Raw genomic sequence first — 55,744 nt, forward strand, 5'->3', positions numbered from 1 at the left:
CACCCGACATGTCGCCCGCGGCACCCGATCATGCGATGCTGTGTCTGTGATCCCAGACAACCCCGAACCGACGAAGGAGCCCGAGACAGCTGCGGCTCAGGTGCCGGCCGCGGAGAACACGCTTCGCATCCTGAGCTACCTCGCCGCCCGGCCTGCTCCGGTGGCGGCGTCGGCGATCGCGCGCGAACTCGAGCTGCCGCGATCGACGGTGTACCACCTGCTCACGACACTCGCCGCTCACGGATTCGTGCTGCATCTGCGGGAAGAGCGACGCTGGGGGCTGGGAACCTCGGCCTTCGAGCTCGCGGGCGGGTACACGCGCCAGCAGCCACTGGCACGACGAGGCCGGCCGCTGGTGGCCGCGCTGTCGGATCGCTTGGGCGAGAGCGCGCACCTCGCGGTGATGAGCGGAGGGGACGTGCTGTACATCGTCGAGGAGCGTGCACCTCGACGCCCGGCGCTGGTGACCGATGTGGGTGTGCGGCTTCCCGCACACCTCACAGCCTCGGGCAGGGCGATGCTGGCGGCGCTCCCCCGTGAACAGGTGCGGGCACTTTACCCGGATGTCTCGGCGTTCCCCGACCGGACCGGAGTGGGACCCCGGACACCACGAGAGCTGCGGGAGCTGCTGCTAGACGTGCGAGCTCGGGGGTATGCGACGGAGAACAGTGAGATCGCCGAGGGGCTGCGCAGCGTGGGGGCCGCGGTGCTCGATGCTGCGGGTTGGCCCGTCGCGGCGGTGGCGGTGACGTGGGGGCGCACTGATCTGGACGAGGAGCTTCTTGCCGCTGCGGTGCAGGAGTGCGCGGCCATGCTCGAGGTACGTCTGAAACGCTGACGATGCGATGTCGGGACCGTCGTCGACGAAGAAGAGCCACCCCTAGTGGGATGGCTCTTGTTCTGTTCGCCGCGAAGCAGCGCGTTAACGCAAAATGGCCACCCAGCGTTGGGTGGCCATTTTGTTTAAAAGGAGTCCGGCGGTGTCCTACTCTCCCACAGGGTCCCCCCTGCAGTACCATCGGCGCTGTGAGGCTTAGCTTCCGGGTTCGGAATGTAACCGGGCGTTTCCCTCACGCTATGGCCGCCGAAACACTATTGATGTTTCAATCAAACACATAACAAAGTCATTGTTGTTATGCGGTTCTCGACCGTACATCGAGAACCACTCAGTGGACGCGTAGCACCAACAAACGGTGTGTTATCAAGTCATCGGCTTATTAGTACCAGTCAGCTGCATGCATTACTGCACTTCCACATCTGGCCTATCAACCCAGTAGTCTGGCTGGGAGCCTCTCACCCGAAGGTATGGAAGTCTCATCTTGAGGCCGGCTTCCCGCTTAGATGCTTTCAGCGGTTATCCATCCCGAACGTAGCTAATCAGCGGTGCTCCTGGCGGAACAACTGACACACCAGAGGTTCGTCCAACCCGGTCCTCTCGTACTAGGGTCAGATCCTCTCAAACTTCCTACGCGCGCAGCGGATAGGGACCGAACTGTCTCACGACGTTCTAAACCCAGCTCGCGTACCGCTTTAATGGGCGAACAGCCCAACCCTTGGGACCTACTCCAGCCCCAGGATGCGACGAGCCGACATCGAGGTGCCAAACCATGCCGTCGATATGGACTCTTGGGCAAGATCAGCCTGTTATCCCCGAGGTACCTTTTATCCGTTGAGCGACAGCGCTTCCACAAGCCACTGCCGGATCACTAGTCCCGACTTTCGTCCCTGCTTGACCTGTCAGTCTCACAGTCAAGCTCCCTTGTGCACTTACACTCGACACCTGATTGCCAACCAGGTTGAGGGAACCTTTGGGCGCCTCCGTTACTTTTTGGGAGGCAACCGCCCCAGTTAAACTACCCACCAGGCACTGTCCCTGAACCGGATTACGGTTCGAAGTTAGATATCCAGAGTGACCAGAGTGGTATTTCAACAATGACTCCACACGAACTGGCGTCCATGCTTCAAAGTCTCCCACCTATCCTACACAAGCCACACCGAACACCAATACCAAGCTGTAGTAAAGGTCACGGGGTCTTTCCGTCCTGCTGCGCGTAACGAGCATCTTTACTCGTAATGCAATTTCGCCGAGTTCGCGGTTGAGACAGTTGGGAAGTCGTTACGCCATTCGTGCAGGTCGGAACTTACCCGACAAGGAATTTCGCTACCTTAGGATGGTTATAGTTACCACCGCCGTTTACTGGGGCTTAAATTCTCAGCTTCGCCTTGCGGCTAACCGGTCCTCTTAACCTTCCAGCACCGGGCAGGCGTCAGTCCGTATACATCGTCTTGCGACTTGGCACGGACCTGTGTTTTTAGTAAACAGTCGCTACCCACTAGTCTCTGCGGCCTCCAAACGCTTTCGGGAGTAAATCCCTATACGCCGAAGGCCCCCTTCTCCCGAAGTTACGGGGGCATTTTGCCGAGTTCCTTAACCACGATTCTCTCGATCTCCTTGGTATTCTCTACCTGACCACCTGAGTCGGTTTGGGGTACGGGCGGCTAGAACCTCGCGTCGATGCTTTTCTTGGCAGCATAGGATCACCCACTTTTTATCCGCATCGTGTCTCAGCCTCAATGAATCGCGGATTTGCCTACGACTCGGCCTACGCACTTGCACCAGGACAACCATCGCCTGGCTTGGGCTACCTTCCTGCGTCACACCTGTTAATACGCTAACCGCACCAGAATGGGGTCGTGCGCTAGGCCCAGAGCGTCACCCCGAAGGGATCAGTCACTGGGATTCAGACACTTAGCACTACTGGATTAGCTTGGGCGGTTCTTCGCCGGTACGGGAATATCAACCCGTTGTCCATCGACTACGCCTGTCGGCCTCGCCTTAGGTCCCGACTTACCCAGGGAAGATTAGCTTGACCCTGGAACCCTTGGTCTTTCGGAGGACGTGTTTCTCACACGTCATTCGCTACTCATGCCTGCATTCTCACTCGTGTAGCCTCCACGGCTGGTTTACACCGCCGCTTCGCTGGCCACACGACGCTCTCCTACCCATCAACACGGCTGGACCACGAAGGCCTACCAATAATGTCAATGCCACAACTTCGGTGGCGTGCTTGAGCCCCGTTACATTGTCGGCGCGGAATCACTTGACCAGTGAGCTATTACGCACTCTTTCAAGGGTGGCTGCTTCTAAGCCAACCTCCTGGTTGTCACAGCAACTCCACATCCTTTCCCACTTAGCACGCGCTTTGGGACCTTAGTTGGTGGTCTGGGTTGTTTCCCTCTCGACTATGAAGCTTATCCCCCACAGTCTCACTGCTGCGCTCTCACTTACCGGCATTCGGAGTTTGGCTGACGTCAGTAACCTTGTAGGGCCCATCGGCCATCCAGTAGCTCTACCTCCGGCAAGAAACACGCAACGCTGCACCTAAATGCATTTCGGAGAGAACCAGCTATCACGAAGTTTGATTGGCCTTTCACCCCTATCCACAGCTCATCCCCTCAGTTTTCAACCTAAGTGGGTTCGGTCCTCCACGACGTCTTACCGTCGCTTCAACCTGGCCATGGATAGATCACTTCGCTTCGGGTCTAGGACATGCGACTGAATCGCCCTATTCAGACTCGCTTTCGCTACGGCTACCCCACACGGGTTAACCTCGCCACATATCGCTAACTCGCAGGCTCATTCTTCAAAAGGCACGCTGTCACCCCTACTAAGGAGGCTCCAACGGTTTGTAAGCAAACGGTTTCAGGTACTATTTCACTCCCCTCCCGGGGTACTTTTCACCTTTCCCTCACGGTACTTGTCCGCTATCGGTCATCTGGGAGTATTTAGGCTTATCAGGTGGTCCTGACAGATTCACACGGGATTTCACGGGCCCCGTGCTACTTGGGATACTCTTCGCGCCAAGAGAAGCATTTCGACTACGGGGTTGGCACCCTCTATGACCGGCCTTTCAAGACCGTTCGTCTATACCTTCTTGTAACGCCGCCACCTCGGCAGAGATGACTGAAAAGTCCCACAACCCCCAACGTGCAACGCCTGCCGGCTATCACACACGCTAGGTTTAGCCTGATCCGGTTTCGCTCGCCACTACTAACGGAATCGCGGTTGCTTTCTCTTCCTGTGGGTACTGAGATGTTTCACTTCCCCACGTTCCCTCTACCCGCCCTATATATTCAGGCGGGAGTCACTAGGTCGGCACGCCGCCCAGCGGGGTTTCCCCATTCGGACACCCTCGGATCAAAACTTGCTTATCAGTTCCCCGAGGCTTATCGCAGATTGCTACGTCCTTCTTCGGCTCCAGATGCCAAGGCATCCACCGTTTGCTCTTAAAGACTTGAAATCACATGAGTTTGAATCAGAATCGACTCCAGACTCGAAAGCCTGGAATGAAATTGACTAATGATCTTTAAGATCATCTTGTGCAACAACCCGAAGGCTGTTGCAAGATGCTCGCGTCCACTGTGTAGTTCTCAAAGTACGGGCGGTACCCCTCACCGCTTCCCCACCGGGGAAACAACGAAAGGCCCAGAGCAACCGACTGTGCACTCGACCCGAAGGCCAGTGCGCATCCGGTCCCTCAGGACCCAACAGCGTGCAAGTGCGACATCCGCCACCCTCCCCGTTCCAACCACCGAAGCGGCGTACTGGAGAAGAACAACATCCTTCACACCATGTCAAATGTTCCACCCATGAGCTCCCAGCGAAGAACATGTGCCTTCGATCTGGGTTCTGGACACCCGAAAGTGTCAGATGCTCCTTAGAAAGGAGGTGATCCAGCCGCACCTTCCGGTACGGCTACCTTGTTACGACTTAGTCCTAATTACCGATCCCACCTTCGACGGCTCCCTCCACAAGGGTTAGGCCACCGGCTTCAGGTGTTACCGACTTTCATGACTTGACGGGCGGTGTGTACAAGACCCGGGAACGTATTCACCGCAGCGTTGCTGATCTGCGATTACTAGCGACTCCGACTTCATGAGGTCGAGTTGCAGACCTCAATCCGAACTGGGACCGGCTTTTGGGATTCGCTCCACCTCGCGGTATTGCAGCCCTTTGTACCGGCCATTGTAGCATGCGTGAAGCCCAAGACATAAGGGGCATGATGATTTGACGTCATCCCCACCTTCCTCCGAGTTGACCCCGGCAGTATCCCATGAGTTCCCACCATTACGTGCTGGCAACATAGAACGAGGGTTGCGCTCGTTGCGGGACTTAACCAACATCTCACGACACGAGCTGACGACAACCATGCACCACCTGTTTACGAGTGTCCAAAGAGTTGACCATTTCTGGCCCGTTCTCGTATATGTCAAGCCTTGGTAAGGTTCTTCGCGTTGCATCGAATTAATCCGCATGCTCCGCCGCTTGTGCGGGTCCCCGTCAATTCCTTTGAGTTTTAGCCTTGCGGCCGTACTCCCCAGGCGGGGAACTTAATGCGTTAGCTGCGTCACGGAATCCGTGGAATGGACCCCACAACTAGTTCCCAACGTTTACGGGGTGGACTACCAGGGTATCTAAGCCTGTTTGCTCCCCACCCTTTCGCTCCTCAGCGTCAGTTACGGCCCAGAGATCTGCCTTCGCCATCGGTGTTCCTCCTGATATCTGCGCATTCCACCGCTACACCAGGAATTCCAATCTCCCCTACCGCACTCTAGTCTGCCCGTACCCACTGCAGGCCCGAGGTTGAGCCTCGGGATTTCACAGCAGACGCGACAAACCGCCTACGAGCTCTTTACGCCCAATAATTCCGGATAACGCTTGCGCCCTACGTATTACCGCGGCTGCTGGCACGTAGTTAGCCGGCGCTTTTTCTGCAGGTACCGTCACTTTCGCTTCTTCCCTGCTAAAAGAGGTTTACAACCCGAAGGCCGTCATCCCTCACGCGGCGTTGCTGCATCAGGCTTGCGCCCATTGTGCAATATTCCCCACTGCTGCCTCCCGTAGGAGTCTGGGCCGTGTCTCAGTCCCAGTGTGGCCGGTCACCCTCTCAGGCCGGCTACCCGTCGACGCCTTGGTGAGCCATTACCTCACCAACAAGCTGATAGGCCGCGAGCCCATCCCCAACCGAAATTCTTTCCAGACGCAGACCATGCGATCACGTCACATATCCAGTATTAGACGCCGTTTCCAGCGCTTATCCCAGAGTCAGGGGCAGGTTGCTCACGTGTTACTCACCCGTTCGCCACTGATCCCACAGAGCAAGCTCCGTGTTCACCGTTCGACTTGCATGTGTTAAGCACGCCGCCAGCGTTCATCCTGAGCCAGGATCAAACTCTCCGTAAAAAAGAAATGCATACCCCACCGGGAAAACGGTGACGCAGCGAGTTTGATGCTGACCAAAGAGACAAATTCATTGCTGACTTCATCCAATGCCAACCCCCCGAAAGGGATTGGTCTTTGATCCAAAGGAATTCTCACCCCCACCGAAGTGGAGACGAGGATAATTTGGCATTTGACAAGTGCACGCTGTTGAGTTCTCAAGGATCGGATGCTCCCACGACCCAGCCATCACAGCCAGGCCCGCAGGGCAACTTCTCTATCTTACTGATCTCATTTCCTTTGTCAAATCGCCTTCCGGCGACCTGCTCGTGGAAACGAGGCAGTTCCTTCACCCTCTTCGCTCCGAGGAGCGGTTCTGGATTCGGGAGGTGTTCGATGCTTGACGGGAGCCGGTCCGAGGACCTCCGCTCAACCGTTTGGGGCGAACAGGTAATAACTTACGTGGGTTCCGGGGTTCGGGCAAATCACGGGCGTCGCCCGGGCGTGTCGAGCGTTCGGAGGGTGCTCCGGCGCGTTCGAGAGGGCCGAAGCACCCTCCTCTCAGCCCGCTCCGACCAGCCGCTCGACGAACCAGAACAACCCGACCGCGGCGACGACACCGGCGATCCAGAACCCGAGCGACGGTACGCGGCGGCGCGCCACCACGAACAGCGGGAAGACCAGAGCGATCACCAGGAGCTGCGCGAGCTCGATCCCCGCGTTGAACACCAGCAGCGCACCCAGCAGGTCCCAGGAGAACGGCTCGTCGATCCCCAAGGCGCCGGCGAATCCCACGCCGTGCATGAGTCCGAACGCGAACACCACGGCAATGCGCACGAGATCTCCCCGGGAGAACGACGCGCTCGCTCGAGGGGACGCCACGGCGGTGCGCGTCTGCGCCCGTTCCCGGACGGCGGTCGCGGTCCCGCCGACGAGAGGCGTTCCCGGATCGTCGACATCCGCCGCGTCGCTTCCCCTGCCCCCGTCGGCGCGTATCGTCTGAGCATCAGCTCGCCTGGCGCTACGGAAGCGCCGCATCTCCCACAGCGCGACAACGGCGATCGACAGCGCGATGGCCGGTTCGACCACCCCCGCCGGAATGCTCACGAACCCCAGCGCTGCGAGGATGAAGGTCAGGGAATGGGCGACGGTGAATGCCGTGGCCGCCAGCACGATGTCCCTGAGGCGTCGGGAGCCGACGATCAGGGCCAGCAGGAACAGCAGATGGTCCGGTCCGAGCAGGAGGTGCTCCGCACCGAGGACGAGGAACTCCCCCATCCGCGATCCCCAGTCGGTCGTCGTGACCATCGTGGGGTTCGTGTCCGTGTCGAGGCTGGCGACGCCTGCGCCCGAGCGCACGTCGTAGTCGACGATGGTCGTCGTCATCCCGCCAGGAGCCGTCCCGGGGAACAGCGCCGTGCTGATCTCGTACGGCACGGGCATCGGATCGACCATCGACGAGCAGTCGGCCTCGATCACCAGGCGCGCGTGCGGCACTCCGTCGCGGAGGACGATCTCGAAGGGAGCGACGATCTCGTTCGGGCAGGGCTCACCCGCCTTCCCGTCGTCCACGACTGCCACGGAGAACCGCGGCAGCACGTACCCCTCCACGGTGTCGGAGTGATCTTCGAGCACCGCAGGGGTCAGCTTCGCCGGATCGCGCCCCTCGGCCTGCACATCCGCGTACGCCTCCTGTTCGAATGCGGCGTCGCCCATCGCGCGCGCGCCGTCGGTCGCCAGCAGGACGTACTCGATGTCGAGCACCGACCGCACCACACCGCGTTCCGGCTCCGAGACATCCGCATAGACCGTCGCGGAATAGCTGTGGGCCGCGGCCGGGGCCGCCGACAGCATCACGCTGACGACGGCCCCGGCGAGGGCGAGGGCTCCGGCGAGCGCGGTCCGCGCCGCCGGTCGACGGCTCGTGGCGGTGCGCCCTCGACCGCGCGGTCTCACGCCACGTCCTCCGAGCGACGCGGCAGACGACGCCGGAGCAGGACGCCGCCGCCGGCGAGCAGCAGCAGTCCGGCGAAGACCGCGAGCGTTGGCAGCATTCCACCCGTCGTGGCCAGCGGATCCGTGGAGGCGCCGCCCGAACCCGAGTCCGGACCTGCGATCCCGCCACCACCCGGGTTCTCCCCACCGGGGTTCCCCCACCGGGGTTCTCCCCACCGGGGTTCTCCCCACCGGGGAAGTCGCCGCCGTCACGGTGAACGACACCTGGTTCTGCCGAGCCGCCGCGTCTGTCGCGACGTAGGTGAGCGTGTAGGTCCCCGCGACGGTCGGGGTGAACGTGTAGCCCTCACCCGTGGCGGCGGCCGCGAAGGCGCGCGACCCGGCGAAGCCCTCACCGAGCGCGACGGGGGCGCCGGACGGATCGGTGACCTCGAGTGCCGCGGTCACACGACCGGAGTTGTCGACGGCTTCGGCCGCCGGAGCGGTGTACGCGGTGCCGACCACAGCGTCGCCCGCGGGCTCGGGGTCGACACGCAGGAGCGGGGGCATCGTGTCGAGCGAGGTCAGCTCCCGCATCGCCACGCGGTACACGTCCTTGTCGAACAGCGGGTCGCTGTAGATCTCGACGCCGGCGACACGACCATCCATCGTCGAGTCGTCGAGCGAGCCCGAGGGGTTCGCGTCTCCGCCGATCACCATGTAGCGGGCGTCGGCCGACGACGGCTTCACCGAGAAGGACACGCCCTCCGACTCCGTCTTGCGGATGCCGTCCACATACAGCCGGGCGTCGGTGCCGTCGTACCAGGCGGTCACGTGGTACCACTGCCCGTACTCCAGGCTCACGACGGGGCGGGGCGAGGCGTACCAGAACTGCAGGTCGTACGTCGTGGCGCTGGTTCCGACGGCTTCGAGACCGATGCCGCCGCTCTGCATGCCTCCGAACACATCGACGTAGCTGCCGGAGATCGAGTCGAGACGGAAGGTCGCATCGAGCGTGAACCCGTCCTGGAGGGCGGCGTACTCGTCGTCGGTCCACTTCGGCGTGCGGATGCCGGTGGCTGCGCCCTCCGCCCCGACAGCCACCTGTGCCTGCACATCGGCGTCATCCTCGAAGCGGGTATCGGCTCCTGGCGTCAATGGGCGAGCAGCCGGAGACGCATCCGTCGCGACACCGTCAGCGAAGCCGACGTCCAGGAGATCGGCGCTCGGCACCTCGGCACGCAGGTCGTCGAAGGTCAGAGCACTCGGGTCGAAGGGCGCCTCGCCCTCCCCGGAGTCTCCGCTCGTGAACCGCGCCGTGAGCGCAGTCCCCTCCTTGCCCCACGCGTTGATCGGGGTCACTCGCACCTCGTACTCGCGACCGGGAAGGAGATTCCACACCTCGTGCCTGCGGTCGGTCGGCATGGGCAGGTTGTAGAACCCGGACCACTGCAGGAAGGAGTTCACCTCGGCACCGGTCGCGAGGTCGACCGTCTGGTAGCGGTACTTGTGCACGATGTCACCGACCGTGTTCGGGGCGGGGGTGGCCTGCGGGAAAGACACCATGGCCTTCGAGCCGGAGATCTCATCGACGGTCACCGCGGCGTCGCTCCCCCAGACGGGACCGGCGGACTCGCTCGCGCGGAGGGTGTTGTTGAACGGGAAGCGTTCGTCGTAGGTCTTGGTCTCGTCCACCGAGGCGGCGACGTCCCAGGTCCAGGTCTGGTCGATCCACTGATCCGCGAGCAGGTCGTAGTTCTTGATCGTCACGACGGTGCCGGTGATCTCCACGATGGCGGTCTGCCGGTTGTCGCCGGCGTCGTCGGGTGTGGTGTCGTTGCCGCGGCTGGTCGGACTCGAGTTGACGACACCCGACTCGAACTCGTAGTACGCGAGCGGCGGTGCGTTCACCGTGGTGAAGCCCTGCGTCGACCGCTCGCCCGAGCGGTTCTCCTGTCCCTGCCAGATCGAGGTCGGGATGTTCTGCGGCGTATGGATGTGTCCGCCCCAGACGACCGCCTGGGGGAAGTCGTCGAACACGGACTGGAACCCGTCGCCGCAGCCGCTGGACAGCCCGGTGCCGTACCACTCGTTCGAGACGTAGTGCGTGCACTGGAGGGGGTGATGCACCAGCACCATCACGGGCTTGGTCGGGTCTTCCGCGGTCGCTGCCGTCAGCCGCTGCTGCAGCCAGGCCGCGGCATACGCGTAGTTGCCGCTGCTCGCCCCGGAGGGCTTGCCGGTGTCCGGATCGATCGTGCCGCTGCCGGGCGAGACCGTGATGACGTGGTAGCCGTTGACCGTGTAGTCGGCGTTCGGCTTCTGTCCGCCCGTCGCCTGCGTGAACAGGTCGTATGACGAGATGCCCGCGACGTCGTGGTTGCCGAGGGAGGCGATCGCCGGGATGCCGAGGCCTGCCTTCGCATCCATCGTCTGCTTCAGGCCGTCGAATTCCTCGGGGGTCGCGCTGTTGGTCAGGTCGCCGACGAAGAGGGCGGTCTGCACGTTCTCCTGCTTCCAGAAGTCGTACGCCTCTGCGAGCTCGCCCCAGTTGTCGTGGATGTCGCCGATCGCCGAGAATCGCACGTCCGGGCCATCGGCCTCGACGGCCGGTGCTGCACTGACGAGGGGTGCGGCGGCGGTCTGCTCCACCGGCGCGCCTGTGACCGATACCGTGCGGGTCTCCTCGCTCACTCCCCCCGTGGCGTCGCTCACGGAGTACGCGACGAGGTAGTCGCCCGCCGCACTCGGGGTGAACCGGTACTCACCGGCATCATCGGCGGAGAGCATCGTGACGACGCCCTCCGGGTCGGTCACGGCGACCACGAGCTCGTCCGCAGAACCGTCGACATCGCTGGCGGAAGCGCCCGGCATGACGACGACGCGTCCCACCTCGCCGCCCTCCGGAGCTTCGCCGTCGACGCGGATGATGACGCCGCCGGTCTCAGCGGGCGTCGCGTCGTCGTCCGGCGCGACGATCGCGCTCGGCGACGGTGACGGGTCGGCCGTCTCCGCGCGCCGCGGCCGCGGGGATCGCGGGGACGAGCACGCAGGCAGCGATGACAGCGATCGAAGCGGGACGCAGGAGCCGCGCGAGGGCGCGACGGGAGACGAGTGAATCCGGGGTGGGCGGTTTGCGACGAGACACGGAGCATCCTCTGTGAGACGAGAAGAATTCGGACGCTCCCAATCGACCGCCGGAACATGACATCGGGGTGAACGACGGCTGACGCCCGGATGTCGAGGATCGTCGACCGCAGGAACCGGGCGACCCGGTGCGCACAGTGGGCGCGGCGACCTCTGACGGGTCAGTCGTCGCCGGGGATCGCCGCGGCGCCGAAGGCCTGCGCCTCGAACGAGATGGTGTGCGGGACGTACCGGTCCTCGGCGCATTCGACGGGACGCCCGTTCGTCGCGAACGTCTCACGTCGCACCTGCAGGAGCGGGCTGGATCGTCGGACGCCGAGCAGACGGGCGTCCTCCGTCCCGGCCGGCACGGCCTCGATCCGGTGGTTGCCCGACGACACCACGATCCCGGCATCCGCGAGCACTCGGGTCGTCGAGACGATATCGTCGGCGACGTCCGCGATGTGCGGGAGCACCCACGGCGCCCAGGTCGAGCGCTCGACCATGACGGGTCGGCCGTCGAGCGTGCGTACCCGGGTGAAGGTCATCACCTGAGCATCCGTGCGGACCGCCAGCAGCCGGGCTTCGCGCATCGTCGCCGTCCTCGTGCCGCGCGCGACGACGAGTCCGCCGGGAGCCCGCCCGCGGCTGCGCGCCCATTGCGTGAAAGACCGCATCCGGTCGAAGCCCTGGGGCTGGCTGGGCTGGACGAACCAGCCCGAGCCCCGATGCGACTCCACGAGGCCCTGCCTGCCGAGTGCGGCGAGCGCGGTGCGGATCGTGCGACGCGACACCCCATGCAGGGCTGCCAGCTCCACCTCGCTGGGAAGGCCGGATCCGACGGGATACGTCCCGTCGAGGATCTGCTCCCGCAGACGCCCGAGCACCTCGCTCATCGCGCCGCGCGAGGCCGGCCCGTGGCGATGTCGATCTCGAGCGACACGCTCTCCGTCTGCGACAGCACAGCTCACTCTAACGCCGGCGCTCAGCGGTTCGAGGCGGAGACGACGGAAGCCCCCGGCGCTGGCCGGGGGCTTCCGTGTTCTGTGGACCTAAGGGGATTCGAACCCCTGACCTCCTCGATGCGAACGAGGCGCGCTACCAACTGCGCCATAGGCCCGTGAACGAGTTCTACGCTATCACGATCGACGAGCTGCTCGCGTCGCCACGGGTCAGCCCGCAGCGCGACGGGAGAGGAGTTCGCGGACGTGCGCCTCGATCTCGGCGTCGTCGACGAATCCCATCCGCGCGTACGGCGACGGCGCGGCGGGGAGCTGTGCGGGAGCGGGAGGCGCCATCTGCTCCGCACGCTCGCGGAGAGCAGCGACTCGCGCCGCCTTGCGGCGCTCATCCTGTGCATCGATCTGAGCCTGTGCGGCCTGGGCCCGGGAACCGGCCACCGACACCAGCGGCTCCGGAAGTCGACGCGGAGTCCACGTCGCAGGGCCCTGGTCGTGCAGCTCGGGGGCGACGCGCGGTGCCGCGGGTGCGGTCACGGCGTGCGTGGCACGCGCGACCCGCTGCGAGACCGAGGCCATGCGCTGCAGGGTGACCCCCGCCAGCACGACGAGTGCCCCGCCGATCCACAGCAGTACGGTCGAGGACGCGGCGAGAAGCTGCCAGACGCCGAGGCCCGTGAGGGCGACGCCGACGAGGAGCGTCGTGGTGGCCGTGGCGCGGACCCGTCGACGAGCGCGAGCACGACGGATCACCGGATCGGCCCTGGTCGCCGCGAGCTCTTCTCGCAGGGCCTCGAGTTCCGCGGCCTCGCGCTCCGACTGCACGCGCTTCGCCAGCTTCTGCTGGGCGAGGGCGCTGCGCGCGTTGAGCTCGATGCGTACCTCATCGGGAGTCTCGCTCGTCTCGGCGAGGACGCGGAGGGCCTGATTCAGACGCACTGCGTTGCGTTCGGCGGCGTTGTACTGGAATCGTCCACGCCACGACGGCAGCAGATAGAGCATCCACAGGAGCACGGCGACGAGCACGATCACTCCCCCGCTCAGCACCGGCCCGTCCATATCGACAACGCTAAGGGCAGGGAGGGGGCTGGGCCGTGCAGAGGGGCGCGTGTCGCGGCGAGTCCGTCCCGATCGGTGCGAGAAAGCCGCGTCAGAGGGCGATGTGGTCGGCGGGCGGCACCGTCGCGGCGTCGGGAGGCACCTGACCGCTGAGCCACCGCGCGAGCACTCCCTGCGGCACGTCTTCTCTCGTCAGCGCGAACGCATAATGGTCGCGCCAGTCACCGTCGATGTGGATGTACCGGCGACGCAGCCCCTCGTAGCGGAACCCCAGCTTCTGCACGATGCGCAGACTCGCGGCGTTCTCGGGCCGGATGCAGATCTCCATCCGGTGCAGCCCGTACTCCGTGAAGCAGGCGTCCGTGGCGAGCGCGACCGCCGTCGGGGTGATCCCCCGTCCGGCGAACCGCTCGCTCACCCAATACCCGATGGTCGCAGAGCACAGGGAACCGCGCGCGACGCCCCAGACGTTGAGCTGTCCGGCGACCTCGCCGTCGTACTCCATCACGAACGGGTACCCGGAACCGTCGCGGTACTGCTGCAGGAGGCGACGGATGCTGAGCCTCATGTCGAACGACACGGACCCGTACGGGACCGTCGCCTCCCATGGCTGGAGCCACGATCGGTTGGCGAGCAGCTCATGCTGCAGCGGCCGAGCGTCCTTGGCGCGGACGAGGCGCAGTTCAATCGGTCCGTGTCGCATTCCCGCCGCCAGATCCATGCCGCACCGACGTTCGACGTTCGCAGGGTCGCCTAGAGGCGTTCCGCGAATTCCTTCAGCCAGGGCCGCAGCTCGGGGCCGAGGTCGTCGCGGTCCGACGCCAGCTGCACGATCGCCTTGATGTAGTCGACGCGGTCACCCGTGTCGTAGCGGCGTCCGCCGAAGATGACGCCGACGACGCCGGGGCCGTCGGGGGCGGTCGCGAGCTCCTGCAGCGCATCGGTGAGCTGGATCTCTCCACCCTTGCCCGGCTCGGTGCGCTCGAGGATCTCGAACACGGACGCCGGGAGCACGTAGCGACCGATGATCGCGAGGTTGGAGGGAGCGTCCTCCTTGGCGGGCTTCTCGACCAGACCCGTCACCCTGACCGCGTCCGATCCCTCGAGGGGTTCGACGGCAGCGGCGCCGTACATGTGGATGCTGTCGGGGTCGACCTCCATCAGCGCGATCACCGCGGCTCCCGTGCGCTCGTGCTCGGCGATCATGTCGGTCAGCAGCGGGTCGCGCTCGTCGATGAGGTCATCGCCGAGGAGGACGGCGAAGGAGCTGTCGCCGACGTGGGTGCGTGCACGCAGCACCGCGTGTCCGAGTCCCTTCGGCTCGCCCTGACGCACGAAGTGGATGTCGGCGAGGTCGCTGGACTTCATGACGCGCTCGAGACGGCCGGTGTCGCCCTTCTCCATCAGCTTCACCTCGAGCTCCGGCACGGAGTCGAAGTGGTTGGAGATCGCGTTCTTGTTGCGGCCGATGATGACGAGGATGTCTTCGATGCCCGCATCGGCCGCCTCTTCGACGACGTACTGGATCGCCGGCTTGTCGACGACGGGAAGCATCTCTTTCGGCATCGCCTTCGTCGCGGGGAGGAATCGCGTCCCCAGTCCTGCCGCGGGAATGACGGCTTTGATCTTGTGGTCAGCCATCCTCCCAGCCTAGCGGTGAGCGTCGCCCTAGACTCGGAGCCATGTCGAATGACGTCGAACACGCCAAGCGTGCGCTCCGCGCCGAGCTGCGCGAACGACGCCAGCTGCTCTCCGATCCCCAGCGCGAAGCCGCGGCCGCCGCGATCGGCGAGCGCCTCGACGCGCTGATCGACGAACTCGGGGCACGGTCCATCTCGTGCTTCCTCTCCACGACCACGGAGCCGGGCACCCGCGACTTCGTGACGAGGGCGGTGCGCCGCGGCATCCGCGTGCTCCTCCCCGTCACACGAGCGGACGGACTGCTCGACTGGGCCGTCGCCACCGACGACGACGAGGTGTCGGAGGGCCTGTTCGCTGCCGGAGCCCACGGGCGAGGTGCTCGGCCCGATCGCGGTGAACGACGTGGACCTGATGATCGTCCCGGCCGCAGCCGTCGACCGCACGGGCATGCGCATGGGCTGGGGACGCGGCTACTTCGACAAGACGATCGGCTCGATGGAGAAATGCCCTCCGGTGTACGCGGTCATCTATGATTCCGAGGTACTCGACGAACTTCCGCGAGAGGTGCACGACCAGCCGGTGAACGGCGTCGTCACCCCGTCGCAGACCCTCACCCTGTCGCCTCGGCGACGCTGAACCGCAAGGACGCCCATGCCCACCTACGCCTATGCCTGCACGTCGTGCGGGCACCAGTTCGACGCCGTGCAGAGCTTCGCCGAGGACGCGCTGACCGTGTGCCCCGAGTGCGGGGGCACACTGCGCAAGCAGTACGGGTCGATCGGCGTGACCTTCAACGGATCCGGCTTCTATCGCACGGACTCGCGCGCCAAATCCGGTGGTTCCTCCGATGCTTCGGCATCATCGAAGGCGGAATCGACGACAAGCGCCAAGCCGGCTGCTGCGTCGACTCCGGCCTCTTCCTGAGGCCCAGATCCGTTGGGGGTTCCCATGCTCAAAGGTTTCAAGGACTTCCTGCTGCGCGGCAATGTCATCGACCTGGCTGTCGCCGTGGTCATCGGCACGGCGTTCACCGCGATCGTCACGGCCGTCGTGAACAGCATCATCAACCCGCTCATCTCGTTGTTCCTCAAGGCGGATGCCGCAGGCGAATTCGGCATCCAGGTTCCGAACATCTACGGCGAGACCGTCACGTTCCCGATCGGCGACCTGATCACGGCGATCATCAGCTTCCTCGCCGTGGCCGCCGTCGTGTACTTCGTCTTCGTCCTGCCGATGAACACGTTCAAGGCGCACGTCGAGGCCCGCAAGGGCACCCCGGCCGAAGAGCCGGAAGAAGAGCCGGCTGCAGCAACCGAGGCCGAGTTGCTCGTCGAGATCCGCGACCTGCTCAAGGCACAGCGCGGAGCCTGACGCTCTCGCTCCGTCGCACCGGAAGACGCACGGTCCTCTCGCGAGGGTCCGTGCGTCTTCCGCTGCGCGGAGGTGCGCATCGACGCCTCAGTAATGCGGCGGGACGTCCTGGAGCAGCTGGTCGTCGTTCGGCCCCTTCGGGCCCTTCGGCCGGTGCGGAGGAACCGTCAGTGTCGACTCGTCGCCGCTGCTCGCCTCCGGCTCCGGATCGCTGCCGGGAACCGGGGTCAGGCGGGCGCGACGCGAACCGGGAACCCGCACCACACGCTGACGCGGTGAGGGGGACTCGGAGTCGTCAGTCATTCTGCGAGTCGACGATGTCGATCGGCTGGGTGTCGTTCTCCGCGCGCGGAGCGGTGTCGGAGATCCCGAGCACGGCGGCGATGCGGGTGGCCACCGTGGCCGGGTCGCTGTAGAGATCGAAGGCGTGCACGCGCACGTAGTGCCAACCGAGGCGACGGAGCACATGCGGGCGCAGCCGCAGGGTCTCCCGCAGCGACTCGCCGCGAGACTCCGGGTCGGACTCGATCACGACCGCCTTGCCCGCATGCTGGGCGACCAGCGGCAGCAACCCGCGGTAGTCGACATCCACGGAGGCGCCGAGACGTCGCAACTCTCGCGCCAAGGCCAGCGTGAGGGGATCCGCGAGGTCTTCCAGTCGGGCGTCCCTGCTGCGCGCAGCCAGGCCGCCGAGGATCGACATGAGGGTGGCTGCACCGTGCTCGAGGCGCCCGTCGTCGAAGGAGGACGGGCGGATCGACGACACCAGGACCATGGAACGTCGCGCACGCGTCATGCCGACCGTGAGCAGTCGTTCGCCGTCAGGCGTCGAGAGATCGCCGAAGTCGCTCAGGACCCGGCCGTGCTTGGTGAGTCCGAAGCCCAGCGAGAAGATCACGCGGTCACGACTCTCGGCCACCGACTCCTCGAGGGTGAGCACCGCGAAGGGCTCCGCCGTGTCGCGGCCGACGAAGTCGGCCACATCGGACCGACCGGCGAACGCCGAGGTGACGGCGGCACGCACACGCTCCGCATGCCGGGCGCTGGCCGTGACGACCATGAGCGACTCGGCGGGGCGGTGCACGGCGTGCTCGACGACGAGGGTGACGACGCGGGCGACCTCCGCATCCGGGCTCTCGACGGCGCCGGAGACAGGGTCGGGCGTTCCCGTCCCGCCCTCCACGTAGTCGACGGAGAGGCTGCCGCGACCCAGGTACGAGCCCGCCCAGGGCAGCGAGACGATCTCGCCTCCGTAGAAGGCGTCGTTGATCAGCTCCGCGAGGTCTTCCCCGCCTGCCCGGTAGCTGCGGGTCAATGTCATCACGGGCAAGAGCTCGGACAGCCGTTCGAAGACGGACACGTCGTCGAACGGCACCTCGGCCTCCCAGGACTCCTCCGGGTCAACGGCGATGTCGAACGGCGTCGGGCGCTGCGTCACCGGGTCCCCGAACGCGACCACCTGACGTGCTCGACGGATGGCCGGCGCGGCCTCGGCGAGGTTGATCGCTGCGGCATCCACCAGGAGCACGGTGTCGAACTCCACGGATTCCGGGATCTCAGGCACGAGATACGGCGAAGAGATCCACACGGGGGCGAGCACGTCGACGAGTGTGGGGGCTGCGCTGACGATCTGCGCCGTGGTCGCGCCCGGCTGCGTCAGCGCACGACGGAGATGCTGCGACTGCTGCGGCTCGTCGACGATCGCGATCCGCACTGATTCGCGAGCTGCCAGGCGAGGAGCGGACCCGCCATCGCCGCGTGCGCTTCATCGACCAGCCGGAAGTCGCGTTCGAGCCGGTCGACGACCGCGGTGTTCGCGCCGAGAAGGGCGCGGTTGTCCTGGAGCGCCCGCTCGAGGAGCGACTGCCACCAGGCGAACTCGAGTTCTTCTCCGACCTGCGACTCCGCGACGTGACGCACCGACAGCTCGGCGAGAAGCGGCTCAAGGCCGAGGAGGGCCAGCCGATCGCGCAGCTGCGCGCGTTCCACGAGGTTCTCGAACACGTCGGACTTGGCAGCGAGTCCTGCCAGGGTGCGGACGAGGCGCGCGACCGGGAGAGAGGCGAGGGGCTCACGACGTCCGAGGGCGACATCGAGTTCGGCGAGCTCGGCCTGGACACGCTGCCAGGCCACGTATACATCGGCGAGGCCGAGCGGGATCTCCGGTGCGACCCCGGCCTCGACACAGCGCTGCCACTGCGTGCGCTGCGCCTGGATCCGGAGCAGGGACTCGTGCATCTCGGTCACGTGGACGCCCGGACGGACGTACTCCTTCGCAAGACGACGCAGCCTCCGCCGGTTGGCTCCCGAGAGTCCAGGGGCATCACGGCGCGAACCGTGCGCCTGGATGAGTTCGCCGAGGGGCCGCTCGAAGACGGTGGGGCTGAACCGATCGAGCGAGTCACGGATACCCTGCAGCAGGCGCAGGTACTCCCCCAGCTCGTCGATCGTCGCGAACGGTCGCATGTGCGTCTGCGCGATGAGCTCGTAGCCTCGTTCGAGGAGGGCGGGAACGCTGCTCGAATGCAGTCGACCGGCGAGCTCATGCGCGGCCCGTGCCGCCTCGGTGCTGGAGAATGTGACGCCGTACCACGGCGAGTCATCGGGGCCGAAACGGAACTCACCGAGTCGGGCGGCATGGGCGAGCGCCTGGGCAGCCTCGCTGCGATCTGCCGCGAGGCGACGCAGCGCGTCGGTGCCGAGGCGCGCGGTGGTCGACGGCGGGATCGGGAGCGAGGCGAGCCTCGTGAGGTGGCGGGTCGCGTCGAGGACCGAGGCATCCATTCCGGCGACAGGAGCCGTGAGCGCCTGTCGATAGTCACGGAGCACGGTGCGTAGACGCACGAGGGCGTCGTCGACATCGCCGACCTTCGGCGCGACGGCCTTCTCGTTCCGGCCGATCGCCCTCACCAGGTCGCGCCGCACGCTCGCGGGAGAGATGGCGAGACTGTCGAGTCCGATGCCGGCGAGCCGGTGGCGGACACCGTCGAGAGTCGACCGACGTGCCGAGACCACCAGGACCCGCTTCCCGCCGCGCACCAGCTCCCCGAGCGCATTGATGACAGTCTGCGTCCCCCGGTGCCGGGGAGCGTCGCGACCGTGAGAGAGTGCCCTGCGGCGACGCGGGCGAGCACGGCTTCCTGCTCGGCGTCGGCATCGAGGAGAAGATTGTCCGACGCCGGCGAGCGATCGTCCGGGCCGGTGTGGTGCGGGGTCGCACGCGGTGCGGTCACGCGTTCCCGGTCGCCCACGTGGCCGCCGAGCGCGTTCAGGAGGACGTGGTCCAGGCTCCCGCCGTCCCGTGACATCGCGCCCGACACGTCCGCGAAGGTCGAGACCACGAGACGCGGCTCCACCGAGAACGTGTCGATCGAGCGCGTCATCGCACGCAGGCTGTCGATGACCGGCTGCGGCTTGAAGATGCCGCCGTCATACGCGAGGGCGGCGAGCGCGGCGGCATCGATCGAGAGACCGAAGTGCTCACGGGCGATGCGGACGAGTTCGGGGTTCACCTCGAAGGCGCCCTGGAGCTTGAGCTCGAAGTCGGAGTGGTGGCGGCGGATCGCCAGGGGGCGCAACAGCACCGGCGCGGCGAAGCCCGCTCCGCCGATGCGCCAGCGAGCGACGCCGACGGCGAGGTGCACAGCCTCGATCCCCCGCACGGTGCGCAACTCGGTGTTCTTCGCGGTGATCCGCTCCGCGGCCAGCCGTGCCGTGCGCAGTCCGACCTCGTCACGGAAGAGGTTCGACAGGAGAGTCGACTTCCCGGTGATGAACTGCGGCAGGCTGCCCGGATGCGCCTTCGAGATGTCGATGCCCGACTCGGGCCCGTCGCGGAAGCTGACCAGGGGCGACGGCCCGCCGAAGTCCGCCGCCTCCGCCCTGAGCCTGGTGCGCTCGGCCTCTGCGGCATGTGCGATCTCGACACCGGTCGCGGTCTCGTGCAGATCGCTGATCGACACAGCAGCGTCGGCCGCTGTGCCATCCGCAGACTTCTCTTCACGTCGCCACACATTGACACCCTAGGCGCGCGACCCGGCGAGGGAGCGTATCCCGGGCGGGTTTCCGCCGAATTTCCGCTCCGGACGGGCTCTCGCCACTCCTCCTGCCCGACCGTCGGTCCGCTCACGTTCTCCACCCGGCCCGGGATCAGCGTGCCGGGCCGTCGGCGCCTCCGGTCAGGATGGTGACATGACCTTCCGCTACGACTTCGCTCCGACTCCTTTCGGCGATGCCCTCGCGGTGTTCTCCGACGAGGGCATCGTGCGCTTCGATCTCTCCGAATCCGAAGACCCGCAGGTACCGTGGCTTCTCGAGGGAGTCTCTCGACAGCTTCACGCCGTTCCCGAACCCGACCCCGGCGCCGCCGACGACCTCGCGCGTCTTCTCGACGAATACTTCGACGGCGAGCCGGTCCGCTTCGAGGAGCATCTCCGCCTGGACTGGCGCCTGGCCGAGGGCTTCGCCCTGACCGCTCTGCAGACGATATGCAGCATTCCGTGGGGCGAGACGATGAGCTACGGCGAGGTCGCCGTGCTCGCGGGTCACCCGGGGCAGCACGCGCCGTCGGCACCGCCTGTCGACTGACACCGTTCTCGATCGTCGTGCCCGTGCACCGGGTGGTGCGTTCGGACGGATCGGTCGGGCACTACGGCGCACATCCCGAACGCAAGCGGTTCCTCCTCGACCTCGAGGCCGCCTGATCCGCGCCGACGGAAGACGTGGACCCGGCGAGTAGGCCGCCGGGTCCACGTTCCACCCCATGGTCAGGGCCGATCCCCGATGTCAGTGATCGACGGCTTTCTCGGCACCGAAGCCGGTCAGTGAGCGCACCTCCATCTCGGCGGCCAGTTCCGGGGACTCCTTGCGTGTGCTCGTGATCGTTCCGAGCCACCCGAGGAGGAATCCGAGGGGGATCGAGACGATCCCCGGGTTGTTCAACGGCCAGACGGCGATGTCGATCCCGGGGATCATCGAGGTCGGGGTGCCGGAGAACACCGGCGACAGGATGATCAGCAGGATGGCGGACCCCAGCCCGCCGTACATGCTCCACACGGCACCACGGGTCGTGAACCGTCGCCAGAACAGCGAGTACAGGATCGTCGGCAGGTTCGCGGAGGCGGCCACGGCGAACGCGAGCGCGACGAGGAACGCGATGTTCTGTCCCTGCGCACCGATCCCGCCGATGATCGCGAGGATTCCGATCACGATGACGGTGCGCCGCGCCACACGGACCTCGCCGTTCGGGTCCGCCTCGACCGGCTCGCCTGCCGCATCCTTCTTGCCCTTCTGGATCACGTTCGCGTAGATGTCGTGCGCGAACGAGGCCGCGGCCGTGATGGTCAGGCCGGCGACCACGGCCAGGATCGTCGCGAAGGCGACGGCCGAGATGAAGCCGAGGAGGACCGGACCACCCAGCTCGAGCGCCAGGAGCGGCGCCGCGGAGTTGACCCCGCCGGGAGCGGCAGCGATGACGTCGGCGCCCACGAGCGCACCCGCGCCGTAGCCGAGCACGAGCGTCAGGAGGTAGAACCCGCCGATGAGCCAGATGGCCCACACCACAGAGCGCCGGGCCTCCTTCGCCGTCGGCACGGTGTAGAAGCGCATCAAGACATGCGGCAGTCCGGCGGTGCCGAGCACGAGCGCCATCCCCAGTGACAGGAAGTCCCACGGGTTCGCACCGTACTGCAGACCGGGCTTCAGCACCGCGTCGCCTTTATCGGAGTTCGCGACCGCCGCTTCGAGAAGGGTGTTCAGGCTGAAGCCGTTGATCGCGAGGACCCAGATCGTCATCGCGAGCGCGCCGCCGATGAGGAGGAAAGCCTTGACGATCTGCACCCATGTCGTGCCCTTCATCCCGCCGATGAGGACGTACACGATCATCAGCACGCCGACCACTGCGATCACGATCGACTGGCCGAGGCGGCCGTCGATGCCGAGCAGCAGCGATACGAGTCCGCCGGCGCCCGCCATCTGCGCGAGCAGGTAGAAGAAGCACACCGCGAGGGTCGTGATCGCCGCCGCCATCCGCACCGGCCGCTGCTTGAGCCGGAACGACAGCACGTCGGCCATCGTGAACTTCCCCGTGTTGCGCATGAGCTCGGCCACCAGCAGCAGCGCCACGAGCCAGGCGACGAGGAATCCGATGGAGTAGAGGAATCCGTCGTATCCGTTGATCGCGATGGCACCGCAGATACCCAGGAAAGAGGCCGCGGACAGGTAGTCTCCTGCGATCGCGAATCCGTTCTGCGGTCCGGTGAAGGACCGCCCGGCCGCATAGTAATCGGCGGCGGTCTTGTTGTTGCGGCTCGCACGGATCACGATGAACAGCGTCACCGCGACGAATGCCAGGAAGATGGAGATGTTGAGGACCGGGTTGATCTCGAGTTCGACGGTCTCGGTCGCGGTGCGGATGCCGTTCATGCCTGCGCCTGCGCTTTCTCGAGGTCTTCACGGATCTCCGCCGAGAGCGGATCGAGTTTCCGATTCGCGAACGACACATACGCCATGGTGATCGCGAACGTGGTGACGAACTGTCCGAGTCCGAACAGCAGTCCGACGGTGATATCGCCCCAGACGCGTTGTCCCATGAATTCCGTCGCGAATGCCGCGAGCAGCACATAAACGAAATACCAGATGAGGAAGAACGCGGCGAGAGGGAAGATGAAGGATCTCTGAGTGCGTTTCAATGCGAGGAATCTCGGGGACTGCTCGACGGCGATGTAGTCGATCGCGCCGTCCGATTCTGCGTGCGTCTGGTCGCTCATGGGGCCTCCTTGCCACATGTCAGGGTCCTCGCACGAGCCCGTCGCGCGAGTGGTAGGGTCGACGCTACGAAACGGGGAACGGCGTCGTCACCCCCGGAAGTAGGTAGTCGTCTTGAGCGCAACGGTCACCCTCGAATCCGAGGCCGAGCTCGTCGCCAACGCGGTGCGCGAGCTCGCCAGGCGTACACGTTTTCCCGTCGCCTTCGGCGGCCTCATCGAAGAGGGCGTCGTGAGCGTCACGAGCATCGTGGGCGCACGGACCCGGTCGCTTGACGGCCTGCGCGTCCGCCCGGAGCGCGGTCTCGGGGGACGCGCGATGATCGAACTGCGCCCGCGTATGACCAGCGACTACGGGTCGTCGCAGCAGATCACCCACGATTACGACGTGTTCGTCCTGGGCGAGGGCCTTCGCACGCTGCTCGCGCTGCCCATCGTGGTGCAGGGTCGCTCCCGCGGCGTCCTCTATGCGGGAGCATGGGACGAGGAGCAGATCGGCGGCGTCACGACCGCACCGGCGATGCAGGTGGCGCAGTCGGTCGCCGACGAGCTCCGCATCCGCGACGAGGTGCAGCGCCGCCTGCAGACGACACTTCTCGCGGGCGACACCGTCGCGCCTCCGCAGCGCGAGGAGTTGCGCGAGAGCTTCGCCGAGCTGCGCAGCATCGCGGCGTCCGTCGACGACGCCGACATCCGCGCGCGGATCTCCCAGGTGGAGCGCCGCCTGTTGACGTTGGCCGGCGACGCGGTGCCTGCGACGACGGGCGCGGTATCGACCGTCCACCTCTCCCCCGCGAGACCGACGTGCTCGCCTGCGCCGCGTTGGGCTCCACCAACGCGGAGATCGCCTCCCAACTGGGTCTTCGCGAGGGCACCGTGAAGGCCTATCTGGGCACCGCGATGTCGAAGCTCGACGCCTCCACGCGCCATGCGGCGGTCACGCGCGCCCGCCGTGCCGGTCTCCTCCCCTGAGACATCGCCGGTGTCGAATTACGACGGGTCGAGCATTTCGCGGTTGTCGCAATTCCGATCGGGGGAGTAAAGTCCTTTTCATGGCGAGACGAATTGTGCATCAGCTGGTCGACGATATCGATGGCAGCGTCCTGGAGGTCGGCGAAGGCGAAACCGTGCATTTCTCGCTCAACGGGGCATCATACGAGATCGACCTCAATACCGAGCACGCGGAAGAATTGCGAAACGCGCTCGAACCTTATATCTCCGCGGGCCGACGTGCCGGCTCGGCGGGAACCGCACGTTCGTCGAACAGTGCACGCTCGGCGTCGCCTCGGAAACGACCGGCACGCAATCCCGAAGTCGCCGCGATCCGTGCGTGGGCGAACGAGAACGGTTACAGCCTCTCGGAACGCGGCCGCATTCCTGCACCGGTGCTCGAGGCGTACCGCGCCGCGCACTGACAGAGACGCCGGAGCGGAGGAGGGCCGCTACCCTTCGTCTTTCGGCAACCAGGCCTCGTCGCGCAGGGTGATCTCCTCGGTCATGTCGGCGAGGAATCGGATCACGACGTCCCGCTCCTCCGGCGTCAGTCTCGCTGCGGCGTAGAACCGTTTCGCCTGCTGCCGCCCCACCGTCTCCATGGCCGCATGCCGGGTCTCCGGGGTGATCGTGATCGCGAGCGCCCGTCGGTCCGTGGGGTGGGGTGCGCGCTGGATGTGTCCGCCGCGCTCCAACCGGTCGAGGAGTTTCGTCGTGGCCGCCGTCGAGACACCGAGGTGGCCGGCGATGCCGCTCGGCGTGGCGACCAGCTCGCGATTGGCGCACACGATCAGGTAGTGCAATGCGCGCATGTCCGTCTCGTTCAGCTGCATGTATCGACGCGAGGCCTGGGACAGCCGCTGCTCGGCGTCTCTGAGATTGCCGAGCGCCTCCATCAGCCGCGCGATCTGCCGCAGGTCTTCGGGAGGCACCCCGTGCGATCGATGAGCGTACTGCGCGGGTCGCTGGATTCGACGTCGTAGATGGCCGCGTGGCTCAGCCCGTCCGACGTCGCGTGCGCGCCGGAGGGCGGGGTGGTGCCGCGCGCGCTGTCCATGCGATCATGTTACACACGAACAGTTTCATGCTAAGTTGATTACTCACTTGGTTAGCTAAACGACGAGAGGACGCCATGGACGACGTGACGCTCCTCGCCGAAGACGGGACCGCCGTCGGCGTCCTGGCGAAGAGCGAGGTCCACACCACCGACACTCCCCTCCACCTCGCGTTCTCCTGCTATGTGCTCGATCGGGACGGACGACTGCTCGTCACCCGTCGCGCCCTGTCGAAGCTCACCTGGCCGGGCGTCTGGACGAACAGCTTCTGCGGACATCCGCGCCCTGGCGAGGAGATGCTGGACGCGGTTCGACGACGTGCCGTCGACGAACTGGGTCTGCGGCTGGACGACGTGCGCCTCGCGCTCCCCGACTACCGCTACCGGGCCGTCGATGCGAGCGGCATCGTGGAGAACGAGATCTGTCCTGTGCACGTCGCCGTCGTCGAGACGGAACCGACCGCCGATCCGGACGAGGTTTCCGAGTGGGCGTGGGTCGAGATCCCGCCCTTCATCGAAGCCGTCGCCGCCGCACCCTTCGCTTTCAGCCCGTGGCTGGTGGAGCAGCTTCCCCTGCTGCGCCGTCTCGGCGAGGTCTGACCCATGTCCGGCACGGTGACGGTCGAAGACCTCGGAACACGGATCGAGGAGGTCCTGCGCGACCGGTTCGCCGAGCGTGCCACGGCGGCCGAGCGGTACGGAGCGGAGTTCGTCGCACTGTGGCAGACCGCCGCAGAGCACGCGACCGGCGGCAAGCTCCTCCGCCCGCGGCTGTTCATCGACCTCCTCCGCGCCCTGACGCCGGCGGGACTCACAGAGGTCGAGACGCACCGTGCCATCGGCATCGCGGTCGATGTCGAGCTCCTCCACTTCGCCTTCCTGCTGCACGACGACGTCATCGACGGAGATCTCTTCCGCCGCCGTCGCCCGAACCTCATCGGTGCACTCGCGCAACGGCACGCCACCGACCCCGCCGAGTCGGTCCTGCACTGGGCCCGCTCCAGCGCGATCCTGCTCGGAGATCTGCTGCTGGCATCCGCCACGCTCGGGTTCGCCCGCGCCGAAGCGAGCCCCGACACGCGTCGGCGGCTGCTGGCCTGCTGGAGCAGACCATCTTCGAGACCGTCGCCGGCGAGCACACCGATGTCGCTCTGAGCGACGGGGTGGTCACTCCCGACCTGCGGACCATCCTCGCCACGAGCGCCTACAAGACGGCGACCTATTCCTTCGTGCTCCCCCTGCGTGCGGCCGCCGTGCTCGCGGAGGCCACACCGGCCGCGGAAGAGCACCTGACCGAGATCGGGCGCCATCTCGGACTCGCGTACCAGTTGCAGGACGACCTGCTCTCGGTGTTCGGCGACGCGGAGGCGCATGGCAAGGACCCCTTCTCGGACCTCCGTGAAGGCAAGGAGACCGCGATCATCGCCTACGCCAGGATGACGGGGCACTGGCCCAGCATCGAACTCCGCTTCGGCACACCGGAGCTCAGTGAGCCGGACGCCGCCGACATGCGCGATCGGCTGCGTGAGTGCGGCGCCGAGGACTTCGTCCGCGGCCTCGTGCAGGAACAGCTGACCGCCGCATCGACCGTGCTCGCCGAGGCCGAGACCGAGGGAACCCTGTCGACCGCCGCCGCACGAACCATCCTCCAGCTCGCCTCTCGCATCGAGGGCCGCAGCGAATGACCGCCACTCCCTCAGGCGGCCCCGACAGGGCCGCCCTGCAGCGCTTCAGCCGGACGGCGGAGATCGCGACGACCGACGTGATCCGCACCTACTCGACGTCCTTCGGCCTGGCCACCCGCCTTCTCGGCGGCCGCCACCGCCAGCACGTCCGCAACATCTACGCGATGGTGCGCATCGCCGACGAGATCGTCGACGGGGTCGCGGCAGAAGCCGGTCTCGATGCCTCGGCCCAATCGGCAGCGCTCGACTCGTACATCGCGGAGACGCACCGCTCGATGCGCACCGGTTACAGCAGCGACCTCATCCTCCACGCGTTCGCCCGGACGGCTCGCGAATGCGCGATCGGAGAGGATCTGACAGATCCGTTCTTCGCGTCCATGCGTGCCGACATCGCCGCGGACTCCGACTTCGCCGCCTACGACTCCGCCGCGCACGCGATGTACGTGCACGGCTCGGCGGAGGTCGTCGGACTCATGTGTCTCCAGGTGTTCCTGCGCGGTGCCGAGCGCACGCCGGATGAGCTCGTGACCCTCCGGCACGGCGCCCGACAGCTCGGAGCCGCGTTCCAGAACGTGAACTTCCTGCGTGATCTGGCCGACGACACCGACCGTCTGCACCGCGGATACCTGGGAGGAGCCGAGCGGCTGACCGACGCCGAGCGTGACGCCTGGGTCGAGACGATCACGCGGCAGCTTGCCGACGCCCGCGCAGCGATCCCGCTGCTGCCGAAGGACGCCCGTGCGGCCGTCCGCAGCGCACTGGCCCTGTTCGCGGCTCTGACCCGTCGCGTCGCGCGCACCCCTGTCGAGGTGCTCTACCGCCGGCGCGTGCGCGTTCCCGACCCCCTCAAGGCCGCGCTCGCCTCCCGCGCGCTCATCATCACGGCCCTGGAGCGCGACCGATGAGCCGCGTCGTGGTGATCGGAGCCGGCGTCGCCGGCCTCGCGACGGCCGGACTCCTCGCCAAGGACGGCCACGAGGTCGTCGTGCTGGAGAAGAACGACAGGGTCGGCGGACGAGCCGGCACGATCGAGCGCGACGGGTTCCGGTTCGACTCCGGCCCGTCGTGGTACCTGATGCCCGAGGTCTTCGACCACTTCTTCGCGATGATGGGCACCTCGACCGCCGCGCAGCTCGACCTCGTGCAGCTCGATCCGGGGTATCGGGTCTTCCGCTCCCCCGAGTCCGGGGACGACCCGGTGACCGTGCCCGCAGGTCGCGAGGCGGTCACCAGACTCTTCGAGAACCTCGAGCCGGGTTCGACGAGCGCGCTCGATGCGTATCTCGACTCCGCGCAGGATGCCGGAACGATGGCGCAGAAGTACTTCCTCTACAACCCTTTCACCCGCATGCGGTCTCTCGCCGTTCCTGACGTTCTGCGCGCATTGCCCCGTCTCTCGGCGCTGCTGGGCACGCGGCTTCAGGCGTTCGCGGCCCGCCGCTTCCGGCACCCGGTCGTCCGTCAGATCCTCGGGTATCCCGCCGTCTTCCTCGGCACCGACCCGCGCACCGCTCCGGCGATGTACCACTTGATGAGCGCGCTCGATCTCGATCAGGGCGTCAGCTACCCGCAGGGCGGCTTCTGGCACGTGGTGGAGCGGATCGAGGCGCTCGCGCGCGACGCGGGCACACGGATCGTGACCGGGGCCGACGTCGTCGGTATCCGCACCGAGGATGTCGACGGCGCCCCGACGGCGACGGGTGTGGAGTGGCGCGACGGATCGGGCGACCGGCATCTCGAGAGCGCCGACATCGTCGTCTCGGCCGCCGACCTGCATCACACCGAGACCGCCCTTCTGCCCCCCGCCCTGCAGTCGTACCCCGAATCATGGTGGGCACGGCGGACGAGTGGACCCGGTGGAGTGCTGGTGATGCTGGGGGTTCGCGGCCCCTTGCCGCAGCTCCCGCACCATTCGCTGTTCTTCACCGACGATTGGGATGCGAACTTCGACGCCATTTTCGGCGCGTCCCCGTCCGTCCCCTCCCCGGCGTCGATCTACGTCTGTCGGCCGAGCGCCACCGATCCGGAGGCGGCCCCGGCCGATCACGAGAACCTCTTCGTGCTGATCCCGGTCCCCGCGGACGTCGAGCTCGGCGGGGGCGGCACCGACGGCTCCGGTTCTCCGGCGATCGAGAGGACCGCCGATGCCGCTATCGCGCAGATCGCCGAGTGGGCGGGAATCCCCGACCTCCGCGAGCGGATCGTGGTGCGAGAGACCCGGGGCCCCGCGGACTTCCGCGACGACTACCGCTCGTGGCGCGGCGGGATGCTCGGCCCCGCGCACATCCTGTCGCAGAGCGCGATGTTCCGCGCGCAGAACGCCTCTCGCCGCGTTCGCGGCCTGTTCTACGCCGGCAGCACGACCGCACCGGGTGTGGGTGTGCCGATGTGCCTGATCAGCGCCGAGATCGTGCTGAAGAGGGTGCGCGGCGATCACTCCCCGGTCCCCTCGAGGAACCCGCGAAGGTCGGCGCGGCGGCGGAGCGCTGATGGGTGCGATCTACCTCACGGCCCTGCTGCTCTCGCTCGGCTGCATGCTCCTGCTCGACTGGCGGTTCCGCCTGTTCTTCTGGCGCGACGCGGTGACGGCGGCGATCGTGACCGCCGTGGGCGTCGTCTTCTTCCTCATGTGGGACGTCGCGGGCATCGCGAGCGGGATCTTCTTCCGCGGCGAGGGCCCGATCGCCTCCGGCATCGTGCTCGCACCGGAACTCCCCCTCGAGGAACCGGTGTTCCTGGCGTTCCTCGTGGTGTGCACGATGGTCCTCTACACCGGTGCCGCCCGCCTCCTCGGGCACCGTCGCGCTCGGTCGGTCGAGACAGGAGGGGGACGATGACCTATCTCGCCCTGTCGACCGCGTTCCTGGCCGTCGCCGCGCTCGGCGGCACCCTCGCAGCCATCGTCACGCGGCGGCGCCCGGATGCCGCGGCGCTGGGCCTCACCGCCCTCGCTCTGCTGCTGCTCACAGCCGTGTTCGACACCGTCATGATCGCGTCGGGGCTGTTCCACTACTCGCCCGATCACCTCGCCGGCGTGCACATCGGCCTGGCGCCGATCGAGGACTTCGCCTATCCGGTCGCCGCCGTGCTTCTGCTCCCGGCGCTGTGGACGGCTCTGCGTTCCCGCCGCACGCGCCGCGACGAAACGCTCCGCACCGAGGAGGGTTCCGCATGAGCGCGCCGACGTCCGGGCGCCAGGGACTCGGCGGCGACCTCGCGCAGATCCTGCTCTCCTCGCGCCCGATCAGCTGGATCAACACCGCCTTCCCCTTCGCGGCCGCCTACCTCCTCAGCACGCGCGAGGTCGACCTCACGCTCGTCATCGGCGCCGTGTACTTCCTCATCCCCTACAACCTCGCGATGTACGGGATCAACGACGTGTTCGACTACGCCTCCGATCTGGCCAACCCGCGCAAGGGCGGCATCGAGGGCGCGCTCCTGTCGCCGCGCATCCATCGCGCGACGCTCTGGGCGGCAGCGCTGACGAACATCCCCTTCCTCGTCTACCTCGCGGTCGTGGGCAACCCGGCCTCGTGGATCTGGCTGGCCGTGAGCGTCTTCGCCGTGATCGCCTACTCCGCACCGGTACTGCGGTTCAAGGAACGGCCGTTCCTGGACTCGCTCACCTCGAGCACGCACTTCGTCAGCCCCGCGGTCGTCGGTCTCGCGCTGGCCGGAGCCCCGGTCACCCCCGCGACGGTGCTGACGCTCGGCGCCTTCTTCCTCTGGGGCATGGCCGCGCACGCGTTCGGGGCTGTGCAGGACATCGGGCCGGACCGCGAGGGGGATCTCCTCGATCGCGACGGTCATCGGGGCTCGCACCACCGTGCGCCTCTCGCTGGGCCTGTGGACCGTCGCCGGAGCGGCCATGCTGCTGACGCCCTGGCCCGGGCCGCTCGCCGCGATCCTCGCCGTGCCCTACCTCGTCAACGCCGCCCCGTGGTGGAACGTCACGGATGAGACGTCCGCGTCGACCAACCGCGCGTGGCGGCGCTTCATCGCTCTGAACTACGTCGCCGGCTTTCTCGCGACGATGATCCTCATCCTCGCGTGGGTCTCATGACCGCGCACACCCGACCCCGGAAGGAACCCCGATGTCCTCATCGAGGTCCCCGATCTCCCGCCGACCCCGCCGACCAGGGACCGCTCGCGACGCCACTCCTGGGTGCGCGTGCTGATCCCCGTGGCGCTGATCCTCGTGTGGCTGGTCGGAGCGTCGCTCGGCGGGCCGCTGTTCGGCAAGGTCGACGAGGTCTCCTCGAACGATCAGACCACCTATCTCCCCGAGTCCGCCGATGCGACCAAGGTGCAGCAACGGCTCGGCGATTTCAACGACTCTGACGACATCCCAGCGATCGCCGTGCTCACGTCCGACGAGCCCACTCAGTGACCGAGCTCGAAAACGATCACCGAGGCTGTCGCCGGCGCCCCGACGTTCGAGGGGTGGCAGATGACGTCTCGCCGGCGATCCCCTCTGAAGACGGACGCGCCGCGCAGGCCTTCATCCCGATGGACGGCGATGAAGGCTGAACGATGCCGTCGCGCGGTCGGCGACGAACTGCGCGGTGCCGTGCCCGACGGCGTGACCGTGTACATCACCGGCCCGGCGGGATTCAGCGCCGATCTGGTCGCGGGCTTCGCCGGCATCGACGGACTCCTCCTCGGCGTCGCACTCCTGGCGGTCCTCGTCATCCTCGTGCTCGTGTACCGCTCGTTCCTCCTTCCCCTCGTGGTGCTCTCGACGAGCCTGTTCGCGCTCTGCGTCGCGCTCCTCGTGGTCTGGTGGCTCGCGAAGTTCGAGGTGCTGCTGCTCAGCGGCCAGACCCAGGGCATCCTGTTCATCCTCGTGATCGGTGCGGCGACGGACTATGCGCTGCTCCTCGTCGCCCGGTTCCGAGAGGAGCTGCGCATCGCACAGGACAAGGGCACGGCGCTCATGGCTGCCTGGAAGGGTTCGGTCGAACCCATCGTCGCCTCCGGGGGGACGGTGATCGCCGGGCTGCTGTGCCTGCTGCTCAGCGACCTCAAGTCGAACAGCACCCTGGGGCCGGTCGCGGCCATCGGGATCGTGTTCGCGATGCTCGCCGCGCTCACGCTCCTCCCGTCAATCCTGTTCGCGTTCGGTCGCGCGGCGTTCTGGCCGCGACGTCCCACTTCGAGCCTGACGTCGTTGCCGCCGAGCACGGCGATCCGCGAGACGGGCCTCTGGGCTGGACCGGCCGGATCAAACGCGTCGCCCCCGCCCGATCTGGATCGTGACCGCCATCGTGCTCGCCGTCGGCGCAGTCGGCATCGACCCAGCTCGACGCCGACCGGCGTGCCGCAGTCCGACCTCGTGCTCGGATCTTCTGAGGCCCGCGATGGGCAGGTGGCCCTCGGCGAGCACTTCCCCGGCGGATCCGGGAGCCCGGTACGTGATCGTCGACGAGGACGGCTGCAGGATGCCGCCGCCGACGTGCTGCTGGCGAACGACGGCGATCGACGGGCTCGCGGTCACGGCCGCCGATGCCCCAGTGGAACGGCACCGGTGACCGCTGACGGGATCGGCGCGGCGCCCGGCGCCTGCGGCTCCGGGAACTGTGGCGCCGCAACCGACGACGTCGACGGCGATATGCTGCTGCAGGGCACGCTTACCGAGGCGGCCGACTCCGGATGCGGCTGGCGATACGGTGCGTGAGCTGCGTGGCCGCACTCGACGGCATCGACGCGCTCGTCGGCGGGGTGACCGCGACTTCGGTGGACACGAACGACGCTTCGATCCACGATCGCAACCTCATCATCCCCGTGATCCTCGTGGTCATCATGCTGATCCTGATGCTGTTGCTGCGCTCGATCCTGGCGCCCGTGCTGCTCATCCTGACGACGGTGCTCTCGTTCGGGACCGCGATGGGTGTCGCGGCCCTCGTCTTCAACGGCATCTTCGCGTTCCCCGGCGCCGATCCCGCCGTCCCGCTCTTCGGGTTCGTGTTCCTCGTCGCGCTCGGCATCGACTACAACATCTTCCTGATGACGCGCGTGCGGGAGGAGTCGAAGGCGCACGGAACGCGCGAGGGAATCCTTCGCGGACTGTCGATCACGGGCGGCGTGATCACGTCGGCAGGTCTGGTCCTCGCGGCGACCTTCGCCGCGCTGTCGGTGATCCCGATCCTGTTCCTCGTGCAGCTCGCGTTCATCGTCGCGTTCGGAGTGCTGCTCGACACGTTCGTCGTCCGCTCGCTGCTGGTGCCCGCCCTGACGTACGACATCGGAAAGGCGATCTGGTGGCCGTCGAAGCTGTGGCGGCGCGGAGAGGATTGACGTCGGCGGCCGGCGCCACGCGGAGTTGACCGCACGGGAGTGCCCTCGACAGGATTCGAACCTGCGACCTGCCCTTTAGGAGAGGGCTGCTCTATCCTGCTGAGCTACGAGGGCGCGCGCCCCAGTCTACGGGACCGGGACGTGCGCCCTCGGCAACACGGACTACGCCGCGAGGGCCAGGTAGGGCTCCCACCGCGGGTCGCTGCGCTCGGTGCCCCGGCGGTCCACGCGGTGCCGTGCGGCGGTCTCGGCGTGAACCGCAGCTGCCAGCGCATCTCCTGCGGAGTGCGGTTGCTCTTGACGTTGTTGCAGCGGAGGCAGCACGCGACGAGGTTCTCCCACGAGTCCGCCCCGCCCCGTGAGCGCGGCAGGACGTGATCGATCGTGGATGCCGCCTTGCCGCAGTAACCGCAGCGGTGATTGTCGCGCCGAAGAACTCCCCGCCGCGTCACGGGGACCCGTCTGCTGCTCGGCACCCGGACATATCGGGCGAGGATGATGACGGCCGGACGATCGTACACGCCGTGGGTCCCCCAGACGGGGTCTTCTTCCACGCGTTCGATCACGGTCGCCTTGTCGTTCATCACGAGCACCAGGGCTCTCTTGAACGACACGATCGCGAGCGGCTCGTATCCGGCATTCAGGACCAGTGTGCGCATTCGTCATCCTCTCGATCCGCCGGGACGGCTTCCCGGCACTCTCGACTCACACGAGGCCGTGCACGAGGGAGAACGATCGCGAGGGACGAAAAAAGGCGCCGTCTAGAGACAGCGCCTTTCGCGCACGGCAACGCCGTGGCTTCCCTGCGGGCTATGCAGAAGGACGTGACGACCGAGGGCATCCATGGTTCGGATGGTCGGTATTCGCTCCATCAGCCTCTCCCACCTGTACGACAACGGGATCAGGCTAACCCATCCAGCTGCATGCGGGACGAAACGGCGGGTGAATGGAGGAAGGCGTGTCCGGTGCTCAGCCGGCGTTGACCGACAGCCAGGACATCGGTTCGACGAGTCCGCCGTTGATCCAGACCTCGAAGTGGAGGTGGTTCGCGGTCGAACGACCGGTGCTGCCGACGTAGCCGATGAGCTGTCCTGCCGCGACGGTCTGGCCGACCTGCACCTGGCGGGAGCCGTAGAGCATGTGTCCGTAGGTCGTCTGGACACGCTGTCCGCCGATGACGCTGTCGAGCATCACGCAGACGCCGTACCCGCCGATGCTCTCCGCGGAGGCGCGGACGACGCCGGCAGCAGCGGCATAGATCGGAGTGCCGGCAGGAGCGAGCATGTCGGCACCGTTGTGGCCGCCGCCGATGGTGCGGCTGACGTTCCAGGAGCCCATGGGAAGCGGATAGCGCACCTCTCCGGAACCGGGAGAGGTGAGCGCGTAGCCGGCGGAGTTGAACTGCTGCGTCGACGCCGTGGAGGCAGCGGCCGCACGAGCAGCCGCAGCTTCTTCCGCCTTCTTCTTCGCGATCTCCTCCGGCGTCGTGGCGCTGAATGTTCCGCGGCTCAGCGGCGCCGCCGTGGCCTGCGAAGCGACGACGAGCGACTGCGCGTCGACCGCCGCGAGCTGCTGCAGTGTCGTGGTCGCGGCCTCGGTCGGCTTGGGCGAAGCGAACGCGGGGAGCGCGATTCCGGCGACGAGTGCACCGACGGCCCCGAAGATGGCGATCGAGCGGAGCGGCTTGACAGCCTTGCGAGCGTTCACCCGCGCGCCCGTTCGACGGGCTGGTACTCGGTCTTCAGATGTCTTCTTCGCGGGCGGTTCGATGTCTGCGGCCAAAACGTGGTCCTCCTGGGCCTTCGCGCGTTCGGGTTGCGCTGGCTCGTCGGCACTCTGCTCTCGTGGCACGAATGTATCTCGGGTACTTTGTGCATTCCTGCCGTGAAGACGACGAGCCTGGAAGGCGGATCTTCGCGGTGTGTCGCCCGCGGGCTTCTTCGCTGACGACTCGACCGAGGTTACCGGAAGATAACGATCATGTCACCCCAGGAACCTGACAATCCTCGGAGAGGCGTCTCGGGAGCGTGGACGACGCATCGCCCTGCTCCGGGAACGAGGGAGCTGATCAGGCGGGTTCGCCCACCAGGAAGATGTGCGACGCGAGCTCGACCGGGAGCTCGAGGCCGTCTTCCTTCCCGTCCATCTGGATCAGGACGTACCCCTCGCTGAAGCGGAAATCGCCGTGCGCGCCGGGCACCACGCCCGCATCGCGCAGCTGTTCGAGCAGCTCGGGATCGACCTGAGCCGGCTCGGCGAGCCGACGCACTGTCCCCTCGACCGGCTCGCCCGCCGCGTTCAACCGCTGCACGAGACCGATGACCCCCTCGTCGAAGGTGCGCGCGGGCAGATCGCCGAGCTGGTCGAGGCCGGGGATCGGATTGCCGTACGGCGACTCCGTCGGGTGCCCGAGCAGTTCCACGAGGCGACGCTCGACCTGCTCGCTCATCACGTGCTCCCACCGGCAGGCCTCTTCGTGCACGAAGGCCCAGTCGAGGCCGATCACGTCGGAGAGCAGGCGCTCGGCGAGGCGGTGCTTGCGCATCACGTCGACGGCCTTGCGGCGACCGGCATCGGTGAGCTCGAGAGTGCGATCCTCGGAGACCACGACGAGACCGTCGCGCTCCATCCGCCCCACGGTCTGCGAGACCGTCGGGCCGGAGTGTCCGAGGCGCTCGGAGATGCGCGCGCGCAGCGGCACGATGTTCTCCTCCTCGAGTTCGAGGATGGTGCGGAGGTACATCTCCGTGGTGTCGATCAGATCGGTCATGTGCAGGCCCTCCGAGGTTCTTAGGCAAGCCTACATTCCCGGGCGGACATCGGCCCCGCCGCGCGTCGGGCGACATGCCGGGAGCACCCTAGAATCAACCCATGGCGATCGAGATTCCCCGAGACCTCCTGCCCGCTGACGGCCGCTTCGGCTGCGGTCCCTCGAAGGTGCGCCCCGCGCAGCTCGACGCGCTGCTCGCCTCGGGGGCGTCCATCCTCGGCACCTCCCACCGGCAGGCGCCGGTGAAGAACCTCGTCGGAAGCGTGCGGGAGCAGCTCGCGACGCTGTTCCGGATCCCCGAGGGCTATGAGGTCATCGTGGGCAACGGCGGTTCGACCGCGTTCTGGGACGCTGCTGCATTCGGCCTCATCGAGCGTCGCAGCCAGAACCTCGTGTTCGGGGAGTTCGGCGGGAAGTTCGCCGCCGCGGCCGGCGCGCCGTGGCTCGAGGCACCCGACGTGCGCAAGGCGGAGCCGGGTTCGCTGACCTCCGCAGAGGTCGGCGCCGACATCGACGTGTACGCGTGGCCCCACAACGAGACCTCGACGGGTGTCGCCGCCCCCGTCCAGCGCATCGCCGCGGACGGCGCGCTCACCGTCATCGACGCGACCAGCGCGGCGGGCGGGATCGACTTCGACGCCGCACAGGCCGACGTCTACTACTTCGCCCCGCAGAAGAACCTCGGTTCGGACGGCGGGCTCTGGTTCGCCGTCGTCTCTCCCGCCGCACTCGACCGCATCGAACGGATCGCCGCGTCCGGCCGCTACATCCCCGAGTTCCTCAGCCTGAAGAACGCTGTCGACAACTCGCGGCTCAACCAGACGCTCAACACCCCCGCGCTCACGACGCTGCACCTCCTGGACAGCCAGCTCCGCTGGATCCTCGACAACGGCGGCCTCGCCTGGGCGGCGGCACGGACGTCGGAGTCCTCCTCCGTGCTGTACGACTGGGCTGCGGCGTCGTCGGTCGCGACTCCGTTCGTCGCGGATCCCGCGCACCGCTCGCCTGTCGTCGCGACGATCGACTTCGACGACAGCGTCGATGCGGCGGCGATCGCCAAGACGCTCCGGGCGAACGGGATCGTCGACACCGAGCCGTACCGCAAGCTCGGCCGCAATCAGCTGCGCGTCGCGACTTTCGTCTCGATCGAGCCCGACGACGTGCGTCAGCTGACCCGGGCGATCGACTACGTGCTGGAGAACCTGGGCGCCTGAGCGCCCGGGGTCACTCCTCGTCGTCGGGATCGGCCTCGTCGGCGTCGTCGTCGGACTCGTCGTCGTCGGACTCGTCGTCGTCGGACTCGTCATCGTCGGACTCGTCATCGTCGGACTCGTCGTCCGGCTCCGAGTCGTCGAGCTCGTCGATGTCGACACCGTCGAGATCGCCCGCGTGCAGGATGTCGGGCTCGCCGTCATCGTCCAGGTCGTCGTCGTCGAGGTCGTCATCGTCGTCGACAACGAGTTCATCGACCGCGTCGTCGTCGGCGGCCGTGTCGTCGTCGGCAGCCGCGGCCGCCTCGGCGAGTTCGGCCTGATGCGCCCTGTACTCGGCCAGACGCTCGGCCCACGGGACCCACTCCGGTGCGAGAAGCGCACCATCGCCCGGCAGGAGTTCGACTTCGAGAACGGTGGGGTCTTCGTCATCCACCCGCGCGACCGTCACCGTCCAATACCATCCGGGGTAACCGGCGAGACGATTCTCGAACCGCAATGAGACCGAACCGTCCTCCTCGGGGAGGTATCCGGCGGCGGGGCCGATGCTGGAGGCAGGAGTGATCTCCCGCAGTGCTGCCAGCGCGAGGTCGTGGGCGCCGATGAGACGGGCGTCGGCGTCAGGCTTCGAGGTCATCGGCGACCTTGCGCAGGACGGCAGCGATCTTGCGGCCGTGTCCGGATGAGGGGTAGCGCCCGCGGCGAAGGTCTCCGCCGATGCCGTCGAGGAGCTTCACCAGATCCTCGACGATGATGGCCATGTCATCGGCAGGCTTGCGCTTCGCCTTGGACAGGCTGGGCGGCGCCTCGAGCACACGCACCGACAGCGCCTGCAGACCGCGCTTTCCATCGGCCACGCCGAACTCCACGCGCGCACCCGCCTTCACCGCGGTGCCCGCAGGCATCGCAGAGGCGTGCAGGAAGACGTCCTGGCCGTCATCGCTGGCGATGAAGCCGAAACCCTTGTCTTCGTCGTAGAACCTGACCTTGCCGGTGGGCATGGGAGAACCTCGCTGAGATCGTCGTGTGCAGAACAATGCCGCGCTCGTGCGCGCTCCTCCAGCCTACCGGTCGCGCGGCCCGCCGAGCCGAAGCCCCCGGTGCGAGTAGGCTGAGACGGATGAGCACGCAGAATTCCGAACCGGAGGTTCCCGTCCGCCGGCTGGATCGTATCCTGGCGTTCACCGCGCTCGGAATCGCCGCGGCATCGGTGGTGTGCTTCTTCGCCATCATCATCGGCACGGCGGTCGGCATGGACCAGGCCGCTTTCGGCGAGGGAGCGTGGCCGTTCATCGCGGCCATCCCCTACTGGGGCCTCCCCCTCGCCTTCCTGATGATCATCGTGCTTCTCACGATGAGCTTCATCCGAAAGGGACGAGCGTCTTCGCGTTCGTGAGGCACCGCGCATGAGCACGCACGCACGACCGCTGGCCGACTGGCTGGCCGAGGCGAGCGATGACGAGCTCCGTCGCCTGTTCCACGCGCGTCGCGTGAGACCGGATGCCGCATGGCAGGACTTCTTCGATGCCGCGGAGTCGCTGCTCGACCCCGCGTCGCTGGCGAAGGCGCTGCCGACGCTCACCGGCGCAGAGGCCGCGTCTCTGCTCGACGCCGCGCAGGGTGGCGGAGCAGGCGCTCAGCGCGAGCGGCTGACGGCGCTCGCCCTGCTCCGCCCCGACGGCACCCCGTACCCGCCCGTCGTCACCGCCGTCGCGGGGCGCTCGGCGGACGCCCTCACCACGACTTCGTCGACGGTGTCGCGCTCCTCCGAGACCGCGGCGGCCCACGCGGCGGAGCGTGCGTTCACCACGGTGTCGGTACTCGCAGATCTGCTCCTCATCGCGCGGGAGAGCCCGTTCGCGCTGCTGACCGGAGGCGGGGTGAACGCCGGGGAGAAACGGCAGCTCGCCGAGGCGGGGGTTCCGACGGAGATCGTCGACACTCTCGTGTCGATCGCGGTGGAAGCCGGACTCGCCGTGATGGCGGACCGCCGGCTGCGGACGAGTCAGTCCGCCGAGGAGTGGCTGCGTTCCCCGCCGTCGCCCGATGGAGCGTGCTGGCGACCGCGTATCGGGACGCCCTGCCACGCGGCGTCCGATCGCCGAGTGGCGGATGGATCCCGCCGGAGACGTGGAGCGGTGCGCACCCCTGGGATCCGGCGTGGTCGGAGCACTCCCGCATGCTGCACGATGCCGCCCGCTTGCTCGGACTCATCGCTGAGGACGGCACCGAGCCCGAATGGGCGGTCGGCCTGCGCGAGGGCGGCGCGACGGACACGAGCGCCCTGGCGCGCCTTCTTCCTGCCGAGGTCGACCGGATCTTCCTGCAGAACGATCTCACTGCGATCGCGCCGGGTCCCCTCGCGCCTGCGCTCGACGTGCGGCTGCGCACGATCGCCGCACGGGAGTCGGCGGCCCAGGCCTCGTCGTATCGCTTCACGGCCGAATCGGTCGCGCACGCCTTCGTCGCCGGCGAGACCGAAGCGTCGATCCTGGAGTTCCTCGGTGGGCTGTCGCTGACCGGCATCCCGCAGCCTCTCGCCTACCTGCTCTCACAGACGGCGCAGCGGCACGGTCTCGTCCGCGTGTCGACGGATGAGGAGACGGGACGAACCCGGATCGAGAGCGTCGACTCGCACCTGATCGACGCGATGGCCGTCGATCAGTCCCTCCGCCCACTCGCTCTCACCGCGCACGTGGGCTCGCTCACCACACGCGTCAGCCGCGAGACGGTGTACTGGGCCCTCACCGACGCCCGGTACCCCGCGACGCTGGTCGGCGCCGACGGAGCCCTGCTCGTGCGGGAGAGGCACCCCGCGCCGCCGGCGGCTCCACCCCACGACGACGCCTCGGATCTGACCCCCTGATCGAGCGCCTGAGGTCTCACCAGGGGCCGGATGCCGACGCCGCATGGCTCGACCGCGAGCTCGAGGCTGCCGTGCGCGCGAAGTCCGTGCTCCAGGTCACGGTCGGCATGCCGGACGGCTCGACACGCGAACTCCTCCTCGAGGCCACGGGGATGGGCGGCGGTCGTCTCCGCGGACGCGACCGTGCGGCCGATGTGGAGCGCACTCTCCCGGTCTCGAGCATCCTCGCGGCCACGATCGTCGCACCATAGGCCCCGTACCTCGCACGACCGGTAAACTGATCAGCTATGTCTGATGGCCCCCTGATCGTCCAGAGCGATCGCACCGTGCTGCTCGAAGTCGCCCATGCCGACGCGGAGAGCGCCCGCCACGAGTTGGCGATCTTCGCCGAGCTGGAACGTGCCCCCGAGCACATCCACACGTACCGGATCACCCGGCTCGGACTCTGGAACGCCCGCGCCGCGGGGCATACCGCGGAAGACATGCTCGAGACGCTCGACCGCTGGTCGCGCTTCCCTGTTCCTCCTTCGGTCGCCGTCGATCTGCGCGAGACCGTGAACCGCTACGGCCGCCTCGTGATCGAACGAGACGACGAGGGGACGCTGCTCCTGCGCTCCTCCGACCCGGCCGTGCTCGCGCAGGTCGCGAACAACAAGCGGATCCAACCGCTTCTGATCGGGCATCCGACGCCGGAGACGTTCGTCGTCGACGCCTGGGCACGAGGACAGATCAAGCAGGAGCTGCTGAAGATCGGCTGGCCCGCCGAAGACCTCGCGGGGTACACCCCGGGGACCCCGCACGAGATCGAGCTCGCCGAAGACGGCTGGCAGATACGTCCGTACCAGCAGGATGCGGTCGATGCCTTCTCGAAGGACGGCTCGGGCGTCGTGGTGCTCCCGTGCGGCGCGGGGAAGACGATCGTGGGCGCCGGGGCGATGGCGGCCACGAAGACCACCACGCTGATCCTCGTGACGAACACCGTCTCGGCTCGGCAGTGGCGCGACGAGCTGCTCAAGCGCACGAGCCTGACACCCGAGGAGATCGGCGAGTACTCCGGCCAGTCCAAGGAGGTCAAGCCGGTCACGATCGCGACGTACCAGATCCTCACGGCGAAGCGGAAGGGCGAGTACGCCCACCTGGCGCTGCTGGACGCGCTCGACTGGGGCCTGATCGTGTACGACGAGGTGCACCTGCTGCCGGCACCGGTCTTCAAACTCACCGCCGACCTGCAGGCCCGCCGCCGTATCGGACTCACCGCGACGCTGGTGCGCGAAGACGGCCGCGAGGGCGATGTGTTCAGCCTGATCGGGCCGAAGCGCTTCGACGCACCGTGGAAGCAGATCGAGGCGCAGGGCTTCATCTCGCCCGCCGCGTGCTACGAGGTGCGCGTCGACCTGCCGCCGAGCGACCGGCTCGAGTACGCCGCCGCGACCGACGACGAACGCTACCGCCTCGCCGCCTCCGCTCCGGCCAAGGTGCAGGCGGTGCGCGAGCTCATCGCGAAGCACGAGGGCGAGCGCATCCTCGTCATCGGCCAGTACCTCGACCAGCTCGAGTCGCTCTCGGCCGCGCTCGACGCCCCCCAGATCACCGGCGCGACCCCGGTCGATGAGCGCGAAGAGCTGTACCGCGCGTTCCGCGAGGGTGACATCTCCCTCCTCGTCGTGTCGAAGGTGGCGAACTTCTCGATCGACCTGCCTGAGGCGTCGGTCGCGATCCAGGTCTCCGGCTCCTTCGGCTCGCGTCAGGAAGAGGCTCAGCGACTCGGGCGTCTCCTGCGCCCGAAGCAGTCGGGCCACACCGCGAGCTTCTACACCCTCGTCGCCCGCGACACGATCGACCAGGACTACGCCCAGAACCGTCAGCGCTTCCTCGCCGAGCAGGGCTACAGCTACACGATCATGGACTCGGACGCGATCGCCGCCTGACCGACACCGGGCCCCCCGCGACTCAGCCGTGCAGGGTCCGCGCCAGCGCGTGGGACCCGCCAGACGTCGGACCGACGGCGACGGGCGCACGCACCGGAGTCGCGGTGCGTGCGATCCCGAGCCTCCGGGCCCAGCGGTCGGCGAGAAGCGCGTAGACGATCATCGCGAGGGTCGAGGCCAGCAGGTCGACCGGGGTGCCCGAAGTGGCGTTCGCGTCGACGAGCTGGACCGACCCCAGCACGAAGATGAGCACGTTGTTCACGATGTGCAACGAGATCGCGGCTTCCAACCCCCCGGTGCGCCACGACAGCCATGCCGCGACGATCGCGAACACGCCGACGCTCGCTGCGCCCCAGACGTCGTATCCGTGGCCCAGCACGAAGATCGGCACGGGAAGCAGGATGGCGAAGGCCGGATGCCGCAGCCAACTGCCCACCAGCTGCATCAGGTAGCCGCGGAAGACGTATTCCTCGGCGGCGGCTTGGAGCGGGATCAACAGCAGCACCAGCGCCAGCATGACCCACAGACCCCGGTGGGAGAAGTCGACCACGAGCCCGTCGCCGGTCGCGGCCGACCACCCGAGCACGACGGCGAAATACACGACGAACACCCCGAACGCCAGCAGCAGGCTCTTGCCGAGCCACCGCATCCGCAGACGTCCCGAGACCGACGACAACAGGCCGATCCCGCGTCCCTCGACGATGCGCGACGCCAGCAGCAGGGCGGGGATCATCAGGATCAGCGGCAGCACCATGGCGACCAGGAGCCACGGCCGGTCGAGGTCGAAGTACTGCGTCGTGGTGAGGAGCACCTGCATCTCGACGCCCCACGACGGCACGACCACCGAGACCACGACGAGCGGCACGACGAGAAGCAGCAGGAGCACCACATACAGGGCGACGCCGACCACTCCGGTGAGGAGGGGCTTCCACCACCGGTGGCGCGGTCGCACGTGAGCCAGTCGGTGGAACGCGTACCGTTCGACCTGCTCCGAAGGGGGCGCGACGGCGGCGGATGCGGGGGCGGCGGAGTCGTCCTCGATGGTGCTCATACCTCGATCCTTCCCGGTCTGCCTGTGCATCACATCCGACCTCGGGTGGATCGCCGACTCGACGCCGTTCCGCACAATAGTCAGCATCCGCATGGCCGGAGTCACCATAATGGGGACATGACTGCTCCGCGCATCCTGGTCGTCGACGACGAACCCAACATCCGCGACCTGCTCTCCACGGGTCTCAGCTTCGCCGGATTCCAGGTGAAGACGGTGGCCAACGGCGCCGCCACGATCTCGGCCGTCCTCGAGGAGGAGCCGGACCTGATCATCCTCGACGTCATGCTCCCCGACATGAACGGATTCAGCGTGACCAAGCGCCTCCGTGGCGCCGGGTTCACCGCACCCATCCTCTTCCTGACCGCCAAGGATGGGACAGAGGACAAGATCGAGGGGCTCAACGCGGGCGGCGACGACTACGTGACCAAGCCGTTCAGCCTCGATGAGATCGTCGCCAGGGCCCAGGCGATCCTGCGCCGCACCATGCAGGCCGACGAGGAGTCGATCATCCGTGCCGGCGAGCTGTCGATGGATCAGGACACCCACGACGTGCATGTCGGCAAGGAGCCGATCGAACTCAGCCCGACCGAGTTCAAGCTGCTGCGCTATCTCATGCTCAACCCGAACCGAGTGCTGTCGAAGGCGCAGATCCTCGACCACGTGTGGGAGTACGACTTCAACGGCGACGCCGGCATCGTCGAGAGCTACATCTCGTACCTGCGACGCAAGATCGATCCGCACACCGAGGAGTCGCTGATCCAGACCAAGCGCGGGTTCGGCTACATGCTCAAGGTGGGCAAGTCGGGCTGATCCCCGGCATACCACCGCAGACGCCGCCCACGCGGCGCCGTTCGACGCACCGAGAAGAGGACCGCATGGCGCACAAGCCCGATGCGGTCACCAGCTGGTGGCGACGCATCAGCCTCCGGGCGAAGGTCACCGGCGTCACGGTGGCGGTGCTCGCACTCGGACTTCTCGTCGCGGGCATCGGCACGGTTCCGATCCTCCGCACCGCCCTGGTCGCGAACATCGACGCGCAGCTTCCCGCACTCGTCTCGAGCGATCTCGCGGAACGCTACTTCGACATCACGGTCGTGGACGGCGTCGCGACATACACGCCTCGCGACGAGCAGCCGCGGGACTTCTCGTTCGCCATCTACGACGCCTCGGGGGTGCTGCAAGCCACGGCCCGCGGAACCTCCGGCCAGGCGCCGCTGTTCCCCGCGGAGTACTCGCTCGCGAAGGCGACCGCAGACACCGACCAGATCCCGCTCGAGATTCCGGGGGCGGACGGCGAGATCTTCCACGGCGCGGTCGCCGTCGTCGGCTCCGAGGGCGGCGCCCTGCGGATCCAGTTGGTGGCGCTGCCGCTCGCGCCCGCCGACCGCATCATCAGTCAGTACTTCGGCATCTACATCTCCATCGCGCTGATCACGATCCTCATCGCCGCGCTCCTGACCCGCGGACTCGTCACGCTCACGTTCCGCCGACTGGGTCAAGTCGAGGCGACAGCCATGTCGATCGCCGCCGGCGACTTCCGGCAGCGCCTGACCGACCTCGAGCCCACGACCGAGGTCGGACGCCTCAATGCGGCGATCAACACGATGCTCGACCGCGTCGACCGGTCCCTCGCACAGCGTGACCGCACCGTGCAGCACATGCGACGGTTCATCGGTGATGCGAGCCACGAGTTGCGGACGCCGCTGGTGAGTGTGCGCGGCTATGCGGAGTTGTACCGGATGGGCGCGATCAAGGGCGAGGAGGACACCGCGAGAGCCATGGAGCGCATCGAGAAGGAAGCCATCCGGATGGGTGTCCTCGTCGAGGATCTGCTCGCGCTGGCGCGCCTCGACGAGGAGCGCGAGCCGGAGATCGAGCCACTCGACCTCCGTCCGATCGCCCGTGACGCGGCGCTCGACCTCCGGGCCGCTGCGCCGGGCCGCACCGTCACGGTGATCGATCGCACGATCGAGGCCATGACCCCCCTCCCCCTCCGTGAGTCGCCTCCGCCACGACCGGAGCAGACGAGCACGCCTCCGCGCGGACTCTCCCGCACCGCCCTCTCCCGCTTGCGTCGGCGCCCACGGCACCAGGAGCCGTCTCCCACGATCGACTTCAGCGAGGTACCGGACATCCCGGTGCGCACTCCTCCGATCGTCCTCGGCGAGGAGAACAAGGTGCGACAGGTCGTGACGAACCTCCTGGGCAACGCCCGCAGATTCTCCCCCGAAGACGGCCCGATAGAGATCGTGGTCGACTCCGACCGGGTTCGGGGCACGGGGAGCATCGCGATCGTCGATCACGGCGAGGGCATCCCGCCGCAGATCCGCGAGCAGATCTTCGAGCGGTTCTGGCGGGCCGACACCTCGCGCGCGCGGGAGACCGGAGGCTCCGGTCTCGGTCTCGCGATCGTGGCGTCGATCATGAAGGCCCTGCACGGCGGCGTCGACGTGTCGGAGACGCCCGGCGGCGGCGCGACCTTCACCGTCACCCTCCCCCTCGCCCCGGCTCGTGCGACTCCCGAGCACCTTCTCGAAGACACGCAGCCCCTGGAACGACTCGACCTGCCCTGATGGCGCCGTGACGCCGGTTGTGCACAGCCTGTGGCCCGGCCGACCCCGTGCGCGGCTGCGAGCCTCCGCGCCCTCCTAACGTCGGTACTCCACAGGAAAAGGAGTTCCCATGTCTGTCTTCACCGTCGACACCGAGGCCGTCCACGCGGCACACGGCGCCACCCGAGCGACCATCGAGCGCCTGCAGAGCGAGTCCGCCACGCTCATGGCCCAACTACGCCAGCTGCAGACCTCCTGGGTCGGCACCGCGTCGAATGCGTTCCAGGGCTGCGCCGAGCAGTGGCAGGGGGCGCAACTGCATGTGGAGCACGTGCTCGATGCCATCGGCACATCGCTCGGATCAGCGGCGTCCCAGTACTCCGACGCCGACCACTACTCGGCCAGTCTGTTCCGTTGAGCCCGCGCACCCCGTGAACGCAGAACGCCCCCGGCCGAAGCCGGGGGCGTTCTGTCATGTGTGCTGGATCAGAAGTCCATGCCACCCGTGGGGTCGCCAGCCGGAGCTGCGGCCTTCTCGGGCTTGTCGGCGACGACGGCCTCGGTGGTGAGGAACAGCGCGGCGATCGACGCGGCGTTCTGCAGCGCCGAGCGGGTCACCTTGGCCGGGTCGATGATGCCGGCGCCGAACATGTCGACGTACTCGCCCGTTGCGGCGTTGAGGCCCTGGCCCGCGGGGAGCTCGGAGACCTTGTTCGCCACGACACCCGGCTCGAGACCGGCGTTCAGCGCGATCTGCTTGAGCGGAGCCTCGATCGCCACGCGGACGATGTTCGCACCGGTCGCCTCGTCGCCCGTGAGCGACAGTCCGTCGAGCGCCTTCGTGCCCGACTGGATGAGCGCGACGCCACCACCGGGGACGATGCCCTCCTCGACCGCTGCCTTCGCGTTGCGGACGGCGTCCTCGATGCGGTGCTTGCGCTCCTTGAGCTCGACCTCGGTCGCGGCACCCGCCTTGATGACGGCGACGCCACCGGCGAGCTTGGCCAGACGCTCCTGGAGCTTCTCACGGTCGTAGTCGCTGTCGGTGTTCTCGATCTCGCGACGGATCTGCGTGACGCGACCCTCGATCTGCTCGGCCTCGCCGGCACCCTCGACGATCGTGGTCTCGTCCTTGGTGACGATGACCTTGCGCGCACGGCCCAGGAGGTCGAGCGTGGCGTTCTCCAGCTTGAGGCCGACCTCTTCGGTGATGACCTGACCACCGGTGAGGATCGCGATGTCCTGCAGCTGCGCCTTGCGGCGGTCACCGAAGCCCGGAGCCTTGACGGCGACGGACTTGAAGATGCCCTTGAGCTTGTTCAGCACGAGCGTCGCGAGAGCCTCGCCCTCGACGTCCTCGGCGATGATGACGAGCTCCTTGCCGTCCTGGATCACCTTGTCGACGATGGGCAGGAGGTCCTTGATGTTGGAGACCTTCTGGTTCGCGATGAGGATGTACGGGTCTTCGAAGACAGCCTCCTGGCGCTCCGGGTCCGTCACGAAGTAGGGGTTCAGGTAGCCCTTGTCGAAGCGCATGCCCTCGGTGAGCTCGAGCTCGGTGCCGAACGTCTGCGACTCCTCGACGGTGACGACGCCTTCCTTGCCGACCTTGTCGATCGCCTCGGCGATGAGCTCGCCGATCGCGGTGTCTGCTGCCGAGATGGACGCGGTCGCGGCGATCTGCTCCTTCGAGTCGATCTCCTTGGCGCTCGAGAGGAGCTCCTCGGTGATCGCGGCGACAGCCTTCTCGATCCCGCGCTTGAGGGAGATGGGGTCGGCGCCGGCTGCGACGTTGCGCAGTCCTTCGCGGACCAGCGCCTGAGCGAGGACCGTGGCGGTCGTGGTGCCGTCACCGGCGACGTCGTCGGTCTTCTTTGCGACCTCCTTGACGAGCTCCGCGCCGATCTTCTCGTACGGGTCGTCCAGCTCGATCTCCTTGGCGATGGAGACACCGTCGTTCGTGATCGTGGGAGCGCCCCACTTCTTCTCGAGGACGACGTTGCGACCGCGCGGGCCGAGGGTCACCTTGACCGCGTCGGCGAGGATGTTGAGGCCGCGCTCGAGGCCGCGGCGGGCCTCCTCATCGAAAGCAATGATCTTTGCCATGAGTTTTTTCGTCCCTCCTGGACGTAGACGTTGGGTTTAGCACTCAGAGTGAGAGAGTGCTAACGCCATTCTGGCACTCGACACCTTCGAGTGCAAGCCGCCCGATGCGTGCGGCATCCGGAGGTCAGGACGCGGGTTCCCCGGTGGGCGTCTCGGGCGCCGACGTCGATCGATCGAGCCCGATCACGACCGTGAACTGCTTCTCCCCGTCCTCCGTCTGACCGGAGTAGTAATCGCTCTGCTGCACGGCGGCGCCGCCGAGGAGATTCGCCAGCCCGATCGCCGCGAGCTCGTCCGCCTCGTCCACGAAGAACACGGTCGTGGCGGCGAAGTCCTGACTCGAGCTGTCGCCGGCGAAGACGTCGTCAGCGGCCCAGCCGTTGTTGATGAGGGTGTCGCGCATCCGGGTGTCGAGGCCCTCGTCCGGTGTCCCGTTCAGGATCATCACGGAGATGCTCGGGTCGACGATCCCGGTCTCGACGGGCGTCGGGGCCGAGGTCGGACCAGCCTCGGGGAAGAGCGAGATGCGGCCCATCACGACGAGGGAACCGAAGATGCCCGCGATGATGAGCACGAGCGCGGCGACGAAGGACCACAGCAGCACCACCCAGCCGTTCATCCCCGGAGCTTCGGCTCGGTGCGCTCCTACTCGTCCGGAGGAACGGGGAACGTCATCGAAGCGATCTCGGGTGGGCTTTGACACCCCTCGATGCTAGCGGCACGTTCCTGTCAACCCGTTCCACGGCGCCGGGGGCGGCCCCTCCCGGCCACCGGAGAGGGTCTCAGCCCACGAAACCGGGCATCCGGGCGGCACGCCGGGACGCCCGGGAGTCGCGGAGCCGACGGAGCCTGCGCACCAGCATCGGGTCGAACTCCAGGGCGACGTCGGACTCGATGAGCCGTCCGAGCAGTTGGTAGTAGCGGGCAGGGCTCATGCCCAACTGCGTGCGGATGGCCTCTTCCTTGGCCCCGCCGTGGCGCGGCCACGCCGCCTCCAGGGCGAGGATCGCGCGATCGCGCTCCGTGAGGTCTCCCAGCATGGCTCCAGATTAGGACGCGACCGTCGGGATCGCGGTTCGCCACTCCCACCATCGTCCGAGCGGATCCGCGGCTGCGCGGACCTGTCCGTCGATCGCGACGACGAAGCCCGGCCACTTCTCCGCGTCCACCGGAGGGGACCAGACATCCGTCACGCCCGGCGGGTCGATCGTGATCCACCGCGCGTCCAGTCGCGAGATGTCGGCGAGCAGCGCGCTGCGCTCCGCTCTCGGGATGTGCACGAGCACCCCGGGGTGGTGACGACGAGGGTCGCGCCCTGCGGTGCCGCGTCGACGAGGGCGCCGATGCGCTCGCGCGCATCCCCGCGCACGAGAAACGGAGGGTCCGATGCCACGATGTCGAGCGCGGCATCGACGCGCTCCGCACGCCCGGACTCCCCTGGCCAGACGAGACCGCGGAGCCAGCGGCGATCTCGTTCGTCGGCGGCATCGAGCGGCTGCAGATCGATGCCGGCTCTCCAGACGATCTCCGGCATCCGGATCTGCGGCAGTGGTCCGGTGACCCGAGACTCCAGCACGACGGTCGACGGCCCGTCCGCGGGATCCACGCCGAGGCGCAGCCGCCCTTCGGCGTCGGTGAACCGATACGAGTAGCGATCGGGGTAGAGGCACAGTCCGGCAGACGCTCCGAGCTCGAGCAGCGCGATCGGCCCTTCGACCTCCGACAGCAGCGGCAGCAGCGGGGCCAGACGGAGGGGCTCGTTCGTCTGCAGCGAGCGCCGCGTGCACTCCGCGACGACCTCGTCGGCGTTCTGCAGCAGGAAGCCGCGCCAGTCGTCGTACTCCTGCAGCGTTGCGCCGAGCAGGCGCGTCACCGCGAACACGAGCGGCGGCTGCCGTCTCGTCTCCGGGATCCGGGCGAGCACACGCTGCACCTCCTCGTCCGCAGCGACACCCGCAGCCCATCGGGCATACACCGCGCTCCGGCCCGGCGCCTCGTCCCGCGCGAATCGCGCGTAGCGCTCCCGCACTGCTTCCGTCATCCGTCCATTCTGACGCGAAGGACCCGAGACCTCGTCGGACAAGGGAGAATGGAGGCGACTGAGGAGGACACATGTCGTACAGCGTGGACAAGACCGAGGACGAATGGCGCGACGAGCTCGGTGACGAGCAGTACGCCGTGCTGCGGCAGGCCGCGACGGAGCGCGCCTGGACGGGCGAGCTGCTCGACGAGGAGCGGGCGGGTCTCTACACCTGCGGAGCGTGCAACGCCGAACTCTTCAAGAGCGGCACGAAGTTCGACTCCGGATGCGGCTGGCCGAGCTTCTACGAGTCGATCCGCCCCGACGCGGTCGAACTCATCGAGGACGACAGCCTCGGGATGGTGCGCACCGAGGTCCGTTGTGCCAACTGCGGGTCGCACCTCGGCCATGTCTTCCCCGACGGGTTCGGCACTCCGACAGGCGATCGCTACTGCATGAACTCGATCGCACTGAACTTCACGCCTGACGCCTCGTGAGCGCCCTCGACGCCGTCCGCGCGCGTCAATCCTGGTCGAAGGTCGACGAGACGGCGCCGGGCCGCGAAGAGCTGCTGACGTTGGTCACCGCTGCGGGGCGCGTCGCCGATCACTCGTCTCTGCGCCCGTGGCGCCTCATCGAGCTGCGCGGTGCAGACCGCGAGGTGCTCGGCGCGGCGATCGCCACAGCGCAGGGCGACGCCTCGCCGTCGTCGAAGCCGCTGCGTGCGCCGCTGCTGATCGCGGTCGTCGCGAGCTATCGCAAGAGCGAGAAGGTGCCGCGGTGGGAGCAGGAGGCCGTAGCCTCCGGCGTCGCCCACACCCTGAGCCTGCTCCTCGACGAGGCCGGCTGGGGCGTCATCTGGCGCACAGGGCATTACACCCGCGCGAAGGCAGTGGCCAAGGCCCATGGTCTGGGCAAGAACGAAGAACTCCTCGGGTGGCTGTACGTCGGGGGAAAGCCCGACGGGAAGCGACCGGGCCGCCGCAAAGCCGTCGACGCCCGGAAGCTGGTCACGCGGATGCCGAAGCCCGGATCCGTGAAGGCGGGCAAGGGTTCCAAGAAATCGGGCAAGAAGGCTACGAAGACGCCGTAGCCGTCAGCGCCGCCGCGTGCGGGGGACGGCGACGATCACGGACGCGACGGCCACCGCGACCATCGCGATGACCTGCCAGAGCGCCGGGCCCGAGGCCGGAGGCCAGATCAGGTCGATCACGACCGAGGTGACGAGCTGCCCGAGCACCGAACCCAGACCCATCAACAGCACACCGGTGTGGGCGACGATGAACGCCCCGAGCAGGATGTACGCCGCGCCGAGGAAGCCGCCGAGGTACAGCCACGGCTCCGCGGGGAGGGCCTCGGGCATCCCGCGGAAGGCCACGCTCGTCCCCGCCGCCAGCACGAGCACGACGGTTCCGGCGACGAAGCTCATCAGCGTGGCTGCGAGCGGCGACTGGACGCGCTGCGCGAGTCGACCGTTGGTGGCCGCCTGCCACGCGATGCCCACTCCTGCGGCGAACGGCAGCAGGAGCATCCACAGCGGAGCGGATGCGAGCACGTCGCCGGACAGGGAGATGCCGACGGCGGCGAGCGCGAGCACGCCACCGGCCACCCGCCCCGGCGTGACGGCTACGACGCCGGCCGGACCGAACCCGATGCGATCGAGGACGAGTCCGTGCAGGGTCTGTCCCGCGACGACACCGACGCTGAACAGGGAGACGCCGAGGACACCCGCGGTGAGCCCCTGCGTGGAGACGGTGAGGGCGCCGCAGGCACCGCCGAGCAGCATCCAGAACGGGATCGAGCCCTGCCGGATCCCGCTCCACAGGCGGCCGACTCCGCGCCGCGCCGAAGGCAGGCACGCGATCACGGCGACCAGCGCGAGAAGCCCGACGGAGAAGGAGAGGAGCCCGGCCACGATGCCGTCGTCGACGCGGACCCCGAGCACTCCGTTGATGCGCGCCTGAATGGCCGTCATGACCCCGATCGCGACCGCCCCGCCGAGTGCGACCGGAGCGGGGAGTCGACGGGAATCGGGCACCAGTCGACCCTACCCGAGCGCCCCTCTCCTCCCGGACCGGCGGATGTCGGTGCGCACGGCTACGCTGACGGCATGTGCGCGAGCTACGGTCTTGATCCTCGGTTCACCGATGCGGAAGTCCTCGCCGCCGCCGACGATGCGGTGCTCGAAGGGTTGCGCACGTGGGCAGAGGAGAACGCCGGCGAGACCATCCGTCCGACCGGCAGGAACCTCCGCAATCTCAACCCGCTGATCGTCCAGCCCGATGGCGCGCCCACGCTCGAACCTGCGTGGTGGGGTTTCCTGGTGAACGGCGAGCCTGCGAAGTTCCCGTCGATCAACACGCGGTCGGAGCGTCTGCAGGAGCGGCCGGGCGGCGCGAAGTCGCGCGCCATCGTCCCGGCGACGAGCTGGTACGAGATGCAGAAGCCCTCCCGCCGCTGGAACGAGTTCATCATCGATGACGGCACGCTCTTCGGCATGGCGGCGGTGACCCAACGCGGCCGCACGGCAGACGGCGAGTGGTACACGTGCTACTCGATCGTCATGCGGCCGGCCCCGGAGCGCCTCGCAGAGCTGCACGATCGGATGCCGTTGCTGATCCCGACGTCGTTGAGCCACGACTGGCTCACCGCCCCGCCGACCAGAGAGATCATCGACGAGGCCGTGCTCGCCTCCGACGAGATGGCCGCGCGGGTCACCGCCCGCCCCCGCGACTGACCGCGACCTCCGCCGCCGGGAGGATGTTCGGCTCGAGAGACGGTACCTGGGGCGGATGCGCAGCACCGATGCGGTCCGTAGCGTGGACGACATGATCACAGCAGAAGGCCTCACGAAGAGGTTCGGAGACAAGACGGCCGTCGATGACGTGTCCTTCACCGTCCACCCGGGCAGCGTCACGGGTTTCCTCGGTCCGAACGGCGCCGGCAAGTCGACCACGATGCGGATGATCGTCGGCCTGGATCGGCCGACATCGGGACGCGCCGCGGTCGCCGGTCGCGAGTACCGCAAGCTCCGCGCACCTCTGACCGAGGTCGGCGTGCTCCTCGACGCGAAGGCCGTCCACACGGGGCGGACCGCGCGCAATCACCTGCGGGCGATGGCGGCGACGCACGGGATCCCCGCCTCTCGCGTCGATGAGGTCATCGACATCGCTGGGATCGGGTCGGTCGCTCGCAAGCGCGCCGGCAAGTTCTCCCTCGGCATGGGACAGCGCCTCGGGATCGCGTCGGCACTCCTCGGAGACCCTCACACGCTGATCCTCGACGAACCGGTCAACGGCCTCGACCCCGAAGGTGTCCGCTGGGTGCGCCAATTCGCACGGCACGCGGCGTCCGAAGGGCGCACGGTCCTCCTCTCCAGCCACTTGATGAGCGAGATGGCGCAGACCGCGGATCACGTCATCGTGATGGGACGCGGCCGGGTGCTCGCGGACGCCCCGTTGTCGGAGCTCGTGCGCTCCTGGACACGGAACACCGTCCGGGTGCGCACTCCGCGTCCGGCAGATCTCGCGGCGGCCGTCGGCGGTCCGGATGTCGAGATCGTGAGCTCCGCGCCGGACCTCCTCGACATCGTGGGCCTGCCTGCCTCCCGCATCGGCGACCTCGCTGCCGACCGCGGCATCCCCCTGCACGAGCTCACCCCGACCACCGGCTCCCTCGAAGACGCCTATCTCGCTCTCACCGGCGATTCCGTCGAGTACCGCACCAAGGAGATCTCATGACCGCGACACAGGCCGTCGCTCCCTCACGGCCCCGCATCGACACCGGCCGACGACTGACGTTCGTGCGTGCACTCCGCGGGGAGTGGATCAAGCTGGCCACGCTGCGCTCGACGTGGTGGTCGATCGGGATCGCGGCGGCGCTCACCATCGGGATCGCCGTCCTCATCGCCCAGGCGATCGACATGCCGGGATTCGAGCCGATCCAGGCCGTCATCATGCCGATCCAGTTCACCATGCTCCTCGCCGGGATCATCGGCGCGATCTCGGTCACCGGCGAGTACTCCACGGGGATGATCCGTTCGACCCTCACGGCGAACCCGATTCGCGGATCGGTGCTCGCCGCGAAGTCGATCGTGCTCGCGGTGTTCCTGTTCCTGTCGTCGCTGGTGATCTTCGCCGTCGCCGCGGTCGCGGTCTCGCTCGTCTTCGCTCCGCGCGACCAGAGCATCGACTGGTCCGACCCCTCGGCGTCGTTCCTGCCGATCGTCGTGGCTTCGCTCGCCATGGCCGTCTTCGCGCTGATCGGAGTGTCGTTCGGGTTCATCCTCCGCTCCGGTGCTGGCGCGATCGCCGCGACCGTCGGCGTCCTGTTCGTGCTGCCGATCGTGGCGAACTTCTTCACGTTCGCGGGTGAGACATGGGCGTGGATCGTCGATGCGGCGAACTACCTTCCCGTGGCGGCTGCACAGAGCGCGATCCTGCCCGGCGACGATGCAGCGCTGGACGCTCCGTCCGCGTTCCTCACACTCGCGTGCTGGGTGGTCGGCGGAGCCGTCGCGGCCTGGGCCGTGCTGCGCACACGCGACGCGTAAAGTCGGCGCGTGAGCAGAAAGCGAAGCCGCAGCGACTCGATCCGTGAGGACGAGGAGCTGCGGCTTCCGCGTGCGCCTGGACTCTTCCGACGGTTCTGGGCGCGACATCCCCTGCTGGCCGATGTGCTGCTCGCTCTGCTGTGCCTCCTGCTCTCCCTCGCTCCGGCAGGACGCCTCACCGATTCGTCGATGCCGGAGGCGACGTACATCGCCATCAACATCGCCACCCTGTCGATGGTCGCGATCGCGTGCAGCACGCTGCTGTGGCGTCGAAGGGCACCGCTCGCCCCGTTCATCGCCGCGGTGATCCTCGGTACCGTCGGACTGTTCACCGGGCTCTCCGGGGGCATCATCCTCCTGCTCGTCGCCTGCTACGGTCTTGCGGTCTACCGGTCCTCCCGCACAGCGTGGACGTGCTTCGGCACCGGCGCCGTCTGGTTCCTCGGTCTTGCCGCGCTGCTCATGGCGACGGGCGCCATCACTCTGCAGGATGGGCTCGACACCGCGCTCGGATACGTCGTGCTGGGCCTGATCGGCACGCTCGTCGGCGTCAACGTCGGCGGGCGCAAACGCTATCTGTCGGCCGTGATCGACCGCTCACGCCAGTTGCTGGTCGAGCGCGATCAGCAGGCGCAGCTCGCTGCCGCATCCGAACGCGCGCGCATCGCCCGCGAGATGCACGACATCGTGTCGCATTCGCTCACCGTGATCGTCGCGCTCTCCGAAGGCGGAGCCGCGACCCCGAACCGCGAGCAGGCACGCAGAGCCGCGCTCTCGGCAGCGGAGACGGCCAGGTCTGCGCTCACCGAGATGCGGTCCATGCTCGGCGTGCTCCGCGACGAAGACTCCCCCTGCCGATGGCGCCCGTGCAACCCGTCCTCCCTCGCGACACCATCGAGGCCGCGCAGCGGGCGGGATACCCGGCCACGCTGGCGATCATCGGCCAAGCGGAGGTCTCCCCGCCGTCGAACACGCGATCGGACGGATCGTCCAGGAAGGCGTGACCAACGCCATGCGCCACGCGCCGACGGCGTCGGCTGCCACTGTGCGTGTGGAGTATGCCGTCGACGTGGTGACGATCGAGATCGTCAACGACGGGGTCTCCGGCGCAGTAGGCTCCGACGGTTTCGGCGTGCGCGGGCTCTCCGAGCGGGCCGCACATGTCCGGGGCACGGTGCGCTCCGCGCCCGCGGATGGCGGACGATGGGTTCTGCGTGCCGAACTGCCCATCGCGGGGAACGCTCACCAGGCACGAGCGACGGAGGACGAACGATGACCGAGACGATCAGGGTGCTCCTGGTGGACGACCAGGAGCTGATCCGTGTCGGCTTCCGCATGGTGCTCGAAGCCGAGGCCGACATCGTGGTCGTCGGCGAGGCCGGAGACGGGAAGGCCGCGATCGCCCAGAGCAGAGCGCTGGCTCCCGATCTGGTGCTCATGGACATCCGGATGCCGGAGCTCGACGGCATCGCCGCCACAGAGGCGATCGTGCGAGAGCACCCGCACACCAGGGTGCTGGTTCTGACGACTTTCGACCTCGACGAGTATGCGTTCGGTGCGATCCGTGCCGGTGCGAGCGGCTTC

55 protein-coding genes, 2 tRNA genes, 3 rRNA genes and 6 pseudogenes (1 of these 66 running past the window's edge) are annotated in these 55,744 nt (G+C 67.5%); 35 read left to right on the forward strand and 31 right to left on the reverse strand.

What is annotated here, in order from left to right:
- Window positions 1–100 precede the first annotated feature (100 nt).
- Window positions 101–838 carry an IclR family transcriptional regulator gene (locus tag G4G29_RS14185; protein WP_183152850.1) on the forward strand — a complete coding sequence of 246 codons (738 nt, stop codon included), beginning with the start codon at window positions 101–103 and terminating at the stop codon, window positions 836–838.
- A gap of 134 nt (window positions 839–972) precedes the next feature.
- Here G4G29_RS14185 and rrf read toward each other — a convergent pair.
- The 10 genes from rrf to galU form a co-directional block, all read right to left on the reverse strand.
- Window positions 973–1,089, reverse strand: a 5S ribosomal RNA gene (gene rrf / locus G4G29_RS14190).
- Window positions 1,090–1,197: 108 nt separating this feature from the next.
- A 23S ribosomal RNA gene (locus tag G4G29_RS14195) occupies window positions 1,198–4,301 on the reverse strand.
- Window positions 4,302–4,722: 421 nt separating this feature from the next.
- A 16S ribosomal RNA gene (locus tag G4G29_RS14200) occupies window positions 4,723–6,244 on the reverse strand.
- The 16S, 23S and 5S rRNA genes sit together here, the layout of an rRNA operon.
- Window positions 6,245–6,781: 537 nt before the next feature.
- Complete coding sequence (locus tag G4G29_RS14205) at window positions 6,782–11,047, reverse strand: HupE/UreJ family protein (protein ID WP_183150551.1); 4,266 nt, start codon at window positions 11,045–11,047, stop codon at window positions 6,782–6,784.
- A 52-nt stretch (window positions 11,048–11,099) separates the two neighbouring features.
- Window positions 11,100–11,303: a hypothetical protein gene (locus G4G29_RS14210; protein ID WP_183150552.1), complete on the reverse strand. Its 204-nt coding sequence runs from the start codon at window positions 11,301–11,303 to the stop codon at window positions 11,100–11,102.
- Window positions 11,304–11,463: 160 nt separating this feature from the next.
- Window positions 11,464–12,177: a GntR family transcriptional regulator gene (locus G4G29_RS14215; protein WP_183150553.1), complete on the reverse strand. Its 714-nt coding sequence runs from the start codon at window positions 12,175–12,177 to the stop codon at window positions 11,464–11,466.
- 151 nt (window positions 12,178–12,328) lie between these two features.
- Window positions 12,329–12,401: transfer RNA gene (locus G4G29_RS14220), tRNA-Ala, on the reverse strand.
- Window positions 12,402–12,453: 52 nt separating this feature from the next.
- On the reverse strand, window positions 12,454–13,299 hold the full coding sequence (locus tag G4G29_RS14225) for a hypothetical protein (RefSeq protein ID WP_183150554.1): 846 nt from the start codon (window positions 13,297–13,299) through the stop codon (window positions 12,454–12,456).
- A gap of 91 nt (window positions 13,300–13,390) precedes the next feature.
- Window positions 13,391–14,020, reverse strand: a complete 630-nt coding sequence (locus G4G29_RS14230) for a GNAT family protein (protein ID WP_183150555.1) — start codon at window positions 14,018–14,020, stop codon at window positions 13,391–13,393.
- Window positions 14,021–14,052: 32 nt separating this feature from the next.
- The gene (gene galU / locus G4G29_RS14235) at window positions 14,053–14,940 is read right to left on the reverse strand and encodes a UTP--glucose-1-phosphate uridylyltransferase GalU (RefSeq protein WP_183150556.1); all 888 of its coding nucleotides are present in this window, start codon (window positions 14,938–14,940) and stop codon (window positions 14,053–14,055) included.
- Window positions 14,941–14,981: 41 nt separating this feature from the next.
- On the opposite strand from galU, the pseudogene G4G29_RS14240 reads away from it, so the two are divergent.
- The 3 genes and pseudogenes from G4G29_RS14240 to mscL all read left to right on the forward strand — a co-directional run bounded on the left by G4G29_RS14240 (window position 14,982) and on the right by mscL (window position 16,311).
- Window positions 14,982–15,576: pseudogene (locus G4G29_RS14240) on the forward strand (5-formyltetrahydrofolate cyclo-ligase).
- A 15-nt stretch (window positions 15,577–15,591) separates the two neighbouring features.
- On the forward strand, window positions 15,592–15,864 hold the full coding sequence (locus G4G29_RS14245; protein WP_183150557.1) for an FmdB family zinc ribbon protein: 273 nt from the start codon (window positions 15,592–15,594) through the stop codon (window positions 15,862–15,864).
- 24 nt (window positions 15,865–15,888) lie between these two features.
- A complete protein-coding gene (mscL, locus tag G4G29_RS14250; RefSeq protein ID WP_183150558.1) occupies window positions 15,889–16,311 on the forward strand; it encodes a large conductance mechanosensitive channel protein MscL in 423 nt (140 codons plus the stop codon).
- 87 nt (window positions 16,312–16,398) lie between these two features.
- Here the strand turns inward: mscL and G4G29_RS14255 are convergent, their stop codons facing one another.
- From G4G29_RS14255 to G4G29_RS22400, 4 genes are read right to left on the reverse strand one after another with little or no spacing between them, the layout of a single operon-like run.
- Window positions 16,399–16,614, reverse strand: coding sequence for a hypothetical protein (locus G4G29_RS14255; RefSeq protein ID WP_183150559.1), 216 nt, complete (start codon window positions 16,612–16,614; stop codon window positions 16,399–16,401).
- Window positions 16,607–18,025, reverse strand: coding sequence for a hypothetical protein (locus G4G29_RS22390; protein WP_244632048.1), 1,419 nt, complete (start codon window positions 18,023–18,025; stop codon window positions 16,607–16,609). The genes G4G29_RS14255 and G4G29_RS22390 overlap by 8 nt, the downstream gene beginning before the upstream one ends.
- Entirely contained in the window at window positions 17,968–19,326 is a 1,359-nt protein-coding gene (locus tag G4G29_RS22395) for a hypothetical protein (RefSeq protein WP_244632049.1), read from the reverse strand. The genes G4G29_RS22390 and G4G29_RS22395 overlap by 58 nt, the downstream gene beginning before the upstream one ends.
- The gene (locus tag G4G29_RS22400) at window positions 19,218–20,324 is read right to left on the reverse strand and encodes a hypothetical protein (protein WP_244632050.1); all 1,107 of its coding nucleotides are present in this window, start codon (window positions 20,322–20,324) and stop codon (window positions 19,218–19,220) included. The genes G4G29_RS22395 and G4G29_RS22400 overlap by 109 nt, the downstream gene beginning before the upstream one ends.
- 178 nt (window positions 20,325–20,502) lie before the next feature.
- On the opposite strand from G4G29_RS22400, the gene G4G29_RS14265 reads away from it, so the two are divergent.
- Together G4G29_RS14265 and G4G29_RS22405 are read left to right on the forward strand one after the other, a co-directional pair.
- Window positions 20,503–20,898 (forward strand): methylated-DNA--[protein]-cysteine S-methyltransferase, encoded by a 396-nt coding sequence (locus G4G29_RS14265; protein ID WP_244632666.1) that lies wholly within the window; start codon window positions 20,503–20,505, stop codon window positions 20,896–20,898.
- Entirely contained in the window at window positions 20,799–21,014 is a 216-nt protein-coding gene (locus G4G29_RS22405) for an MGMT family protein (RefSeq protein WP_244632051.1), read from the forward strand. The genes G4G29_RS14265 and G4G29_RS22405 overlap by 100 nt, the downstream gene beginning before the upstream one ends.
- A gap of 82 nt (window positions 21,015–21,096) precedes the next feature.
- Here G4G29_RS22405 and G4G29_RS14270 read toward each other — a convergent pair whose 3' ends face one another.
- Both G4G29_RS14270 and G4G29_RS14275 read right to left on the reverse strand, forming a co-directional pair.
- The gene (locus tag G4G29_RS14270) at window positions 21,097–22,734 is read right to left on the reverse strand and encodes a cation acetate symporter (protein WP_183150560.1); all 1,638 of its coding nucleotides are present in this window, start codon (window positions 22,732–22,734) and stop codon (window positions 21,097–21,099) included.
- Window positions 22,731–23,078, reverse strand: coding sequence for a DUF485 domain-containing protein (locus G4G29_RS14275; protein ID WP_183150561.1), 348 nt, complete (start codon window positions 23,076–23,078; stop codon window positions 22,731–22,733). Before G4G29_RS14275 ends, G4G29_RS14270 begins: the two co-directional genes overlap by 4 nt.
- Window positions 23,079–23,190: 112 nt before the next feature.
- Between G4G29_RS14275 and G4G29_RS14280 the strand changes: the two genes are divergently transcribed.
- The 3 genes from G4G29_RS14280 to G4G29_RS14285 all read left to right on the forward strand — a co-directional run bounded on the left by G4G29_RS14280 (window position 23,191) and on the right by G4G29_RS14285 (window position 24,490).
- Complete coding sequence (locus G4G29_RS14280) at window positions 23,191–23,955, forward strand: GAF domain-containing protein (RefSeq protein ID WP_244632052.1); 765 nt, start codon at window positions 23,191–23,193, stop codon at window positions 23,953–23,955.
- Window positions 23,880–24,047: a LuxR C-terminal-related transcriptional regulator gene (locus tag G4G29_RS22410; protein WP_244632053.1), complete on the forward strand. Its 168-nt coding sequence runs from the start codon at window positions 23,880–23,882 to the stop codon at window positions 24,045–24,047. Before G4G29_RS14280 ends, G4G29_RS22410 begins: the two co-directional genes overlap by 76 nt.
- Before the next feature lie 80 nt (window positions 24,048–24,127).
- Window positions 24,128–24,490, forward strand: a complete 363-nt coding sequence (locus G4G29_RS14285) for an Lsr2 family protein (RefSeq protein WP_183150562.1) — start codon at window positions 24,128–24,130, stop codon at window positions 24,488–24,490.
- Between the two features lie 27 nt (window positions 24,491–24,517).
- Here G4G29_RS14285 and G4G29_RS14290 read toward each other — a convergent pair whose 3' ends face one another.
- Complete coding sequence (locus G4G29_RS14290) at window positions 24,518–25,000, reverse strand: MarR family transcriptional regulator (RefSeq protein WP_309491585.1); 483 nt, start codon at window positions 24,998–25,000, stop codon at window positions 24,518–24,520.
- A 200-nt stretch (window positions 25,001–25,200) separates the two neighbouring features.
- On the opposite strand from G4G29_RS14290, the gene idi reads away from it, so the two are divergent.
- The 11 genes and pseudogenes from idi to G4G29_RS22425 all read left to right on the forward strand — a co-directional run bounded on the left by idi (window position 25,201) and on the right by G4G29_RS22425 (window position 33,104).
- Complete coding sequence (gene idi, locus G4G29_RS14295; RefSeq protein ID WP_183150563.1) at window positions 25,201–25,722, forward strand: isopentenyl-diphosphate Delta-isomerase; 522 nt, start codon at window positions 25,201–25,203, stop codon at window positions 25,720–25,722.
- Window positions 25,723–25,725: 3 nt separating this feature from the next.
- A complete protein-coding gene (locus G4G29_RS23520; RefSeq protein ID WP_274601181.1) occupies window positions 25,726–26,277 on the forward strand; it encodes a polyprenyl synthetase family protein in 552 nt (183 codons plus the stop codon).
- A complete protein-coding gene (locus tag G4G29_RS23525) occupies window positions 26,235–26,807 on the forward strand; it encodes a polyprenyl synthetase family protein (RefSeq protein ID WP_274601246.1) in 573 nt (190 codons plus the stop codon). Before G4G29_RS23520 ends, G4G29_RS23525 begins: the two co-directional genes overlap by 43 nt.
- Window positions 26,804–27,712 carry a squalene/phytoene synthase family protein gene (locus G4G29_RS14305; protein WP_183150564.1) on the forward strand — a complete coding sequence of 303 codons (909 nt, stop codon included), beginning with the start codon at window positions 26,804–26,806 and terminating at the stop codon, window positions 27,710–27,712. The genes G4G29_RS23525 and G4G29_RS14305 overlap by 4 nt, the downstream gene beginning before the upstream one ends.
- Window positions 27,709–29,247, forward strand: a pseudogene (gene crtI / locus G4G29_RS14310) (phytoene desaturase family protein); the annotation flags it as partial. The gene G4G29_RS14305 and the pseudogene crtI, both read left to right, overlap by 4 nt.
- A gap of 49 nt (window positions 29,248–29,296) precedes the next feature.
- Window positions 29,297–29,644, forward strand: coding sequence for a lycopene cyclase domain-containing protein (locus tag G4G29_RS14315; RefSeq protein ID WP_183152851.1), 348 nt, complete (start codon window positions 29,297–29,299; stop codon window positions 29,642–29,644).
- A 56-nt stretch (window positions 29,645–29,700) separates the two neighbouring features.
- A pseudogene (locus G4G29_RS14320) lies at window positions 29,701–29,982 on the forward strand (lycopene cyclase domain-containing protein); the annotation flags it as partial.
- Window positions 29,979–30,870: pseudogene (locus G4G29_RS14325) on the forward strand (prenyltransferase). The pseudogenes G4G29_RS14320 and G4G29_RS14325, both read left to right, overlap by 4 nt.
- A 108-nt stretch (window positions 30,871–30,978) precedes the next feature.
- Window positions 30,979–31,197, forward strand: coding sequence for a hypothetical protein (locus tag G4G29_RS22415; RefSeq protein WP_244632054.1), 219 nt, complete (start codon window positions 30,979–30,981; stop codon window positions 31,195–31,197).
- A 129-nt stretch (window positions 31,198–31,326) separates the two neighbouring features.
- On the forward strand, window positions 31,327–32,484 hold the full coding sequence (locus G4G29_RS22420) for an MMPL family transporter (protein ID WP_244632055.1): 1,158 nt from the start codon (window positions 31,327–31,329) through the stop codon (window positions 32,482–32,484).
- A gap of 5 nt (window positions 32,485–32,489) precedes the next feature.
- Window positions 32,490–33,104 carry an MMPL family transporter gene (locus G4G29_RS22425; RefSeq protein ID WP_244632056.1) on the forward strand — a complete coding sequence of 205 codons (615 nt, stop codon included), beginning with the start codon at window positions 32,490–32,492 and terminating at the stop codon, window positions 33,102–33,104.
- Window positions 33,105–33,144: 40 nt separating this feature from the next.
- On the opposite strand, the gene G4G29_RS14335 is transcribed toward G4G29_RS22425, so the two are convergent.
- From G4G29_RS14335 to G4G29_RS14350, 4 genes and pseudogenes are all read right to left on the reverse strand, one after another.
- Window positions 33,145–33,218 (reverse strand) — tRNA-Arg (locus G4G29_RS14335).
- A gap of 48 nt (window positions 33,219–33,266) precedes the next feature.
- Window positions 33,267–33,763 (reverse strand): annotated as a pseudogene (locus G4G29_RS14340) (HNH endonuclease).
- A gap of 310 nt (window positions 33,764–34,073) precedes the next feature.
- Entirely contained in the window at window positions 34,074–34,811 is a 738-nt protein-coding gene (locus G4G29_RS14345; RefSeq protein ID WP_183150565.1) for a M23 family metallopeptidase, read from the reverse strand.
- A 361-nt stretch (window positions 34,812–35,172) separates the two neighbouring features.
- Window positions 35,173–35,874 (reverse strand): metal-dependent transcriptional regulator, encoded by a 702-nt coding sequence (locus G4G29_RS14350; RefSeq protein ID WP_183150566.1) that lies wholly within the window; start codon window positions 35,872–35,874, stop codon window positions 35,173–35,175.
- Between the two features lie 101 nt (window positions 35,875–35,975).
- Between G4G29_RS14350 and serC the strand changes: the two genes are divergently transcribed.
- A complete protein-coding gene (gene serC / locus G4G29_RS14355) occupies window positions 35,976–37,088 on the forward strand; it encodes a phosphoserine transaminase (protein WP_183150567.1) in 1,113 nt (370 codons plus the stop codon).
- A 10-nt stretch (window positions 37,089–37,098) separates the two neighbouring features.
- Here serC and G4G29_RS14360 read toward each other — a convergent pair whose 3' ends face one another.
- Together G4G29_RS14360 and G4G29_RS14365 are read right to left on the reverse strand one after the other, a co-directional pair.
- Window positions 37,099–37,722 carry a DUF3027 domain-containing protein gene (locus G4G29_RS14360; RefSeq protein WP_183150568.1) on the reverse strand — a complete coding sequence of 208 codons (624 nt, stop codon included), beginning with the start codon at window positions 37,720–37,722 and terminating at the stop codon, window positions 37,099–37,101.
- The gene (locus G4G29_RS14365; protein ID WP_050722660.1) at window positions 37,706–38,086 is read right to left on the reverse strand and encodes a cold shock domain-containing protein; all 381 of its coding nucleotides are present in this window, start codon (window positions 38,084–38,086) and stop codon (window positions 37,706–37,708) included. The genes G4G29_RS14360 and G4G29_RS14365 overlap by 17 nt, the downstream gene beginning before the upstream one ends.
- A gap of 119 nt (window positions 38,087–38,205) precedes the next feature.
- Here G4G29_RS14365 and G4G29_RS14370 point away from each other — a divergent pair, with 119 nt between their 5' ends.
- Window positions 38,206–38,481, forward strand: a complete 276-nt coding sequence (locus G4G29_RS14370) for a multidrug ABC transporter ATPase (RefSeq protein WP_183150569.1) — start codon at window positions 38,206–38,208, stop codon at window positions 38,479–38,481.
- A 240-nt stretch (window positions 38,482–38,721) separates the two neighbouring features.
- On the opposite strand, the gene G4G29_RS14375 is transcribed toward G4G29_RS14370, so the two are convergent.
- Entirely contained in the window at window positions 38,722–38,895 is a 174-nt protein-coding gene (locus tag G4G29_RS14375) for a hypothetical protein (RefSeq protein ID WP_183150570.1), read from the reverse strand.
- Window positions 38,896–39,105: 210 nt separating this feature from the next.
- Here G4G29_RS14375 and G4G29_RS14380 point away from each other — a divergent pair, with 210 nt between their 5' ends.
- The 3 genes from G4G29_RS14380 (at window position 39,106) to G4G29_RS14390 (ending at window position 41,879) form a co-directional block, all read left to right on the forward strand.
- The gene (locus G4G29_RS14380) at window positions 39,106–39,951 is read left to right on the forward strand and encodes a helicase-associated domain-containing protein (RefSeq protein WP_183150571.1); all 846 of its coding nucleotides are present in this window, start codon (window positions 39,106–39,108) and stop codon (window positions 39,949–39,951) included.
- A 71-nt stretch (window positions 39,952–40,022) separates the two neighbouring features.
- Complete coding sequence (locus tag G4G29_RS14385) at window positions 40,023–40,202, forward strand: hypothetical protein (protein ID WP_183150572.1); 180 nt, start codon at window positions 40,023–40,025, stop codon at window positions 40,200–40,202.
- A gap of 36 nt (window positions 40,203–40,238) precedes the next feature.
- Window positions 40,239–41,879: a DNA repair helicase XPB gene (locus G4G29_RS14390; protein ID WP_183150573.1), complete on the forward strand. Its 1,641-nt coding sequence runs from the start codon at window positions 40,239–40,241 to the stop codon at window positions 41,877–41,879.
- A gap of 22 nt (window positions 41,880–41,901) precedes the next feature.
- On the opposite strand, the gene G4G29_RS14395 is transcribed toward G4G29_RS14390, so the two are convergent.
- Window positions 41,902–42,930 (reverse strand): type II CAAX endopeptidase family protein, encoded by a 1,029-nt coding sequence (locus tag G4G29_RS14395; RefSeq protein WP_183150574.1) that lies wholly within the window; start codon window positions 42,928–42,930, stop codon window positions 41,902–41,904.
- A gap of 117 nt (window positions 42,931–43,047) precedes the next feature.
- Between G4G29_RS14395 and G4G29_RS14400 the strand changes: the two genes are divergently transcribed.
- The 3 genes from G4G29_RS14400 (at window position 43,048) to G4G29_RS14410 (ending at window position 45,900) form a co-directional block, all read left to right on the forward strand.
- On the forward strand, window positions 43,048–43,740 hold the full coding sequence (locus G4G29_RS14400) for a response regulator transcription factor (protein ID WP_183150575.1): 693 nt from the start codon (window positions 43,048–43,050) through the stop codon (window positions 43,738–43,740).
- Between the two features lie 65 nt (window positions 43,741–43,805).
- A complete protein-coding gene (locus G4G29_RS14405) occupies window positions 43,806–45,503 on the forward strand; it encodes a HAMP domain-containing sensor histidine kinase (RefSeq protein WP_183150576.1) in 1,698 nt (565 codons plus the stop codon).
- Between the two features lie 109 nt (window positions 45,504–45,612).
- Entirely contained in the window at window positions 45,613–45,900 is a 288-nt protein-coding gene (locus tag G4G29_RS14410; RefSeq protein ID WP_183150577.1) for a WXG100 family type VII secretion target, read from the forward strand.
- A 68-nt stretch (window positions 45,901–45,968) separates the two neighbouring features.
- Here the strand turns inward: G4G29_RS14410 and groL are convergent, their stop codons facing one another.
- From groL to G4G29_RS14430, 5 genes are all read right to left on the reverse strand, one after another.
- A complete protein-coding gene (gene groL, locus G4G29_RS14415) occupies window positions 45,969–47,588 on the reverse strand; it encodes a chaperonin GroEL (protein ID WP_183150578.1) in 1,620 nt (539 codons plus the stop codon).
- A 124-nt stretch (window positions 47,589–47,712) separates the two neighbouring features.
- Complete coding sequence (locus tag G4G29_RS14420; protein WP_183150579.1) at window positions 47,713–48,207, reverse strand: LytR C-terminal domain-containing protein; 495 nt, start codon at window positions 48,205–48,207, stop codon at window positions 47,713–47,715.
- A 163-nt stretch (window positions 48,208–48,370) separates the two neighbouring features.
- A complete protein-coding gene (locus G4G29_RS14425) occupies window positions 48,371–48,628 on the reverse strand; it encodes a DUF3263 domain-containing protein (RefSeq protein ID WP_183150580.1) in 258 nt (85 codons plus the stop codon).
- A gap of 9 nt (window positions 48,629–48,637) precedes the next feature.
- Window positions 48,638–48,781, reverse strand: a complete 144-nt coding sequence (locus G4G29_RS22430) for a hypothetical protein (RefSeq protein WP_244632057.1) — start codon at window positions 48,779–48,781, stop codon at window positions 48,638–48,640.
- Window positions 48,778–49,629: a DUF2332 domain-containing protein gene (locus tag G4G29_RS14430; protein ID WP_244632058.1), complete on the reverse strand. Its 852-nt coding sequence runs from the start codon at window positions 49,627–49,629 to the stop codon at window positions 48,778–48,780. Before G4G29_RS14430 ends, G4G29_RS22430 begins: the two co-directional genes overlap by 4 nt.
- A 71-nt stretch (window positions 49,630–49,700) precedes the next feature.
- Between G4G29_RS14430 and msrB the strand changes: the two genes are divergently transcribed.
- A complete protein-coding gene (gene msrB / locus G4G29_RS14435; RefSeq protein WP_183150581.1) occupies window positions 49,701–50,105 on the forward strand; it encodes a peptide-methionine (R)-S-oxide reductase MsrB in 405 nt (134 codons plus the stop codon).
- Window positions 50,102–50,701, forward strand: coding sequence for a nitroreductase family protein (locus G4G29_RS14440; RefSeq protein WP_183150582.1), 600 nt, complete (start codon window positions 50,102–50,104; stop codon window positions 50,699–50,701). The genes msrB and G4G29_RS14440 overlap by 4 nt, the downstream gene beginning before the upstream one ends.
- Before the next feature lie 3 nt (window positions 50,702–50,704).
- Here G4G29_RS14440 and G4G29_RS14445 read toward each other — a convergent pair whose 3' ends face one another.
- Window positions 50,705–51,646 (reverse strand): DMT family transporter, encoded by a 942-nt coding sequence (locus G4G29_RS14445; protein WP_258566866.1) that lies wholly within the window; start codon window positions 51,644–51,646, stop codon window positions 50,705–50,707.
- Between the two features lie 72 nt (window positions 51,647–51,718).
- Between G4G29_RS14445 and G4G29_RS14450 the strand changes: the two genes are divergently transcribed.
- The 5 genes and pseudogenes from G4G29_RS14450 to G4G29_RS14470 form a co-directional block, all read left to right on the forward strand.
- Complete coding sequence (locus tag G4G29_RS14450) at window positions 51,719–52,345, forward strand: SOS response-associated peptidase family protein (protein WP_183150583.1); 627 nt, start codon at window positions 51,719–51,721, stop codon at window positions 52,343–52,345.
- Window positions 52,346–52,436: 91 nt separating this feature from the next.
- On the forward strand, window positions 52,437–53,348 hold the full coding sequence (locus tag G4G29_RS14455) for an ATP-binding cassette domain-containing protein (protein ID WP_183150584.1): 912 nt from the start codon (window positions 52,437–52,439) through the stop codon (window positions 53,346–53,348).
- Window positions 53,345–54,160, forward strand: a complete 816-nt coding sequence (locus G4G29_RS14460; RefSeq protein WP_183150585.1) for an ABC transporter permease — start codon at window positions 53,345–53,347, stop codon at window positions 54,158–54,160. The genes G4G29_RS14455 and G4G29_RS14460 overlap by 4 nt, the downstream gene beginning before the upstream one ends.
- A gap of 675 nt (window positions 54,161–54,835) precedes the next feature.
- Window positions 54,836–54,943: pseudogene (locus G4G29_RS22435) on the forward strand (hypothetical protein); the annotation flags it as partial.
- Between the two features lie 489 nt (window positions 54,944–55,432).
- On the forward strand, window positions 55,433–55,744 hold the start of the coding sequence (locus G4G29_RS14470; protein WP_183150586.1) for a response regulator transcription factor. It continues 360 nt past the right edge of the window; the window shows 312 of its 672 coding nt (coding positions 1–312); it begins with the start codon at window positions 55,433–55,435; the stop codon falls past the right edge of the window.

Origin of the sequence: Microbacterium sp. Se63.02b (genome assembly GCF_014171575.1) — a bacterium.
Taxonomy (GTDB): Bacteria; Actinomycetota; Actinomycetes; order Actinomycetales; family Microbacteriaceae; genus Microbacterium.

What these genes read in the sequence shown, in the direction of transcription:
- G4G29_RS14275 (WP_183150561.1), bottom strand. Translation starts at nt 23,078, where the DNA reads ATGAGCGACCAGACGCACGCAGAATCGGACGGCGCGATCGACTACATC.
- G4G29_RS14430 (WP_244632058.1), bottom strand. Translation starts at nt 49,629, where the DNA reads ATGACGGAAGCAGTGCGGGAGCGCTACGCGCGATTCGCGCGGGACGAG.
- G4G29_RS14255 (WP_183150559.1), bottom strand. Translation starts at nt 16,614, where the DNA reads ATGACTGACGACTCCGAGTCCCCCTCACCGCGTCAGCGTGTGGTGCGG.
- G4G29_RS14460 (WP_183150585.1), top strand. Translation starts at nt 53,345, where the DNA reads ATGACCGCGACACAGGCCGTCGCTCCCTCACGGCCCCGCATCGACACC.
- galU (WP_183150556.1), bottom strand. Translation starts at nt 14,940, where the DNA reads ATGGCTGACCACAAGATCAAAGCCGTCATTCCCGCGGCAGGACTGGGG.
- G4G29_RS14305 (WP_183150564.1), top strand. Translation starts at nt 26,804, where the DNA reads ATGACCGCCACTCCCTCAGGCGGCCCCGACAGGGCCGCCCTGCAGCGC.
- G4G29_RS14245 (WP_183150557.1), top strand. Translation starts at nt 15,592, where the DNA reads ATGCCCACCTACGCCTATGCCTGCACGTCGTGCGGGCACCAGTTCGAC.
- G4G29_RS14270 (WP_183150560.1), bottom strand. Translation starts at nt 22,734, where the DNA reads ATGAACGGCATCCGCACCGCGACCGAGACCGTCGAACTCGAGATCAAC.
- G4G29_RS22405 (WP_244632051.1), top strand. Translation starts at nt 20,799, where the DNA reads ATGCAGCATTCCGTGGGGCGAGACGATGAGCTACGGCGAGGTCGCCGT.
- G4G29_RS22420 (WP_244632055.1), top strand. Translation starts at nt 31,327, where the DNA reads ATGAAGGCTGAACGATGCCGTCGCGCGGTCGGCGACGAACTGCGCGGT.
- G4G29_RS14285 (WP_183150562.1), top strand. Translation starts at nt 24,128, where the DNA reads ATGGCGAGACGAATTGTGCATCAGCTGGTCGACGATATCGATGGCAGC.
- G4G29_RS14450 (WP_183150583.1), top strand. Translation starts at nt 51,719, where the DNA reads ATGTGCGCGAGCTACGGTCTTGATCCTCGGTTCACCGATGCGGAAGTC.
- G4G29_RS14405 (WP_183150576.1), top strand. Translation starts at nt 43,806, where the DNA reads ATGGCGCACAAGCCCGATGCGGTCACCAGCTGGTGGCGACGCATCAGC.
- msrB (WP_183150581.1), top strand. Translation starts at nt 49,701, where the DNA reads ATGTCGTACAGCGTGGACAAGACCGAGGACGAATGGCGCGACGAGCTC.
- mscL (WP_183150558.1), top strand. Translation starts at nt 15,889, where the DNA reads ATGCTCAAAGGTTTCAAGGACTTCCTGCTGCGCGGCAATGTCATCGAC.
- G4G29_RS14350 (WP_183150566.1), bottom strand. Translation starts at nt 35,874, where the DNA reads ATGACCGATCTGATCGACACCACGGAGATGTACCTCCGCACCATCCTC.
- G4G29_RS14365 (WP_050722660.1), bottom strand. Translation starts at nt 38,086, where the DNA reads ATGCCCACCGGCAAGGTCAGGTTCTACGACGAAGACAAGGGTTTCGGC.
- G4G29_RS14420 (WP_183150579.1), bottom strand. Translation starts at nt 48,207, where the DNA reads ATGAACGGCTGGGTGGTGCTGCTGTGGTCCTTCGTCGCCGCGCTCGTG.
- G4G29_RS14400 (WP_183150575.1), top strand. Translation starts at nt 43,048, where the DNA reads ATGACTGCTCCGCGCATCCTGGTCGTCGACGACGAACCCAACATCCGC.
- G4G29_RS14215 (WP_183150553.1), bottom strand. Translation starts at nt 12,177, where the DNA reads ATGAGCGAGGTGCTCGGGCGTCTGCGGGAGCAGATCCTCGACGGGACG.
- G4G29_RS14395 (WP_183150574.1), bottom strand. Translation starts at nt 42,930, where the DNA reads ATGAGCACCATCGAGGACGACTCCGCCGCCCCCGCATCCGCCGCCGTC.
- G4G29_RS14265 (WP_244632666.1), top strand. Translation starts at nt 20,503, where the DNA reads ATGACCTTCCGCTACGACTTCGCTCCGACTCCTTTCGGCGATGCCCTC.
- G4G29_RS14410 (WP_183150577.1), top strand. Translation starts at nt 45,613, where the DNA reads ATGTCTGTCTTCACCGTCGACACCGAGGCCGTCCACGCGGCACACGGC.
- groL (WP_183150578.1), bottom strand. Translation starts at nt 47,588, where the DNA reads ATGGCAAAGATCATTGCTTTCGATGAGGAGGCCCGCCGCGGCCTCGAG.
- G4G29_RS23520 (WP_274601181.1), top strand. Translation starts at nt 25,726, where the DNA reads ATGTCCGGCACGGTGACGGTCGAAGACCTCGGAACACGGATCGAGGAG.
- G4G29_RS14230 (WP_183150555.1), bottom strand. Translation starts at nt 14,020, where the DNA reads ATGGATCTGGCGGCGGGAATGCGACACGGACCGATTGAACTGCGCCTC.
- G4G29_RS14315 (WP_183152851.1), top strand. Translation starts at nt 29,297, where the DNA reads ATGGGTGCGATCTACCTCACGGCCCTGCTGCTCTCGCTCGGCTGCATG.
- G4G29_RS14390 (WP_183150573.1), top strand. Translation starts at nt 40,239, where the DNA reads ATGTCTGATGGCCCCCTGATCGTCCAGAGCGATCGCACCGTGCTGCTC.
- G4G29_RS14425 (WP_183150580.1), bottom strand. Translation starts at nt 48,628, where the DNA reads ATGCTGGGAGACCTCACGGAGCGCGATCGCGCGATCCTCGCCCTGGAG.
- idi (WP_183150563.1), top strand. Translation starts at nt 25,201, where the DNA reads ATGGACGACGTGACGCTCCTCGCCGAAGACGGGACCGCCGTCGGCGTC.
- G4G29_RS14360 (WP_183150568.1), bottom strand. Translation starts at nt 37,722, where the DNA reads ATGACCTCGAAGCCTGACGCCGACGCCCGTCTCATCGGCGCCCACGAC.
- G4G29_RS14455 (WP_183150584.1), top strand. Translation starts at nt 52,437, where the DNA reads ATGATCACAGCAGAAGGCCTCACGAAGAGGTTCGGAGACAAGACGGCC.
- G4G29_RS14370 (WP_183150569.1), top strand. Translation starts at nt 38,206, where the DNA reads ATGAGCACGCAGAATTCCGAACCGGAGGTTCCCGTCCGCCGGCTGGAT.
- G4G29_RS14225 (WP_183150554.1), bottom strand. Translation starts at nt 13,299, where the DNA reads ATGGACGGGCCGGTGCTGAGCGGGGGAGTGATCGTGCTCGTCGCCGTG.
- serC (WP_183150567.1), top strand. Translation starts at nt 35,976, where the DNA reads ATGGCGATCGAGATTCCCCGAGACCTCCTGCCCGCTGACGGCCGCTTC.